Annotated in this window: 55 protein-coding genes, 1 tRNA gene and 3 pseudogenes; 23 read left to right on the forward strand and 36 right to left on the reverse strand. The window is 71.5% G+C overall.

Going from position 1 to position 55,916, the window contains the following annotated elements:
- The first annotated feature begins 157 nt into the window (after positions 1-157).
- On the forward strand, positions 158-598 hold the full coding sequence (locus CR470_RS02270; protein ID WP_257138356.1) for a hypothetical protein: 441 nt from the start codon (positions 158-160) through the stop codon (positions 596-598).
- Between the two features lie 12 nt (positions 599-610).
- Here the strand turns inward: CR470_RS02270 and CR470_RS02275 are convergent, their stop codons facing one another.
- The gene (locus tag CR470_RS02275; protein WP_097865898.1) at positions 611-1,042 is read right to left on the reverse strand and encodes a MarR family winged helix-turn-helix transcriptional regulator; all 432 of its coding nucleotides are present in this window, start codon (positions 1,040-1,042) and stop codon (positions 611-613) included.
- 132 nt (positions 1,043-1,174) lie between these two features.
- On the opposite strand from CR470_RS02275, the gene CR470_RS02280 reads away from it, so the two are divergent.
- From CR470_RS02280 to CR470_RS02295, 4 genes and pseudogenes are all read left to right on the forward strand, one after another.
- The gene (locus CR470_RS02280; protein ID WP_097865899.1) at positions 1,175-2,194 is read left to right on the forward strand and encodes an NADP-dependent oxidoreductase; all 1,020 of its coding nucleotides are present in this window, start codon (positions 1,175-1,177) and stop codon (positions 2,192-2,194) included.
- Between the two features lie 100 nt (positions 2,195-2,294).
- A pseudogene (locus CR470_RS02285) lies at positions 2,295-2,722 on the forward strand (organic hydroperoxide resistance protein).
- Positions 2,723-2,816: 94 nt separating this feature from the next.
- The gene (locus CR470_RS02290) at positions 2,817-3,632 is read left to right on the forward strand and encodes an EI24 domain-containing protein (RefSeq protein ID WP_097865900.1); all 816 of its coding nucleotides are present in this window, start codon (positions 2,817-2,819) and stop codon (positions 3,630-3,632) included.
- On the forward strand, positions 3,629-4,237 hold the full coding sequence (locus CR470_RS02295; RefSeq protein ID WP_097865980.1) for a LysE family transporter: 609 nt from the start codon (positions 3,629-3,631) through the stop codon (positions 4,235-4,237). Before CR470_RS02290 ends, CR470_RS02295 begins: the two co-directional genes overlap by 4 nt.
- A gap of 58 nt (positions 4,238-4,295) precedes the next feature.
- On the opposite strand, the gene CR470_RS02300 is transcribed toward CR470_RS02295, so the two are convergent.
- Positions 4,296-5,198, reverse strand: coding sequence for an SGNH/GDSL hydrolase family protein (locus tag CR470_RS02300; protein ID WP_179892106.1), 903 nt, complete (start codon positions 5,196-5,198; stop codon positions 4,296-4,298).
- A gap of 401 nt (positions 5,199-5,599) precedes the next feature.
- Between CR470_RS02300 and CR470_RS02305 the strand changes: the two genes are divergently transcribed.
- Positions 5,600-6,094: a DUF3145 domain-containing protein gene (locus CR470_RS02305; RefSeq protein ID WP_097865902.1), complete on the forward strand. Its 495-nt coding sequence runs from the start codon at positions 5,600-5,602 to the stop codon at positions 6,092-6,094.
- Positions 6,095-6,270: 176 nt separating this feature from the next.
- Here the strand turns inward: CR470_RS02305 and fabF are convergent, their stop codons facing one another.
- The 5 genes from fabF to CR470_RS02330 form a co-directional block, all read right to left on the reverse strand.
- Entirely contained in the window at positions 6,271-7,533 is a 1,263-nt protein-coding gene (gene fabF / locus CR470_RS02310) for a beta-ketoacyl-ACP synthase II (RefSeq protein WP_097865903.1), read from the reverse strand.
- Positions 7,534-7,609: 76 nt separating this feature from the next.
- Complete coding sequence (locus CR470_RS02315) at positions 7,610-7,858, reverse strand: acyl carrier protein (RefSeq protein ID WP_014045780.1); 249 nt, start codon at positions 7,856-7,858, stop codon at positions 7,610-7,612.
- 63 nt (positions 7,859-7,921) lie between these two features.
- Positions 7,922-8,953 (reverse strand): ketoacyl-ACP synthase III, encoded by a 1,032-nt coding sequence (locus CR470_RS02320; RefSeq protein ID WP_097865904.1) that lies wholly within the window; start codon positions 8,951-8,953, stop codon positions 7,922-7,924.
- A 9-nt stretch (positions 8,954-8,962) separates the two neighbouring features.
- Positions 8,963-9,880 carry an ACP S-malonyltransferase gene (locus tag CR470_RS02325; RefSeq protein ID WP_097865905.1) on the reverse strand — a complete coding sequence of 306 codons (918 nt, stop codon included), beginning with the start codon at positions 9,878-9,880 and terminating at the stop codon, positions 8,963-8,965.
- 89 nt (positions 9,881-9,969) lie between these two features.
- Positions 9,970-11,169, reverse strand: coding sequence for a PucR family transcriptional regulator (locus tag CR470_RS02330; protein ID WP_097865906.1), 1,200 nt, complete (start codon positions 11,167-11,169; stop codon positions 9,970-9,972).
- Positions 11,170-11,411: 242 nt separating this feature from the next.
- Here CR470_RS02330 and CR470_RS02335 point away from each other — a divergent pair, with 242 nt between their 5' ends.
- Positions 11,412-12,071 (forward strand): pirin family protein, encoded by a 660-nt coding sequence (locus CR470_RS02335; RefSeq protein WP_097865907.1) that lies wholly within the window; start codon positions 11,412-11,414, stop codon positions 12,069-12,071.
- Positions 12,072-12,075: 4 nt separating this feature from the next.
- Here CR470_RS02335 and CR470_RS02340 read toward each other — a convergent pair whose 3' ends face one another.
- The 9 genes from CR470_RS02340 to CR470_RS02380 all read right to left on the reverse strand — a co-directional run bounded on the left by CR470_RS02340 (position 12,076) and on the right by CR470_RS02380 (position 18,701).
- Entirely contained in the window at positions 12,076-12,789 is a 714-nt protein-coding gene (locus tag CR470_RS02340; RefSeq protein ID WP_097865908.1) for a DinB family protein, read from the reverse strand.
- Between the two features lie 125 nt (positions 12,790-12,914).
- On the reverse strand, positions 12,915-13,322 hold the full coding sequence (locus CR470_RS02345) for a hypothetical protein (protein WP_097865909.1): 408 nt from the start codon (positions 13,320-13,322) through the stop codon (positions 12,915-12,917).
- A gap of 41 nt (positions 13,323-13,363) precedes the next feature.
- Positions 13,364-13,867 carry a GNAT family N-acetyltransferase gene (locus tag CR470_RS02350; protein WP_097865910.1) on the reverse strand — a complete coding sequence of 168 codons (504 nt, stop codon included), beginning with the start codon at positions 13,865-13,867 and terminating at the stop codon, positions 13,364-13,366.
- Between the two features lie 29 nt (positions 13,868-13,896).
- A complete protein-coding gene (locus CR470_RS02355) occupies positions 13,897-15,321 on the reverse strand; it encodes an MFS transporter (protein ID WP_097865911.1) in 1,425 nt (474 codons plus the stop codon).
- Positions 15,322-15,546: 225 nt separating this feature from the next.
- Positions 15,547-15,915 (reverse strand): hypothetical protein, encoded by a 369-nt coding sequence (locus tag CR470_RS39030; RefSeq protein ID WP_143663754.1) that lies wholly within the window; start codon positions 15,913-15,915, stop codon positions 15,547-15,549.
- Between the two features lie 212 nt (positions 15,916-16,127).
- Positions 16,128-16,772, reverse strand: a complete 645-nt coding sequence (locus tag CR470_RS02365) for a hypothetical protein (RefSeq protein ID WP_097865913.1) — start codon at positions 16,770-16,772, stop codon at positions 16,128-16,130.
- A complete protein-coding gene (locus CR470_RS02370) occupies positions 16,769-17,383 on the reverse strand; it encodes a hypothetical protein (protein WP_097865914.1) in 615 nt (204 codons plus the stop codon). The genes CR470_RS02365 and CR470_RS02370 overlap by 4 nt, the downstream gene beginning before the upstream one ends.
- 240 nt (positions 17,384-17,623) lie before the next feature.
- Positions 17,624-17,893, reverse strand: coding sequence for a DUF397 domain-containing protein (locus CR470_RS02375; protein ID WP_097865915.1), 270 nt, complete (start codon positions 17,891-17,893; stop codon positions 17,624-17,626).
- Positions 17,877-18,701 (reverse strand): helix-turn-helix domain-containing protein, encoded by an 825-nt coding sequence (locus tag CR470_RS02380; RefSeq protein WP_097865916.1) that lies wholly within the window; start codon positions 18,699-18,701, stop codon positions 17,877-17,879. Before CR470_RS02380 ends, CR470_RS02375 begins: the two co-directional genes overlap by 17 nt.
- An 82-nt stretch (positions 18,702-18,783) precedes the next feature.
- Between CR470_RS02380 and CR470_RS02385 the strand changes: the two genes are divergently transcribed.
- Positions 18,784-19,257, forward strand: coding sequence for an ATP-binding protein (locus CR470_RS02385; RefSeq protein ID WP_097865917.1), 474 nt, complete (start codon positions 18,784-18,786; stop codon positions 19,255-19,257).
- On the opposite strand, the gene CR470_RS02390 is transcribed toward CR470_RS02385, so the two are convergent.
- The 6 genes from CR470_RS02390 to CR470_RS02415 form a co-directional block, all read right to left on the reverse strand.
- A complete protein-coding gene (locus CR470_RS02390) occupies positions 19,226-20,038 on the reverse strand; it encodes a serine hydrolase domain-containing protein (RefSeq protein WP_097865918.1) in 813 nt (270 codons plus the stop codon). The genes CR470_RS02385 and CR470_RS02390 overlap by 32 nt on opposite strands.
- A 71-nt stretch (positions 20,039-20,109) precedes the next feature.
- On the reverse strand, positions 20,110-21,294 hold the full coding sequence (locus CR470_RS02395) for a glycerate kinase family protein (RefSeq protein WP_097865919.1): 1,185 nt from the start codon (positions 21,292-21,294) through the stop codon (positions 20,110-20,112).
- Complete coding sequence (locus CR470_RS02400) at positions 21,291-22,724, reverse strand: SLC13 family permease (protein ID WP_097865920.1); 1,434 nt, start codon at positions 22,722-22,724, stop codon at positions 21,291-21,293. Before CR470_RS02400 ends, CR470_RS02395 begins: the two co-directional genes overlap by 4 nt.
- Positions 22,725-22,887: 163 nt before the next feature.
- Complete coding sequence (locus tag CR470_RS02405; RefSeq protein WP_073741745.1) at positions 22,888-23,547, reverse strand: response regulator transcription factor; 660 nt, start codon at positions 23,545-23,547, stop codon at positions 22,888-22,890.
- Positions 23,544-24,968, reverse strand: coding sequence for a sensor histidine kinase (locus CR470_RS02410; protein ID WP_097865921.1), 1,425 nt, complete (start codon positions 24,966-24,968; stop codon positions 23,544-23,546). The genes CR470_RS02405 and CR470_RS02410 overlap by 4 nt, the downstream gene beginning before the upstream one ends.
- Positions 24,958-25,251: a small hydrophilic protein gene (locus CR470_RS02415; protein ID WP_097865922.1), complete on the reverse strand. Its 294-nt coding sequence runs from the start codon at positions 25,249-25,251 to the stop codon at positions 24,958-24,960. The genes CR470_RS02410 and CR470_RS02415 overlap by 11 nt, the downstream gene beginning before the upstream one ends.
- A 202-nt stretch (positions 25,252-25,453) precedes the next feature.
- On the opposite strand from CR470_RS02415, the gene CR470_RS02420 reads away from it, so the two are divergent.
- Positions 25,454-25,954: a MerR family transcriptional regulator gene (locus tag CR470_RS02420; protein WP_097865981.1), complete on the forward strand. Its 501-nt coding sequence runs from the start codon at positions 25,454-25,456 to the stop codon at positions 25,952-25,954.
- Positions 25,954-26,967, forward strand: a complete 1,014-nt coding sequence (locus tag CR470_RS02425; RefSeq protein ID WP_097865923.1) for an aldo/keto reductase — start codon at positions 25,954-25,956, stop codon at positions 26,965-26,967. Before CR470_RS02420 ends, CR470_RS02425 begins: the two co-directional genes overlap by 1 nt.
- 70 nt (positions 26,968-27,037) lie before the next feature.
- On the opposite strand, the gene CR470_RS02430 is transcribed toward CR470_RS02425, so the two are convergent.
- The 7 genes from CR470_RS02430 to CR470_RS02460 form a co-directional block, all read right to left on the reverse strand.
- Positions 27,038-28,270, reverse strand: a complete 1,233-nt coding sequence (locus CR470_RS02430; protein ID WP_097865924.1) for an acyltransferase family protein — start codon at positions 28,268-28,270, stop codon at positions 27,038-27,040.
- Complete coding sequence (locus tag CR470_RS02435; protein WP_097865925.1) at positions 28,267-29,379, reverse strand: alpha/beta hydrolase; 1,113 nt, start codon at positions 29,377-29,379, stop codon at positions 28,267-28,269. Before CR470_RS02435 ends, CR470_RS02430 begins: the two co-directional genes overlap by 4 nt.
- 140 nt (positions 29,380-29,519) lie before the next feature.
- Positions 29,520-30,209: a response regulator gene (locus tag CR470_RS02440; protein WP_050361318.1), complete on the reverse strand. Its 690-nt coding sequence runs from the start codon at positions 30,207-30,209 to the stop codon at positions 29,520-29,522.
- On the reverse strand, positions 30,206-31,543 hold the full coding sequence (locus CR470_RS02445; protein WP_097865926.1) for a sensor histidine kinase: 1,338 nt from the start codon (positions 31,541-31,543) through the stop codon (positions 30,206-30,208). Before CR470_RS02445 ends, CR470_RS02440 begins: the two co-directional genes overlap by 4 nt.
- A gap of 176 nt (positions 31,544-31,719) precedes the next feature.
- On the reverse strand, positions 31,720-32,685 hold the full coding sequence (locus tag CR470_RS02450; protein ID WP_097865927.1) for a DUF4429 domain-containing protein: 966 nt from the start codon (positions 32,683-32,685) through the stop codon (positions 31,720-31,722).
- Between the two features lie 86 nt (positions 32,686-32,771).
- Positions 32,772-33,980, reverse strand: a complete 1,209-nt coding sequence (locus CR470_RS02455; protein ID WP_097865928.1) for an alpha/beta hydrolase — start codon at positions 33,978-33,980, stop codon at positions 32,772-32,774.
- Between the two features lie 118 nt (positions 33,981-34,098).
- Complete coding sequence (locus tag CR470_RS02460) at positions 34,099-34,752, reverse strand: TetR family transcriptional regulator (RefSeq protein ID WP_097865929.1); 654 nt, start codon at positions 34,750-34,752, stop codon at positions 34,099-34,101.
- 127 nt (positions 34,753-34,879) lie between these two features.
- Between CR470_RS02460 and CR470_RS02465 the strand changes: the two are divergent.
- Positions 34,880-36,512, forward strand: a pseudogene (locus tag CR470_RS02465) (MFS transporter); the annotation flags it as partial.
- Between the two features lie 173 nt (positions 36,513-36,685).
- Positions 36,686-37,090 (forward strand): peptidase inhibitor family I36 protein, encoded by a 405-nt coding sequence (locus CR470_RS02470; RefSeq protein WP_097865931.1) that lies wholly within the window; start codon positions 36,686-36,688, stop codon positions 37,088-37,090.
- A 73-nt stretch (positions 37,091-37,163) separates the two neighbouring features.
- On the opposite strand, the gene aceE is transcribed toward CR470_RS02470, so the two are convergent.
- Positions 37,164-39,896 carry a pyruvate dehydrogenase (acetyl-transferring), homodimeric type gene (gene aceE, locus CR470_RS02475; RefSeq protein ID WP_097865932.1) on the reverse strand — a complete coding sequence of 911 codons (2,733 nt, stop codon included), beginning with the start codon at positions 39,894-39,896 and terminating at the stop codon, positions 37,164-37,166.
- Between the two features lie 504 nt (positions 39,897-40,400).
- Here aceE and CR470_RS02480 point away from each other — a divergent pair.
- The 6 genes from CR470_RS02480 to CR470_RS02505 all read left to right on the forward strand — a co-directional run bounded on the left by CR470_RS02480 (position 40,401) and on the right by CR470_RS02505 (position 45,056).
- A complete protein-coding gene (locus CR470_RS02480; RefSeq protein WP_030585952.1) occupies positions 40,401-40,838 on the forward strand; it encodes a DUF3052 domain-containing protein in 438 nt (145 codons plus the stop codon).
- Between the two features lie 190 nt (positions 40,839-41,028).
- A complete protein-coding gene (locus tag CR470_RS02485) occupies positions 41,029-41,487 on the forward strand; it encodes a peroxiredoxin (RefSeq protein WP_003969401.1) in 459 nt (152 codons plus the stop codon).
- Positions 41,488-41,625: 138 nt separating this feature from the next.
- Positions 41,626-42,201, forward strand: a complete 576-nt coding sequence (locus tag CR470_RS02490; RefSeq protein ID WP_097865933.1) for a TerD family protein — start codon at positions 41,626-41,628, stop codon at positions 42,199-42,201.
- 127 nt (positions 42,202-42,328) lie between these two features.
- The gene (locus tag CR470_RS02495) at positions 42,329-42,904 is read left to right on the forward strand and encodes a TerD family protein (RefSeq protein WP_097865934.1); all 576 of its coding nucleotides are present in this window, start codon (positions 42,329-42,331) and stop codon (positions 42,902-42,904) included.
- A gap of 136 nt (positions 42,905-43,040) precedes the next feature.
- Positions 43,041-44,192: a DUF475 domain-containing protein gene (locus tag CR470_RS02500; protein ID WP_097865935.1), complete on the forward strand. Its 1,152-nt coding sequence runs from the start codon at positions 43,041-43,043 to the stop codon at positions 44,190-44,192.
- Between the two features lie 129 nt (positions 44,193-44,321).
- Positions 44,322-45,056, forward strand: a complete 735-nt coding sequence (locus tag CR470_RS02505) for a TerD family protein (RefSeq protein WP_097865936.1) — start codon at positions 44,322-44,324, stop codon at positions 45,054-45,056.
- An 87-nt stretch (positions 45,057-45,143) separates the two neighbouring features.
- Here the strand turns inward: CR470_RS02505 and CR470_RS02510 are convergent.
- Positions 45,144-46,151, reverse strand: a pseudogene (locus tag CR470_RS02510) (TerD family protein).
- Between the two features lie 221 nt (positions 46,152-46,372).
- Here CR470_RS02510 and CR470_RS02515 point away from each other — a divergent pair.
- Genes CR470_RS02515 through CR470_RS02525 form a run of 3 tightly spaced genes read left to right on the forward strand, consistent with a single transcriptional unit; the run spans position 46,373 to position 50,995 of the window.
- The gene (locus CR470_RS02515; protein ID WP_097865937.1) at positions 46,373-47,590 is read left to right on the forward strand and encodes an HpcH/HpaI aldolase/citrate lyase family protein; all 1,218 of its coding nucleotides are present in this window, start codon (positions 46,373-46,375) and stop codon (positions 47,588-47,590) included.
- A gap of 10 nt (positions 47,591-47,600) precedes the next feature.
- Positions 47,601-50,177, forward strand: coding sequence for a phosphoribosyltransferase (locus CR470_RS02520; protein WP_179892108.1), 2,577 nt, complete (start codon positions 47,601-47,603; stop codon positions 50,175-50,177).
- On the forward strand, positions 50,174-50,995 hold the full coding sequence (locus CR470_RS02525; RefSeq protein ID WP_097865938.1) for an HAD family hydrolase: 822 nt from the start codon (positions 50,174-50,176) through the stop codon (positions 50,993-50,995). The genes CR470_RS02520 and CR470_RS02525 overlap by 4 nt, the downstream gene beginning before the upstream one ends.
- Before the next feature lie 135 nt (positions 50,996-51,130).
- Here the strand turns inward: CR470_RS02525 and CR470_RS02530 are convergent, their stop codons facing one another.
- The 3 genes from CR470_RS02530 to CR470_RS02540 form a co-directional block, all read right to left on the reverse strand.
- Complete coding sequence (locus tag CR470_RS02530) at positions 51,131-51,349, reverse strand: FmdB family zinc ribbon protein (RefSeq protein WP_097865939.1); 219 nt, start codon at positions 51,347-51,349, stop codon at positions 51,131-51,133.
- 159 nt (positions 51,350-51,508) lie between these two features.
- The gene (locus CR470_RS02535; protein WP_097865940.1) at positions 51,509-52,954 is read right to left on the reverse strand and encodes a hypothetical protein; all 1,446 of its coding nucleotides are present in this window, start codon (positions 52,952-52,954) and stop codon (positions 51,509-51,511) included.
- 71 nt (positions 52,955-53,025) lie between these two features.
- The gene (locus CR470_RS02540; RefSeq protein ID WP_097865941.1) at positions 53,026-53,826 is read right to left on the reverse strand and encodes a DUF4097 family beta strand repeat-containing protein; all 801 of its coding nucleotides are present in this window, start codon (positions 53,824-53,826) and stop codon (positions 53,026-53,028) included.
- Between the two features lie 245 nt (positions 53,827-54,071).
- On the opposite strand from CR470_RS02540, the gene CR470_RS02545 reads away from it, so the two are divergent.
- Together CR470_RS02545 and CR470_RS02550 are read left to right on the forward strand one after the other, a co-directional pair.
- A tRNA-Val gene (locus CR470_RS02545) sits at positions 54,072-54,143 on the forward strand.
- Positions 54,144-54,639: 496 nt separating this feature from the next.
- Positions 54,640-54,897: a helix-turn-helix domain-containing protein gene (locus CR470_RS02550; protein WP_097865942.1), complete on the forward strand. Its 258-nt coding sequence runs from the start codon at positions 54,640-54,642 to the stop codon at positions 54,895-54,897.
- 124 nt (positions 54,898-55,021) lie between these two features.
- Here CR470_RS02550 and CR470_RS02555 read toward each other — a convergent pair whose 3' ends face one another.
- Together CR470_RS02555 and CR470_RS02560 are read right to left on the reverse strand one after the other, a co-directional pair.
- Positions 55,022-55,318: a hypothetical protein gene (locus CR470_RS02555; RefSeq protein ID WP_097865943.1), complete on the reverse strand. Its 297-nt coding sequence runs from the start codon at positions 55,316-55,318 to the stop codon at positions 55,022-55,024.
- Between the two features lie 302 nt (positions 55,319-55,620).
- Positions 55,621-55,830, reverse strand: coding sequence for a hypothetical protein (locus CR470_RS02560; protein ID WP_097865944.1), 210 nt, complete (start codon positions 55,828-55,830; stop codon positions 55,621-55,623).
- Positions 55,831-55,916: the final 86 nt, after the last annotated feature.

Raw genomic sequence — 55,916 nt, forward strand, 5'->3', positions numbered from 1 at the left:
ATGTGTATAAGAGACAGGTCCGACGCCCCCCGCGACGCCCGCCCCTGGTTCGCGGCGCCGGGGCCGCGGCGGCCATCGGCGGCGCGGCCGGACCGTCCTGCTCGGAGCCCTCGGGCTGCTCCTCGCCGCGGGCGCGCTGAGCCTGGCGGAACTGGCCATGGAGCCCGGGCGGGACGACACCGCCGCCGACTTCGTACGCGAGTCGCCGTCCGGCCCGTCCGGCGCCGCACCCGAGGAGCCGTCCGCCGACGAGCCCCGTGACCCCGGCCCGGTCGACTCCCCGGCCGGGGCGACCACGCACCCCTCGACGGACGCCTCGGCGGCCGGCAACGGCGGCCACTCGCGGGCGCCGAGCCCCGAAGCCTCCGCCACGGGTGACACGGATGAGCCCACCGCCTCCCCGGACCCCGACGACACGGACCGGTCCGACGCCCCCGACAGCCCGCCCGCCGATCCGCCGGAGCCGGACGATCCGCACGAGCCGGACGATCCGCACGAGCCGACGACCGCGCCCGCACCCCCGCCGCCCCCGGCGGACCCGACGCCCACCCCGACGCCGTCCCCGACCTGCACCCGCTTCCTGTGGTGGTGCACGTAGTCCGGACACACCCTAGGCGGGCACCTCGCCCAGCATCCGGCGCAGCAGGTCCCGCAGGACCGTGCGCTCGGCGTCGGAGAGGCCGGCCAGCGGCTCCCGGGCGAAGTCCAGCGCGTCCCGCAGCCGGCGGGCCGTGCGCCTGCCCTCCTCCGTCGCGGCGGCCAGCTTGATCCGCCGGTCGGCCGGATCGGGCCTGCGCTCGACCAGCTCCCGGGTCTCCAGCCGGTCGATGATCCCGGTGACGTTGGACGGCTCGCACTTCAGCCTGAGGGCGATCTTCCGCATCGGCAGCGGCTCCAGCGAGAGCAGCCCGAGCACGCGTGCCTGCGCCCCGGTGAGGGAGTGCTCGGCGGCGGCCCGGTCGTACTCCTCGTGGTAGCGCGCCACGACGGCGCCGATGAGCTCGACGACCTCGACGGTCAGGGGGTCTGTGCGAGTGGCCATGGAGCACAGCGTACCGATTTACTTGACATCATGAAATATTCAGGAGCATGGTTGTTTCATGTCATGAAGCTTTTCGCGCCACCGGGCGCGGAAGCGCACCCCCTCGTATGACATTGAGGAGAACCCGAGCCCATGTCTGCAGCACTTCCCACGTCCAGCCGTGAATGGCACCTCGTCGCCCGCCCGCACGGCTGGCCCAAGGCCGAGGACTTCGCGCTGCGTGAGGCCGAGGTCGCCGCTCCGGCCGAAGGCCGCGTCCTCGTCCGCAACAAGCACTTCTCGGTCGACCCGTACATGCGCGGCCGGATGAACGACGTGAAGTCCTACACCCCGCCCTTCCAGCTCGACCGCCCCATGGACGGCGGCGCGGTCGGCGAGGTCATCGCCTCGAACGCCGAGGGCTTCGCCGTCGGCGACCACGTCCTGCACGGCCAGGGCTGGCGCGAGATCGCCGACGTGCACGCGAAGAACGCGGTCAAGGTCGACCCCGGCCTCGCCCCGCTCTCCGCCTACCTCGGCGTGCTCGGCATGACCGGACTCACCGCCTACGCGGGCCTGTTCGACGTCGCCTCCTTCAAGGAGGGCGACGCGGTCTTCGTCTCCGGCGCGGCCGGCGCCGTCGGCAGCCAGGTCGGCCAGATGGCGAAGCTCAAGGGCGCCTCCCGGGTCATCGGCTCCGCGGGCTCCGACGAGAAGGTCAAGCTCCTCACCGAGGAGTACGGTTTCGACGCCGCGTTCAACTACAAGAACGGGCCCGTCCGCGACCAGCTCAAGGAAGCCGCCCCCGACGGCATCGACGTCTACTTCGACAACGTCGGCGGCGAGCACCTCGAAGCCGCGATCTCCTCGCTCAACGTGCACGGCCGCGCCACCATCTGCGGAATGATCGCCCAGTACAACGCGACCGAGCCGACCCCCGGCCCGAGCAACATGGCGCTGATCATCGGCAAGCGGCTGCGCCTGACGGGCATGCTCGTCGGCGACCACGCCGACCTCCAGCCCCGGTTCGTCCAGGAGGTCGCCGGCTGGCTGGCCTCGGGCGAGCTGAAGTACCAGGAGACGAAGGTCGAGGGCATCGAGAAGGGCTACGACGCGTTCGTCGGGCTGCTGCGCGGTGAGAACACCGGGAAGATGATCGTCTCCCTGGTCTGACCCGCCCCCTGCCGGTCACGGTCACCCGTTAGGCTCATCCGAAGGCCGTCGCGATCGTGGGCGCGAGTCGCGGCGCACCAACAGGAGGAATCCTCACACCATGACCATCCAGAAGATCGACGTCGCCTACACCGCCGTCGCCACCGCCGAGAACGGCCGGGACGGACGGGTCTCCTCCGACGACGGTCAGCTCGACGTCGTCGTCAACCCGCCGAAGGCCATGGGCGGCAGTGGCGCGGGCACCAACCCCGAGCAGCCCTCTGGGCGGGCTACAGCGCCTGCTTCCAGGGCGCGCTGGGCGTCGTCGCCCGCCAGGAGAAGGCCGACATCTCCGGCTCGACCGTGACCGCCTCGGTCTCGATCGGCAAGACGGAGGCCGGCGGCTTCGGCCTGGAGGTCGCGATCAGCGCCTCCATCCCGAACGTCGACGCCGCCACCGCGCAGGCGCTCATCGAGAAGGCCCACCAGGTCTGCCCGTACTCGAACGCCACGCGCGGCAACATCGACGTCACGCTCTCGGTCGTCTGACCGCGGCACCGCCGGCCCCAGTGCCGCGTGAGGACCGCACCCCATCCCGGGGCGCGGTCCTCACCGCTTTCCACCCGCCAGTACGCTGACGCCCATGAGTGATCTCGGGGCGGGTTTCGGCTACTTGATGAAGGGGCAGCGCTGGGTTGCCCAACACGGGCGATGGTTCGGATTCGGGCTGCTGCCCGGACTCGTCACCCTCGTCGTCTACGCCGGAGCTCTGATCGGACTCGGCTACGGGGCCGACGACCTCGTCGGCTGGGCGACCCCGTTCGCCGACGACTGGTCCTCGCCCTGGCAGGGCCTGTTGCGCACCGGGCTGACCGCGTTCGTCTTCGTCTTCGGCCTGTTCCTCGCGGTCATCACCTTCACCGCCGTCACCCTCCTGGTCGGCCAGCCCTTCTACGAGTCGCTCTCCGAGGAGGTCGACCGCAGCGAGGGCGGCGACGTCCCCGAGTCCGGGCTGCCGCTCTGGCGGGAACTGTGGATCTCCGCCCGCGACTCCCTGCGCATCCTGCTGCGCGTCGCCCTGTACGGGATCGTCCTCTTCGCCTGCGGTTTCATCCCCGTCATCGGGCAGACCGTGGTCCCCGCGATCGGCTTCTGCGTCTCCGGCTACTTCCTCGCCGAGGAGCTGACCGCCGTCGCCCTCCAGCGCCGGGGCATGGCCCTCAAGGACCGCCTCGTCCTGCTGCGCGGGCGCCGGATGCTGGTGCTCGGCTTCGGCGTCCCGCTGACCCTGGCCTTCCTCGTCCCCGTCGTCGCGGTGTTCCTGATGCCGGGAGCCGTCGCCGGGGCCACCCTCCTCGCCCGCGACCTGGTGGACCCCGACGCGGCGGCGGACCCGGGCCCGGGCCCCGGCACCGCCGACAGCGGTGACGCACCGGTGCCCCGGGCGTGGTCCGCGTGACCGAACTGCTGGCGGTCGCCGCCATCACCGTCCTCGCGGTCGTCTCCCCGGGCGCCGACTTCGCGATGGTCGTGCGCAACAGCTATCTGTACGGGCGCGCCACCGGCGTCCTCGCGGCCACCGGCGTCGCGGCGGGCGTCCTGGTCCACGTCACGTACACGATGCTCGGCGTCGGGCTGCTCATCGCCTCCTCGACCGCCCTGTTCACCGCGGTCAAGCTGGCGGGCGCCGCCTATCTGATCTACATCGGGGTGCGCACCTTCCTGGCCCGCGCCGACCTCGACGTCGACCTGACGGACCGGCCGGGGCTCTCCCCGTTCGGGGCGCTGCGCAGCGGCTTCCTGACCAACGCCCTCAACCCGAAGACGACCCTGTTCGTCGTCGCGACCTTCACCCAGGTCGTCGGACCCGGCACCGCCCTGTGGCAGCAGGCGGGTTACGGCCTGTTCATGTCGGCCGCCCACCTCGGCTGGTTCGCCCTCGTCGCGCTGTTCTTCTCGCACTCACGGCTGCGCGGCGCGATGCTGCGCCGCCAGAAGGCCCTCAACCGCTCGATCGGCTCGGTCCTGGTCGGCCTCGGCGTCACCCTGGGCCTGGCCCGCTGACACGACGCGCCCCCGACCCGGTTCGCGTACCCCGTGCCGGGGGCCCGGGTCACCGGCCCTACGCGGGCGGCTCCGGGGCCGTGATGGTGCGGTAGGCGATCTCCGCCAGCCGGGCCTGGCCGTCGCGGCTCGGGTGGAACCAGTCCCACTGGCTGAGCTGCGCCCCGGTGAAGCGGAAGTCGAACACCGCCCCGCCGTCGTACCGGCAGTACCGGTCCTTCGCGCACACCTCCCGCAGCACCCCGTTGTACGCGACCACCCGCTCCCGCACCGCGTCCCGCCGGGCCACGGCCGCCGGGCCCAGATCGTCCGCGTCGGCCAGCATCGACTGACAGATCCCGAGCTGCCAGATCTTCTTGCCCAGCTCGTTCACCCGCCCCGTCGACCAGAGCCGCTTCAGGTCCGGCACGCTGGAGACGTACACCTGCGCCTTCGGGGCCCCGGCCCGCAGCTGCCGCATCGACGCCTCGAACGACGCCCGGAAGTCCGCCACCGGCGTCATCAGCCGCACCGAGTCCCGGCACGCGTCGTTCGCGCCCGTCATCACCGTCACCAGCTCCGGCCGCTCCTTCGCCGCCAGCGCCATCTGCTCGGGCAACTGCGCCATCCGGGACCCCGACACCGCGTGGTTCCAGCTGCGGTCCGCGGCTCCGGACGGGCCGAGCAGCCGGACCGCGAGACTGCGCACGGCGTCGTCCGAACCGGTCGCCCACGACACCTCGGGACAGTCGGCCAGCACCGAGCACGCGTCGAAGCCCCGGGTGATCGAGTCCCCGACCGCCGCGACCGACCCGGGCCGCGGGTTCCAGTCCGGGGTGGGAGAGGGGGACGGCGAGGCGCCGCGCGAGGCCGCGGGCGCGTTCCGCGACACGCCGCCGTCCGCCCCGTCTGCGCTGCATCCGGCGAGGGCGGCGACGCCGACGCACGAGAGCGCCGTCAACGCGGCGACGGCGGTACGCATACGTGGGCGTGTCACTCGCTCCGGCATCGGTCGGATCCCCTCCGGTCAACCAGTGGCCTATGCCTCTGGACATGCCCCCCGGCAACCACACGATCCCCAGGTCGGGGCTGTGCGCGCCCTGCCGGGTGAAAGCCGGCGAATCAGGGGCCCGAGACCGACGGTACGTCACACGGACGGCCCCGGCGCACGGTAGCTTTTCCCCGTCGAACCAGCGGCGTCCCGCCCGCCCGCGTTCACACGGGCGGCTCCGGTACATTACGTCACGTCACATACTGTCCCTTTTCAGGAGATTAACTCCCGATGCTGTTTACTGATGACAACCTCGGGGACCGGCCGGAAAGAGGCGGTATGGGCGCGAGGCCGCTGGGGAAGGCGTACCTCGTCCCACACGGGAGGTTCCGGTGACGACACGTGGAGTCCTGTACGTTCACTCCGCACCGCGCGCGCTGTGCCCACATGTCGAGTGGGCAGTGGCGGGCGTCCTCGGTGTGCGGGTCCAGCTGGACTGGATCAGACAGCCGGCCGCACCCGGCACCTGGCGGTCCGAGTTCTCCTGGAAGGGCCGCGCCGGCACCGCCTCGCAGCTCGCCTCCGCCCTGCGCGGCTGGGACCTGCTGCGCTTCGAGGTGACCGCCGAGCCGTGCCCCACCGCCGAGGGCGAGCGCTACAGCTCCACCCCCGGCCTCGGCATCTTCCACGCCGTCACCGGCATGCACGGCGACATCCTGATCCCCGAGGACCGGTTGCGGGCGGCGCTGGCCCGATCGGCGCGCGGCGAGAGCGACCTGGAGGCCGAGATCGCCTCGCTCCTCGGCAAGCCCTGGGACGACGAGCTGGAGTCCTTCCGCCACGCAGGCGAGGGCGCGCCCGTCCGCTGGCTCCACCAGGTGGTGTAGGAGCCTCCGCCGCCCTTCGAGAACAAGCCCCTCCGGCGCCTTTCACCCAGCGGTGATCGGCGAGCAGCCCAAGCCCCTCCGGCGACTGAGGAGCGGGGTCCGGGCAGAGCCCGGAAGAACGACGAAGCCCGCCTCCCAGGACCCGGGAAGCGGGCTTCACACGTACACGGGTGGCGTCACACGGACCGGAACGCCAGCACCACGTTGTGCCCACCGAATCCGAACGAGTTGTTGATCGCCGCGATCGGCCCCTCGGGCAGCACCCGCGGCTCACCGCGCACGACGTCCGCGTCGATCGCCTCGTCCAGCTCGTCGATGTTGATGGTCGGCGGGGCGATGCGGTGGCGCAGCGCCAGCACCGTCGCCACGGTCTCGATGCCGCCCGCGCCACCCAGCAGGTGACCCGTCATCGACTTCGTCGCCGAGATCGCGACATGGTCGAGGTCGTCGCCCAGCACCAAGCGCAGCGCCTTGATCTCCGCGAGGTCGCCCTGCGGCGTCGACGTGGCGTGCGCGTTGAGGTGGACCACCTCGGACGGCTTGAGGTCGCTGGAGTCCAGCAGGTTCCGCATCGCGGCGGCGATGCCCCGCCCGGTGGGCTCGGGCTGCGCGATGTGGTGCGCGTCGGCCGAGAGGCCCTGTCCGAGCACCTCGCAGTAGACCTTCGCGCCGCGCTTGGCGGCGTGCTCGGCGGACTCCAGGACGACGACGCCCGCACCCTCGCCGAGGACGAAGCCGTCCCGGCCGGTGTCGTACGGACGAGAGGCCTTCTCGGGCTCGTCGTTGCTCTTGGACATCGCCATCATGTTGGCGAACGCGGCGATCGGCAGCGGGTGGATCGCCGCCTCGGTGCCGCCGGCGACGACCACGTCGGCACGGCCGGTACGGATCATCTCGACGGCGTACCCGATCGCCTCGGCGCCCGAGGCACAGGCGGAGACGGGCGTGTGGACACCGGCCTGGGCGTTGACCTCCAGGCCGACGTTGGCCGCCGGGCCGTTGGGCATGAGCATGGGAACGGTGTGCGGGGAGACGCGGCGTACGCCCTTCTCCTTCAGCACGTCGTACTGGTCGAGCAGGGTGATCACGCCGCCGATGCCGGAGGCGATGACCGAGCCCAGACGTTCGGGGGCGATGCTCTCGTCCTCGCCGGCCTTGGCGGTGAAGCCCGCGTCCGCCCAGGCCTCGCGGGCCGCGATCAGCGCGAACTGCGCCGAGCGGTCCAGCTTGCGGGCCAGCGGGCGGGGAAGGACGTCGCCCGGGTCGACGGCCGCGGGGGCGGCGATCCGGACGGGCAGTTCGGCGAAGCGCTCGCCTTCGAGAGGCTTGACGCCGGACCGGCCGGCCATCAGACCTTCCCAGGTCGATGCGGAGTCGCCACCCAGCGGAGTGGTTGCGCCGATACCGGTGACGACCACGGTGCGATTGGTCGAGTTCACTGGAAAATCTTCTCCACGTGTAGAGGGTCGTGAATCAGCGGCGCCACCGCCGGGTGGCGACACAGCCGGGCTGGGATCAGCCCTGGTGCTTCAGGATGTAGTCGGCGGCGTCGCCGACCGTCTTGAGGTTCTTGACGTCCTCGTCGGGGATCTTGACGTCGAAGCGCTCCTCGGCGGCGACGACGACCTCGACCATGGACAGCGAGTCGACGTCCAGGTCGTCGGTGAAGGACTTGTCCAGCTGGACGTCCTCGACCGGGATACCGGCGATCTCGTTGACGATCTCGGCGAGACCGGTGACGATCTCTTCCTGCGTGGCGGCCATGTTGGGGCTCCTTCGGTGGGTTTCTTCGGGGTTCGTGCGTACGGACCAAAAGGTCCGGTGTGCCTAGGGGAGGGTAACGACCGTCGCGGCGTAGACGAGACCCGCCCCGAAGCCGATGACGAGCGCGGTGTCGCCGCTCTTCGCCTGACCGGTCGCCAGGAGCCGCTCCATCGCGAGCGGAATCGAGGCGGCGGACGTGTTGCCGGTGGACTCGATGTCACGGGCGACCGTGACGTGATCCGGCAGTTTCAGGGTCTTCACCATCGAGTCGATGATCCGCATGTTGGCCTGGTGCGGAATGAAGACGTCCAGGTCTTCCGGGGCGATCCCGGCCGCGTCCAGCGCCTGCTGGGCGACCTTCGCCATCTCGAAGACGGCCCAGCGGAAGACCGCCTGGCCCTCCTGCGTGATGGCCGGGAACTTGATCTCGCCCTTCGAGTCGAGCGGCAGCTTGGAGACGTCGCCGACGTGCAGGTCGTTCCAGGCCACCGTCTGCTTGATGGTCTCGGACTTGTCGCCCTCGGAGCCCCACACGGTCGGGCCGATGGCCGGCTCCTGGGAGGGGCCGACGACGACCGCGCCCGCGCCGTCACCGAACAGGAAGGCCGTCGCGCGGTCCTCCAGGTCGGTCAGGTCGCTGAGCCGCTCCACGCCGATCACGAGGACGTACTCCGCGGAGCCCTCGACGATCATGCCCTTGGCGAGGGTGAGGCCGTAGCCGAAGCCCGCGCACCCGGCCGAGATGTCGAAGGCGGCGGGCTTGCCCGAGCCGATCTTGTGGGCGATCTCGGTGGCGACGGCCGGGGTCTGCTTGAAGTGCGAGACGGTCGAGACGACGACCGCGCCGATCTGCTCGGGATCGATGCCCGCGTCGGCGATGGCCTTGCCGGACGCCTCGATCGACATCGCGGCCACGGTCTCCTCCTCGGAGGCCCAGTGGCGGGTGACGATGCCGGAGCGGGAGCGGATCCACTCGTCGGAGGAGTCGATCGTTTCGAGGATCACCTCGTTCGGCACGACCCGGGTCGGGCGGTAGCCGCCGACCCCGAGGATCCGTGCGTACGGGGCGCCCTTGCTGGGCTTGATCTTCGACATGCTCGCTCCTTAGGCGCCTGCGTGCTCGGAAGCGAGCGCGCGGGCCGCGTCGAGGTCGTCGGGGGTCTTGAGCGCGAGCGTCTTCACGCCGGGCAGCCCGCGCTTGGCGAGCCCGGTCAGCGTGCCGCCGGGGCTCAGCTCGACGAGTGCGGTGACGCCCAGCGACTGGAAGGTCTCCATGCACAGGTCCCAGCGGACCGGATTGGCGACCTGCCCGACGAGCCGTGCGACGACCTCGGTGCCGGTGGCCACGGTGTGGCCGTCGGCGTTCGAAACGTAACGCACGGTCGGGTCGGAGACCGTGAGGTCGCCGACCGCCGCGCGCAGCTTCTCCACGGCCGGGGCCATGTGATGCGTGTGGAACGCGCCGGCCACCTTGAGCACGACGACCCGGCGCACGCCCTCGGGCATGTCGGCCTCCAGGGCGGCGATCTGGGCGGCGGTGCCCGCGGCGACGATCTGGCCGCCGCCGTTGACGTTGGCCGGGGTCAGACCGAGCTTCTCCAGGTGCGGGACCGACACCTCGGGGTCGCCGCCGAGGAGGGCCGCCATGCCGGTCTCGGTGACCGCGGCGGCCTCGGCCATGCCGAGCCCCCGGGTGCGGACGAAGCGCAGCGCGGCCTCGTCGTCGATGACACCGGCGAGCGCCGCGGCGGTGATCTCACCGACACTGTGACCCGCGACGACGTCGGGGGAGGGCGCGTCCAGGGCGGCGGCCGAGAGCAGGCCCGCGGCGACCAGGAGCGGCTGCGCGACGGCCGTGTCGCGGATCTCGTCCGCGTCGGCCTTCGTGCCGTAGTGGGCAAGGTCGAGCCCGATGGCGTCGGACCAGGCCGCGATGCGGTCGGCGGCACCGGGGAGGTCGAGCCAGGGAGTCAGGAAGCCGGGCGTCTGAGCGCCTTGGCCGGGAGCGACGAGTACGAGCACCCTCACACTCTCTCTTGTGGACGGCTCCGCACGCCCGTGGGGACAGGGACGAAGAACCGTCGGGGGAATTGTTGAAGTCCAACAAAAGTCTAGGACTGAGGATCCGCCGCGGCCAAGCGCCCCAGGATCAGGGCGATCCTCAGCGTGAACGCGGAGCGCACATCGGAAGGTGACCATCCGGTGACGTCGGTCACACGTCGCAGCCGGTAGCGCACGGTGTTGGGGTGCACGAAAAGCATCCGGGCGGCGCCTTCCAGGCTGCTCGCCTGCTCAAGATAGACACTCAGCGTTTCCAGAAGAGCCGAACCGGCCTCTTCCAGCGGTCTGTAGATCTCCTCCACCAGCTGGTCCCGCGCGGCCGGGTCTCCGGCCATCGCCCGCTCCGGGAGGAGATCGTCCGCGAGGACGGGCCGGGGCGCGTCCTGCCACGCCAGGCACGCCTTCAGCCCGGCCGCCGCCGCCTGCGCGGACCGGGTCGCCGCCAGCAGGTCCGGCACCACAGGACCCGCGACGACCGGTCCGGCGGCGTACGGCCCGATCAGGCCCTTCGCGACCTGGAGCGGGTTGTCGCTGCCGCCCGCGATGACGACGAGGCGGTTGCCCAGGACGCCGGTGAGGACCTGGAGCTTGGCGTGCCGGGCGGCGCGCCGGATCGCCTCCACGGTCAGCTCGCTGTCTCCGTCGGGCGCGGTGCCGAGGATCACGCACACATGCTCGGGCGAGTTCCAGCCGAGCGCGGCGGCCCGCGACACGGCCCCCTCGTCGGCCTCGCCGGAGAGCACCGCGTTCACCACGAGGGATTCCAGCCGGGCGTCCCAGGCGCCCCGGGCCTCGGCGGCCTGGGCGTAGACCTGGGCGGTGGCGAAGGCGATCTCACGCGCGTAGACGAGGAGCGCCTCCCGCAGGAGCGACTCGTCGCCCGGGGCGGCCACCTCCTCGATCGCCGTCTCCATGACCTCGATCGTGGTGCGGACCATCTCCACGGTCTGCCGCAGGGTGATGGCCCGGGTCAGTTCGCGCGGAGCGGTGCCGAACACATCGGTCGAGATGGCCTGCGGGGTCTCGGGATGACGGAACCACTCGGTGAACGCGGCGATGCCGGCCTGGGCGACCAGGCCGATCCACGAGCGGTTCTCCGGAGGCATCGCCCGGTACCACGGCAGCGATTCGTCCATGCGGGCAATCGCGTTCGCGGCCAGCCGGCCGGAGGACTGCTCCAGCCGTTTCAGGGTCGCGGCGTGCAGGTGGGCGTCGTGGGCGGGGGGCTGCTCAGGATCGGGTCGGGGCACGAGGACAAGACTGCCTTATCGGGCCGGTGGATCGGTGGGCCGGGGCAACGGTGCCACGTACCGGCAGGTAGGCGCACACCTGACGCGACGGTTCCGTTCCGGTGGCCGTGCGACGGGCGCGACGGTTCCGCTCCCGCGGCCGTGCGACGCGCGACGGTTCCGCTCCCGCGGCCGTGCCACGGGCGAGACCGTTCCCCCCTCCCGCGGCCGTGCGACGGGCGCCCCCGGGCTACCGTGGCCGGGTGATTTCCGTGCACCGGTCCGATGACCGCTACCGGGGCGGGGACGAGGCCGCCGGGATCATCACCCGGCACGCCCTCTCCTTCGGTCCCCACTACGACCCGGACAACCTCCGCTTCGGCCCGATCCTGGCCTGCAACGAGGAGCGCCTCGCCCCGGGCGCGGGCTTCGAGGAGCACCCGCACAGCCATACGGAGATCGTCACCTGGGTCGTCGAGGGCGAGCTGACCCACCGCGATTCGGCCGGCCACTCCACCGTCGTCCGCGCCGGGGACGTGGCCCACCTGAGCGCCGCCTCCGGGGTCCGCCACGTCGAACGCAACGACGGCACGGACCCGTTGACCTTCCTCCAGATGTGGCTGGCCCCCCTGGAGCCGGGCGGCGCACCCTCGTACACGGTCGCCCCCGGCATCGCCGACTCCACCCCGTACGCCCTGCCCGGCGCGGGCGCGATGCTCCACGCCCGCCGCCTGGCCGGGGGCGAGCGCACGGCGGTCCCGGACGCGGTGCGCGCCTACGTCCACGTGGTGAGGGGGCGGGTCGCCCTGGGCGACGAGGAGCTGGGCCCCGGCGACGCCGCCCGGATCACCGGCGCGGAGGGCCTGGAGGCGGTCGCGGTGGCGGGGCCGGCGGAGCTGCTGGTGTGGGAGCTGGCGGGTTGAGGCGTCAAGCGGAGCGGCGGGCCCGCCAGAGGTCGCGGAGCAGTGCGATCTCGGCCATGTGGTGGATGAGTTCCAGATTGGCGTTGGCCAGCACACCGACGTACGGGTCGTCGGGGTCGGAGCCGTACGGATACTGCGAGAGGCCCACGATGTCGAGCTGTTCGTCGGTGAGCGTGGCGATGCTCGCACGGTGCCGGTCGACCGTCTCCCAGAACCGGTCGAGCGCGAGCGGGGCGGACGGCGTGAAGTCGACCAGCAGATGCGGGTCCCGCCGCCGTTCGCCGAAGGTCCACTCCCAGCGGCCCGCGAAGTCGGAGTGCAGGTGACCCAGCCGCCACGCGATGGTGGTGACCGGCACGACATCGGGCTCCGGCTCACCGGTGAACGCGAGAACCTCCTCGACCCGTTCGGCGCTCACGCTCCAGTCCTCGGCGATCTTCGCCACGGACATGCCGCCCGCCGCCTGCCGTGCGACCTCCGCGTACTCGCTCGCCGGGATCTCCGGCGCACCCTTGTCGAGCACCCACGCGCCGGGCCCGTACGCCCGGGGCGTCACCGCCTCGTCCCGAGGCCGGATCGACCAGCTTCCGGGGGCCGGCTCCCACAGGTACTCCTCGTCCCCGAGGCCTTTCAGCCTGACCTGAGCCGTCTCCCGCGCCTGGTCGAACTGCTCGATCAGGATGCTCAGCCGGTCGGTCCGTCGATCGTGGTCGTTCATGCGCGGCTCCCTCGTCCTCGCGCCACGCGATCCACGGCGCACGGAGGGAAGTTAATGGCTCACCTCGCGGCGCGCGACCGAATTCCGGGGAGGCCGGGGGCCGGGGGGCCGCCGGGAACAGGAGGTCAGGCCTCGGCGCGCTTCTCCCGCTCGTCCGCGATCCGGTCCAGCTCGCGCATCGCCTGGGAGTGCCCGCTCATCCGCCGGCTCACGTGGCCGGTCGTGAACAGCGCGGTCCCCACGAGCGATACGGGAAGGGACAGCCCCAGGACGAGCAGCGCCTCGGGCCAGTCGCGTTCGTCCTCGCAGTAATCGCCCTTCCACAGACCCTCGTTGGCCGTGCCGCCCTCCGTGAACAGGCGCGCCGCGCACTCGTCGGTGTGGCCGTTGCGCGTTTCGACCTCGTAGTCCGTCAGGAGCAGAATCGCGCACCAGCCCCACAGCAGGGCCGACAGGAGCAACAGGCCGGTTCCGCAGTCGCGTATGCGGGTGGACCGCTCACGGAATTCGAGGTCGTACTCTCGTGATCGCATGGCGGACGAATCTAGCAGCGCGCGACGGGGCCGGTCCGCCCTCACGGCAACGTGCGGGTGAGCCAGACCACTTCGCCGTTCTCCTCCGTGGAGACGTGGTCCCGCTCGAACGCGAGCTTCTCCAGGACGCGGAGCGACGCGGTGTTCCACGTGGCCACGGTCGACCAGATCCTCTTCCGCCCGGTCGCGGCGGCGGATTCGAGTACCGCACCGGCCGCCTCGGTGGCGTAACCGTGCCCGTGGGCGCGTTGGAACAGCTCGTACGCGATCTCGGGCTCCTCCAGGGTGGAGCGGCCGATGATCAGTCCGCAGTAGCCGATGAAATCGCCCTCCTCGCGGCGCTGGATGGGCAGCAGGGCGATCCCCGTGGTCTCCGTCGCGGCGAGCAGCTCCGCTATGGACGTCCGGATGCGTTCGACCGGGGGTTTCCCCTTGCCGCGTTCGGCGAGCAGGTCGCTGAACGCGGCGGCGTCCGCCCCGTCCCACGGTCGCAGGATCAGGCGCTCGGTCTCCAGGTGGAAGGGCATGGTCGCGTAGGCAGACATGGGCTCACTCTGCCATTCCGTCCCCCCGCTCACCCGGGGCCGGGTCCGTCCTTGCGTGCGCGGACGGCCAGGGCGGCGACCAGCAGGGTTGGGACGAGCAGGAGCGAGAACGTGATCGCGTAGCCGCCGAGCCGGCTCGTCCCGGCGGCCAGTCCGGCGTTGAGGACGGCGGTGGCGAACGCCAGGACGACGACCTGCCCGAGGTTCATGTTGGTCTGCATGGCGCTGGTGGTGTGGCCCAGCCGGTCCGGTGTGCTGTGCGAGAGCGACAGCACGGTGACGCACGGATCGAGCATTCCCATCCCGATCGCCGCCAGCGGCATGGCCACCATGGCGAGCACCGGGGACACCCCGGAGAAGCTGCCCACGACGGCGAAGGCGACGGACGCCGCCATGATCAGGGCGCCGACCGTGACGAGCCGGTGCCGGGCGACGCCCTGGAGGAGCTTCCCCTGCACCCATGAGGCGACCGCCCACAGAACGGCCGAGGCGGTGAACGCCACGCCGACCGTCACCGCCGCCACCCGCCGCTCGGTGATCAGCATCAACGGCACCAGCGCCTCGATGGTGAAGTACGTACCAGAGGTCAGCCCGCGCAGCAGAACGGCGGTGGGGAGGCCCCGGGCGCTGCGCCAGGTGCCCTGCGGCAGCAGGCGGGGCGCGAAGGCGACCAGGAGCACGACCCCGGCGGCGACGAACAGCAGATGGCGCGCGTCCCACCCCGAGACGCCGTACTGGCCGAGCGCCGCGCCCAGGCTGAGCATCCCGGCGACCACCAGCGGTGGCCGGGAGGCGCGTTCCCCGGCGGGCGGGGCCTGGTCCTCATCGCCCGCGGGGGCCCTGCGGAGCACGGCGAGGAGGGCGACCGCGGGCAGTGCCGTCAGCACGGCCAGGCCGTAGAAGACCGTCCGCCAGGACCACACCTCGGCGACCACCCCGGCGACCGGCGGCCCGACCAGGGACGGGATGATCCAGCTCGCGCTCATCATCGCGAGCATCCTGGGCCGCAGATTCTCCGGATACGACTGGCCGATGGCGGTCGTCACCGACACCGCCACCATCCCGGCCGCCAGACCGTCGACGAAGCGGCCGATCACCAACTGCCAGATCGAGACGCTGGACGCCGACACCAGCAGCGTCACCACGGAGAGGACCATGCCCAGGGCCAGCGGCCGCCGGGCGCCGGAGCGGTCCGCCCAGTGCCCGCCCAGCACCCCACCGAGCAGACTGGCGGCCACAAAGCTGCCCGCCACCAGGGGGAACAGGGACACCCCGTCCAGATCCTCGGCCGCCGTCGGCAGCGTCGGCACCACGGCCAGCGCGGCGAAGCCGGTCAGGAACATCACTGCGGCGAAGGTCAGGGTGGCCGCCGCGTACTGCCGGGAGAAGATCCCCGGCAGGGTGTCGCTCGGTGCGTCGCTCCGTGGTGGACGGAGGGCTTGTTCCGCGGTCATCGGCGTCCCGTCGCAGTAGCTCGCCACCCCGAGACTTGGTGCAGACCAATCGGAGCCAGGCGCGAAGCTATGCCAGGGGCCGATTCCCGGGCAACCGTATTTCGGCGCACGCGGGAGGACGCGAAGCAGGGCGGTACGGCGGCCAGTTGCCCGCCGGTCGTCGGGGACGGATCGGCGGAGGGGCTGTGCGCCCAGGCGCTTTCCGGCCGGCTCTTGGGCGGAGCCTTATGGCCGAGCCTTTTCGCCCCGTCCTCGGTCGTCCTCGTTCACGAACCCGAGGAACAGGACATCCTCCAGGTCCTCGGGATCGAGCGTGTTGTGACGGAACCGGACAGGTTGCCCCACCTGGGGCGCTTCGGCCCGGCGAGTCACGCGCCGGATACTTCCGGCCCCGGCCCCGACCCCGGCCACTGCGGCGGTGATCGTGATGTCGTAGTAGGGCCCGGTATCCGGGTCGCGATCGTCATCCTCGACGACCTCGGTGACGGTGCCCACGGACTCCTGGCCGTCGGCGTACATCGCGCGGACGCGTTCCCTGTCCGCCGCGATCCAGAAGCGCACGGCCAGGGCGAGGAAGGCGATGGCGAGCAGCATTCCGACCGTCGTGGACAAGAACCACCCCGACCGGTGGTGGAACTCGGTCTGGAACGCGGCGACGTAGATGCTGACAGCGACCATGAGTGCGCACAGGCCCATCCCGACCGCGACGAGCGCCCCGAAGACGCGCTCCCGCAGAGCCCCGTGATGGATGCGCGCCCTCGTCCCAGGCGTTCTCGCCAGACGCGTCCATTGCTCGCTCCGCCCCTTCACGCCTCGAACCTCCACTTCCCGTCCTCGCGCAGAAACGGCGACCCCGGCGCAGGCTTGAGCGGTCCGCCTTCGCCGCCGATGCGGACACCGTCGAGCACGTAGCCGGCCCGCCACACGTCGTCGTGTGCCTCGGTGAGGAACACGACGCTGTCGGCCAGGCCCGGGTCGCGGAAGGCATAGACCTGCCAGGCGGTGCCCGGTGCGATCGCGTCGACCCAGGAGCCGTGCGGGTAGTCGGCGAGCTGCGCGGTGTGCCGTGCGCCGTCGACGCCCCTGTAGCGCAGCAGGATCGTGTGTCCGTCGCTGTCGTCGGCGCTGAGGACCACGGTCGCCTTGCGCGGCGTGCGGTCGAGCGCGGGCAGGGGGCCGCGTGTGGCTCTCCACAGAGTCACGAACATCCAGATCATCAGTACCGCGGCGAGAGCACCGAGCACGATCAGTGTCCACATCAGCACGTGCCCCCACCCGGCCCAGCTCAGCCACAGCGTCGCGGCGGTGAAGACGCCACAGCCGCCGAACACCGCGACCGGGATCGCCCAGCCGTGGCGGATCAGGAATGGTGCCTCCGGCCCGGTGCCCACGAACAGCCGCGTCACGATCCGGTCGAGCAGTGGCTCGCGAGCGGAGTCCTGGCGGTTCATGCCTCGGCTCCCCCTGCTCCCTCGGCCTGGTGGTCCGGGAATCCGTCGAACAGCGCGTCACGCACGTTCTGAGGGTCGAAAGTGTTGTGGCGGAAGCGGATCGACCGTTCGACCCAGGAGGAGGGATCGTCGCCGTCGTGCCAGTTCAGGCGTCGGCGCAGCGGCGCCTCTCCCGGCGAGTCCGCGCTGATCACGAACTCGTACCACTCCAGGTCCTCTCCCTCGGCCGGGTGGGTGATCACCTCATCGATCCGTCCCACGGAGACGTGCCCGTCGGCGAAGACCGCAGTGAGCCGTCGCCTCTCCGCCACCGCCCCCAGCGCCATCCCGCCGATGAAGCCCACGACGACGGGCCCCCACAACCAGAAATAGACGTCGATGCGGTCGATGTCCGCCACCTCGAACCACACGGCGACGGCCATGGTCACGAGGGACCCCGCGGTGATCGCGTGGACGCCACCGACCGTGAGGACCGCGCCGACGGTCTCCAGGCGGGACCAGCGGCGGATGCGGGCGCGGGTCCCGGGCGTGCGCGCCTGGGCCATCCACTCCGCCGTCTGCACGTCGGGCTGCGTCAGCTTGCGCAGCATCGTGTACTTCGACCGGCTCATCTCGCGTCCCTTCGAGCGGCCTTCCGGTCTGCGCCCCAGGCCAGGTACGAGCCCCTGTTCACCGCCGGGGTCACATCTGCCGTCGAGGGATGGGCGACGTTCCTCCGACCGCAGCATTCTTCCATGGCCGGTGCTTCCGATCACAGGGGCGGAACAGCTTGGGGTGGCCGACGCGCGACGCGAAGCAGGGCGGTACGAGGGCCAGTTGCCCGTGCCGCCCTGCTCCCGGTAACGGTCGTGTCAGCGCAGCCCGTCCACGAACGCCTGCCAGGCGTGGGCCCCGAGGACGATGGCGGGGCCGGTCGGGTTCTTGCTGTCGCGGACGGGGACGGACCCGCAGGGGGAGCCGACGGCGGTCTCGACGCATTCGCCGCCGGTGCTGCCGCTGTACGAGGAGGTCCGCCAGGCGGCGCCGCTGGTCACGGTGCACTCGACGCAGTCGCCGCCCGTGCTTCCGCTGTAGCTGGACTTACGCCAGTCCGCGTTCGTCAGGTCAGGGCCGGTCTCCATAACGCTCCTCCATCACGCGGCTGATCCGCGCCACCGATTCCTCGACGGAGAGTGCGGTGGCCTGGAGGTGAGCGTATCGGAGCGAGGCCTCCCTGACCGTCTCCGGGTTGGCCGTCATATGGCCGGAGATGAGGTCCTCGGTGTAGATGACATCAGGGTCGTCCTCGAAGCGCATGCCGGTGAACGAGCCATCCAAGCTCGCGTGTTCACCCGCCTCGAACGGCAGCACCTGGATCCGCATCCAGCGGTGCGCCGCGTAGTCCAACAACTTCTGGAGTTGGGCCCGCATCACCTCGTGCCCGCCGATCGGCCGGTACAGCACCGCCTCGTCCAGGATCGCCCAGGCCAGCGGCGGCTTCTCCCGCTCCAGGATCCGCTGGCGCTCCATCCGGGCGGCGAGCAGACCCTCCAGGTCGTCGGGCATACCGGTGGTCAGGACCGCTCGCGCGTACTCCTCCGTCTGCAACAGCCCGTAGACCACCTGCGCCTGGTACGTCGAGATGTACGCGGCCTTCGCCTCCATGTCCGCGTACGGCTGGAACCACGTCGGCAACTGGCTCCGCAGCACCAGCACCACCAGCCGCGAGAACGTCCCGTCCGTCCCCAGCGCCGCGTCCACGCGCTCCGAGAAGTCGCGGGTGGGGATCTTCTTCGTCGTCTCGATCTGGCCGACCAGCGAGCCCGTGCAGAAGATGATGGTGCCCAACTGCGGCTGCGTCAGGCCCTGGGCCTCGCGTTGGCGGCGCAACTCCCCGCCGTAGTAAGCGAGCGGGGAAGCGTCGGGATCGAGCGTCTGGATGTTGGCCACGGATGGACCTCCGGGTGCAACGCCTCGCGGCGTTCGTTTCGGTACGTAGCCGAGCGTAGCCATGGCGTCGCAGCCTGGTGACATGAATCACGTACTTGTCCCCCGGAGGGATCCGGGGGAGCCCGTCTACCGCGCCGACTTCGCCCTCGGTGAGCACTCCGCCCGGCATCTCCGCCGCGTCCTGCGGCTCTACCTCAAGGGCTGGGAGCTGATGTTTCTCGCCGACGCCGCCGAACTGGCGCTCACCGAGCTGATCTCCAACGTCGTGCGGCACGTGCCCGACCGGCGCGGCAAGACCTTCATCTTCCGGCTGCCGCGCGGTGAGGGCGTCCGCGTCGAGGTGTCCGACAGCAGCCCGACCGTGCCCCTCGCCATCACCGGCGATCCGCTGGACGGCGGGGGCCGGGGGCTCGTCCTGGTCGATGCCGTCACCGACGAATGGGGAATCATCAAGCGGTGGGACGGCAGCGGGAAGACCGTCTGGTTCGAGTGCCTGACGCCGCCGGAGAAGGGCGGCAGCCGGTTCAGGACAGCTCGGCCAGAACCGCGTCCGTGAACGGCGTCCACGCCTCCGCCGCCCACGGCCCGAAGGCCCGGTCCGTCAGCGCGACGCAGGCCGCGCCCGCCACCGGGTCGATCCACAGGAACGTGCCCGACTGGCCGAAGTGCCCGAAGGTGGCCGGGGAGGACGAATTCCCCGTCCAGTGCGGGGACTTGGCGTCGCGGATCTCGAAGCCGAGGCCCCAGTCGTTCGGGCTCTGGTGGCCGTAGCCCGGCAGCACGCCCTTGAGGCCCGGGTGCACGACGCTCTGGGCCTCCAGGACCGTACGCGGGTCGAGGAGGCGCGGGGCCTGTACCTCGGCGGCGAAGCGGACCAGGTCGGCCACCGTGGAGACGCCGTCGCGGGCGGGGGAGCCGTCGAGGGTCGTGGACGTCATGGACAGCGGCTCCAGGACGGCCTGGCGCAGGTACTCCGCGAACGGGATGCCGGACGCCTTGGCGATGTGGTCACCCAGCACCTCGAAGCCCGCGTTGGAGTACAGGCGGCGGTTGCCGGGCGGGGCCGTCACCCGGTGCTCGTCGAAGGCGAGGCCGCTGGTGTGGGCGAGGAGGTGACGCACCGTGGAGCCCTCGGGTCCGGCCGGCTCGTCCAGCTCGACCGCCCCCTCCTCGTACGCCACCAGCGCCGCGTAGGCCGCGAGCGGCTTGGTGACCGAGGCGAGGGGGAAGCGGTGGTCGGCCGGACCGTGCGTGCCGAGGACCGTGCCGTCCGCCCGGACGACGGCGGCGGCCGCCGTCGTGACCGGCCAGGTGTCGATGATGCGCAGGCTCTCCATGGCTCCGAGCCTAACCGCCGCGCCTGCCACCGAGTCCCGGGCCCCGGGGGGTCCGGGACGGAGGCTGCGCGTCAGGCGGCGGCCAGCGGCGCGAGCCGGGTGCCGAGCGCCATGATCCGCATCGCGCGCTCCGTGGCGTCGGCCAGGAACTCGCCGCTCCTGCCGATCGCCTCCACCAGCGTCATCGGCGCGGGCAGGATCGCGCTGTACGCGTCCACGCCCACCGCCCGCACGTCCTGCGCGCCCGGCCCGATCGTCCCGGCCAGCACCAGGACCGGCACCCCGGCGGCATGGGCCCGCCGGGCGACCTCCGCCGGGATCTTCCCGCGTACGGTCTGGTGGTCGAGCGCCCCCTCCGCCGTGATCACGAAGTCCGCGCGGGCGAGGCGCGCGTCGAGGTCGAGACCGTCGAGCAGCACGTCGTAGCGGGGGAGCAGGCGCGCGCCCACGGCCGCGAGGCCGGCCCCGAGGCCACCGGACGCGCCCGTGCCGGGAGCCGTACGCAGATCGATCGCAACACCGGACCTCGGAGCCAGGTCCCGGGTGAGGACGGCGGCCAGCCGCTCCAGGCCGGCCGAGAGCAGCTCCACCTCCGCCGGGGTCGCCCCCTTCTGCGGCCCGAACACCCGGGCCACCCCGCGCTTCCCGCACAGCACGTTGTACGGGTTGCAGGCCACGAGCAGTTCCGTGCGGGCCAGCCTCGGGTCGAGGCCGGACGGGTCGATGTGCTCCAGCTCGTGCAACGCCCCGCCGCCCCGGCGCAGTTCACGGTCGTGCCGGTCGGTCAGCCGGGCCCCGAGCGCCTGCAGGGCGCCCGCGCCCCCGTCCGACGTACCCGAGTCGCCGCAGCCGACGAGGATGCGCCGGGCCCCCGCGTCCAGGGCCGCCCGGATCAGCTCGCCGACACCGTACGTGGTGGTCGCGCCCGGGTGGCGGAGGCCCGGCGGCACCAGGGCGAGGCCCGCGACGGCGGCCATCTCCACGACGGCGGTCAGCGGTCCCGGCCCGCCCAGGAGCGCGAAGTGCGAGGCGACCGGGTCGCCCACCGGGCCCGTCGCCGTGCACGGGACCAGCCGGCCGCCGCCCGCCAGGGCCAGCGCCTCCGCCGTACCCTCGCCGCCGTCGACCAGCGGGATGAGGTCGAGGTCGGCGTCGGGGATCACCCGTCGTACGCCGACGGCGATGGCCTCGGCCACCCGGGCGGCCGAGAGGGACTCCTTGAAACCGCTGGGGGCGATCGCGATGCGGTGGGTCATGGCTGGGTCTCCAGAAGGACGGGCACGCCGAGCAGTGGCCAGACGGCGAGGGCGAAGGTGAGGACGAGGGCCGCGGTGAGCGGGGCGAGGAACGCGGACAGCCGCAGCAGGTCGCGCGGGGTGTAGGTCGGGGTGCCGGGCACATCCGCGAAGAGCGCGACCGGCTTGGCCGAGGAGGGCAGCGTGTGGCAGAAACCGGCGGCGGCCGTGGAGGCCAGCGCCGCCGTGACCGGATTGACCCCGGCCCCGACCGCCGCCGCGATCACCAGCGGGACCAGCACGGAGGACCGGGCGGAGCGTGACTGGAGCGCCAGATGGGCGGCTGTGCTGACGACGACCACGCCGGTCAGGAACATCCAGGGGGGCGTGGACGCCCCCAGGGGTATCCAGCCCACCAGCCAGTCGGCCGCGCCCGAGTCGGAGAGGGCGACGCCCATCGCCATGGTGGCGGCCATGAACAGCAGCAGGGGCCAGGGAACCGTCCGCAGACCGTCCTTGAAGCGCACGGTCCCCAGCGCCGGAGAGGTCGCCACCAGCGCGCCGATGAGCGCGACCACGGCGGGCGACACCCCGTGCAGGGGCTCGCTGCACCAGAGCAGGACGACCGTCGCCAGCAGGAGCAGGCACCGGGACTCCGCCGGGCTGAACGGTCCCTCGACGGCCGTCTCGGAGTGCTCCTGGATCTGCGCCGCCGTGATGGTGACCGGACCCTTGCGGTCGGAGCGCCGGGTCGTGGTCAACAGCACCAGTTCGGCCGCGAGATGGGAGGAGACGACGGCCAGTGGCAGCCCGAGGACGAGCCACTGCACGAAGCTCAGCTGCTCCCCGGTCTGCTCCCAGAGCACCCCGACGGTGATCAGGTGCGCCCCCGCGCCGATCAGGGTCGCGACGGCCGACAGCAGGATGACCGTGGGGAAGAGCAGCGCCAGCATCACCACGAGACGGCCGCGCTCGCGCAGGGCGGCGGCCAGCGCGAGGAACACCGGGAGCGCGAGGGCGGCGCGCCCCGACGTGGCCGGCACGGCGAACGCGGTGACGACCAGTCCGGCCGTGGTCAGGTGCACCAGCTGGCGTACGGTCCTGGCCCCGCCGACCAGGAAGACGGCGGCCCGGCCGGCCAGACCGGTCCGGGTCACGGCGGCCGCCAGGACGAAGGCGCAGATCAGCAGCCACACCGTCTCGTCGCCCAGGGTGGCGAACAGGGTCTCACTGCTGATCACCCCTGTGACCGTCAGCGCCAGGCCCGCGCCGAGCGCGATGTAGGCGTCGTCCACCGGCGTGGCGATCCAGGCGGCGGTGGCCAGGGCGAAGACGGCGAGGGAGAGCCGCCCGTCGACGCCGAGGCCGGGGGTGGCGCCGGGGACGGCGAGGAGAGCGCAGAGTCCGAGGACGGCACAGAGGCCGGCGGTCTGCCGGAGTGGTAGAGGCACGCTGTACAGCCTCGGAAGGCGGGGTGAGCGCCTGATGAGCGTCCGGTGAAGGCCTTTTCATCAAGAGTGTCGAGCGGCTCACCCCCCGCCCCGGGACGACGAACGGCCCCGCCCCGGGCACGCGGGACGGGGCCTCCGGCCGGTGCCGGGATCAGGCCGGGGCTCAGGGCAGGCGGTAGCCCATGCCCCGGATCGTCTCCAGCCGCTCCGCGCCGAGCTTCCGGCGCAGCGCGCGCACGTAGACGTCCACGATGTTGGAGCCGGGGTCGAAGTCGTACCCCCACACATGGGACAGGATCTGCTCGCGCGACAGCACCTGACCGGGGTGGCGCAGGAACATCTCCAGGAGCACGAACTCGCGCGCCGTCAGATCCACCGTCCGGTCGCCCGCGCGGGCCCGGCGCGTCCGCAGGTCCAGGGCGAGGCTGCCGCTGCGCAACATGGTGACCTCGGGCGCGCGGGCGGCGGTGCGCTGCCGAAGCCGTACCCGGGCGAGCAGCTCCTCGAAGCGGAACGGCTTCGTCATCCAGTCGTCGGCCCCGCCTTCGAGCCCCGCCACCGTGTCCCGCACGGAGTCGCGGGCGGTGAGCACGATGACCGGCAGCGTGACGCGGGCCTCGCGCAGCTCCCGCAGCACGGTGAAGCCGTCCCGGCCCGGCAGGCCGATGTCGAGCACCATCAGGTCGAACCCGCCGGTCAGGGCATGGCCCAGCGCCAGGTCCCCGTCCTCGGCGACGACCGTGGTGAAGCCGTTGGCGCGCAGCCCCTTCTGGACGAACGAGGCGATGCGCTCCTCGTCCTCGGCGATCAGGATGCGATTCATGTGGCGGTCTCCAGCGTGAGTACGAAGGTGGCTCCGCCGCCCTCGGTCCGGCGTAGTTCGACGCGGCCGTGGTGACCCTCCGCGATGGCCTTGACGATGGCGAGGCCGAGCCCCGCGCCGCTCGTGCGGGTCCCGCGCCGGGACGTCCCCCGGCGGAACCTCTCGAAGATCACCTCGGCGTCCTCCGGCGGAATCCCGGGCCCGTGGTCGGCGACGTACAGCTCGACGCGGTCCGCCTCCGCCCGCGAGCCGATCCGGATGCGCCGGCCGGGCACGGTGTGCTGGACGGCGTTCTGCGCGAGCTGCACCATCGCCTGTGTCATCCGCTGCGGATCCAGGCGCACTTCGAGGTCCGCGACGCCGTCGAGCTGCCACTCCCGGTCGCCGAGGGTCCGCACCTTCACGAACACGTCGGCGGTCAGCTCCGCGAGCTGGACGGGTTCGGGGGTGACGAAGTCGGGGCGCTCGGCCCCCGCGAGCAGGAGCAGGTCCTCGACGATGCGGCTCATCCGGTCCAGCTCGTCCGTGACCAGCCGCACCGTCTCCTCCCGGTCCGCCGGGTCGTCGCCCATCAGCTCCAGGTGACCCCGGACGATGGTGATGGGGGTGCGCAGCTCGTGCCCGGCGTCGTCGACGAAGACGCGCTGCGCGGCGAACGCCCGCTCCAGCCGGTCGAGCATCGCGTTGAACGTCTCGGCGAGGGCCGCGATGTCGTCCCGGCCCTCCACGGGGATCCGCCGGGTGAGGTCCTGCTCGGTCAGTTCCGCCGCCGTCATCCGGACGATCCGGACGGGCGCGAGGATGCGTCCGGCGACGGCCCAGCCGATCCCGGTCGTCATCAGCAGCGCCACCCCGGACAGGGCGAGCAGCGTCCAGAACGTCTTGTCGGCGACGGCCCGTTCGCGCTCCGGGTGGAAGGCGACGACGAACGCCCCGGGCTGCTCGCCCGCGGCAGGTCCGATGGCGACCTTGGCCCAGCGCACCTCGCCCTGCGGGCGGTCCAGGGTTCCGGAGGAGTCCTTGGAGGCGTGGATCCGGGTGAGTGAGGCGTCGTCCTTCCACAGGGCGATGTCCGGGGGCAGCTCGCGGCGCTGCCGGATCGCGCTGGGGCGGTCGCCGGGCCGGCCGGTCAGGCCCAGCAGCTCCTCGTCGGGGTCCGCGTACTGCCGTTGCAGATAGACGCGGAGCAGCCTGTCCGCGGTGTCGAACCGGCCGCCGGTGTCGGGGTCCACCCCCTGCGGCACGAAGTTCGCGAACTCGCCGGTCTCCTGCGTGAGCAGCTGGCTGATGCGGTGGTCCACGTCCCGCTGGAGGATCGAACGCACGGTGACGGCGACCGCGCCCAGCGCGACCGCCATCACGACCAGCAACCACAGCAGGATCCGTACCCGGGCGGAAACCCTCGGCAGGCTAACCGTCATCACCGAAGTCGTCGTCATCGTCGTCGTCGGCCGCCGAGGGGCCCGGGACGACGGAGCTGTCCGGTGTGCGGGACGGAGCGGGGGAGCCGCTCGGCGTCGCGGTGTCGGCCGGCGACGTGACCCCGCTCGGCGGCGGTGTGCCGCGCGGGCTCTCCTCCAGCTGGACGGTGGGAGGCACCTTCGGTGCTTCCGAGGTGTCGGTCATGGCATAGCTGGTGGCCGCTATGCCGAGGGGCACGGCGACGACGGCTGCCAGGGCCGCCAGACGAGGTGAGAAAGCCATGCGTTCACCCTGACTGTCCCGGACGGTACGAACATGAAGCGAAGATGAACAATCCTTCATCTTCGGTGCGCTCCCCGTCCATCCGTGGGAGTGCCCGGCCCCATCCGTGGGAGTGTCCGGCCCGGGAAGACCCGCCGTTCCCGCTCGCTCCGAGCCGTTTCCCCTTGCTTCGAGTGCACTCCAAGGATCTAGCGTGGAGGACATGACGGTGATCGACAAAAGCTCCCGGAGCACTCCCGCGACCAGCGCACATCCTCCGCCCTCACCGGCGGCGGACGCCTGCGCGGCCGCCCCGAAGCCGCACCCACGCCCCGCGGGCCGGGACAGCTACACGATCAGCGAGGTCGTCGCCCTCACCGGGCTCACCGCGCACACCCTGCGCTGGTACGAGCGCATCGGGCTCATGCCCCACGTCGACCGCTCGCACACCGGCCAGCGCCGCTTCAGCAACCGCGACCTCGACTGGCTGGCCTTCGTCGGCAAGCTGCGGCTGACCGGGATGCCCGTCGCCGACATGGTCCGGTACGCGGAACTGCTGCGCGAGGGCGAGTCCACCTTCGAGGCACGGCAGGAACTGCTGGAGGCGACCCGCCGCGATGTGATCACGCGGATCGCGGAGCTCCACGACACCCTCGCCGTCCTCGACCACAAGATCGAGTTCTATGCGGGCGCCCGCAGGGCGCCGGAGAGGAACAGTGCCTGATGACCGTTGACAGGATCGCCACCGTGGAGCTGGGCGCCGGAGGGCCGCCGGTCGGCATGCAGGGCCTCGGCTGCATGGGCATGAGCGAGTTCTACGGCGACACCGACGAGCTCTCCGCCCGGGACACCCTGGACGCGGCCCTGGAGGCGGGCGTCACGCTCCTCGACACCGCCGACGCCTACGGGCGCGGGGCCAACGAGGAGTTCCTCGCGCCGTTCGTCGGGGCCCACCGGGACGAGATCACGCTCGCCACCAAATTCGCGCTGGTCCGCACCGAGGACCCGCACTACCGGGCCATCCGCAATGACCCCGCGTACATCCGCACCGCCGTCGAGGCGAGCCTGCGCCGGCTGAACACCGACGTCATCGACCTCTACTACATGCACCGCCGCGATCCGGCCGTCCCCCTCGCCGAATCGGTCGGCGCGATGGCGGAACTGATCCAACAGGGCAAGGTCAGGCAGCTCGGGCTGAGCGAGGTGACCGGCCCCGAGCTGCGCGAGGCGCACGCCGTGCACCCGATCGCCGCCCTCCAGTCCGAGTGGTCCCTCTTCAGCCGGGACGTCGAGAAGAGCGCCGTCGGCGCGGCGGCCGAGCTGGGCGTCACGCTCGTCCCGTACTCCCCGCTGGGCCGGGGCTTCCTCACCGGGGCCTTCACCGACGCGGGCAAGGACCTCGCGGCGAACGACTTCCGGGCCCACCAGCCCCGGTTCACCGGCGACAACGCCAAGACGAACGCCGCCCTGCTGGAGCCCGTGCACACCATCGCCGCCGCGCACGGGGTCACCGCCGCGCAGGTGGCCCTCGCCTGGGTCCAGCAGCGCGCCCAGGTGCACGGGCTGAACGTGGTTCCGATCCCCGGCACCCGTAAGCGCAGCCGCCTCCTGGAGAACGTCGCGGCGACCCGGCTGACCCTCACGGCGGACGAGCTGGCCGTGCTGGAGCCGATCGCGGGCCGGGTGGCGGGGGACCGCTACCCGGACATGAGCAGTACGTCGGCGGCGCGGGAGTAGCCGGGAGGCGTACGCGGTCATCGCTTGGTTCATGAAGTTCATCGCGACCGAGCCGTGCCCGAGTGAGGCCTCACGCCAGCCCCAGCGCGAACACCGCGAACCCCGCCGCGAGCAGCCCCGCCAGCGCGCGGCGGGCGTTCGCGGCGCGGGTGCCCGCCTGCCACGGAGCCTCGAAGCGGCGCGCGTACCGGGCGATCAGCACCAGCAGCCCGGCGAACACCGGCAGCCAGGCGATCCGGGCGAGGATCCAGCCCACCGTGTCCGGCGCGGTCGTCAGCCCCGCCACCGCCGTGCCCGCCGCCCCCGCGAGCGAGGCCGGTACGGCGGCGGCCAGCATCGCGGTCTGGTGCCAGCACAGGATCGTCATCGCGGACAGGTTGATCACCACGACCGGCGCCCAGAGCAGCGGCTTGCGCAACAGCCGCCCGAGCCGGTCGCGCAGCAGGATCGCCGCCCCGCTCTGCGCCGCCGCCAACGCCACCACCAGCAACGACGGCGGATGCGAGTTCGTCCGCGCCTCGCCCGGCACCCCGACCATCGACGCCGGGTAGTGGAAGGCGAGCAGCAGCGCGGCGAACAGCACCCCGCCGCCGATCAGCAGCAGCCGGGCCCCGCGCCTCCCGATCCGCCCCTCGCCCCAGGACACGCCCAGCTGATACGCGAAGAGCCAGCCGGGCAGGATGTTGAGCACGCTCAGCCAGGACGGCATCGCCTCCGCGAAGGGCCCGTAGCGCAGGAAGTCCACCACCGCGACCGACGCCAGCAGCGGCAGCGCCGCCCACCCGCCGAGCTTCCGCGCCAGCGTGACGCAGACCGGGGTGAGGGCCGTGACGACGGTGTAGACCCCGACGAACCAGAGCGGCTGGATCACCAGCGTCGACCCCGTACGCAGGGTGTCGCCCGGCACGCCCAGTGCGGACAGAACCGAGAGCAGCACCGCCCACACGGCGGTCACCCCGAGCACCGGCCGGCCGAGGCGGGCCAGCCGGCCGCCCAGCCAGGCGGCCTTCGTCGAGGTCCGGCGGCGGAAGGAGAGCACGGAGGCATACCCGCCGACGAGGAAGAAGATCCCCAGCATCTGGAGCACCCAGCTCGCGGGCGCGAGGCCGGCGAACGTCGAGAGCGGGCTCGCGTTGTGCAGGCCATCGGCGTCCAGCCGGAACCCGCCGAGCATCCAGTGACCGAGCGGCACGGCGAGCAGTGCCAGCGCCCGCAGGCCGTCGATCGCCCGGTCGCGGTGGGCGGGGGTGGACGCGTCGATACGGGCCGCGAGCCGCCGGCCGTTCTTCAGCAGGGCGCTCATCGGGCCGCGCCTTCCAGGGCCGGGGCGGCATCCAGGGCCGGGGTTCCCTCCGCGTCCGGGGCGGGCTCCACCACGTCACCGCGCGCGATGGCGGCGAAGGCCCGCAGCGAATCCGTCCCGGGCTCGAAGTAGCCGGCGTGGCCCCGCGCCTCGTCCGCCGGTACACGGCGTGCGCCGAACGCCGGATCGGCCGGGTCCGCCCCGTGGCCGAGGCCGGCGAAGCGCACGTTCGGCACGTCGTCGATCCAGTCGGTCGGGTCCTTCGCCGCCCACACCCGGGCGCTCGTCCGCAGCGCGTCCACGTCGTCGGCGCGCATGCCGGGGGAGCCGAGGACCACCAGGTCGGTGGCGGGGAGGCGGTGCGCGGCCAGGCCGCAGACCACCGAGCCGTAGCTGTGGCAGAACATCGCGGGCTCGGGCAGCCCGTCCGCCGTCAGGCCCTCCGCGAACCGGGTCAGCCGCCCGGCGCCCGCCTCCGCGAGCCGCCCGGTCGCCGCGTCGACGCCGACGCCGACGGGGGTGGTGTACCCGGCCCAGGCGATGACGGCGGTCTCCGGACCCGCCTCCGCGTGGAGCGTCCTGGCCATCCCGGGCGGGGCCCCGTGGGGAGCCGCCTTCCGGTCGAAGGTCCCGGCGTCGTTGTCGGACCCCGGCACCACCACCGAGACCCGGTGCGCCGTGCGCAGGTCCCCGAAGACCTCGGCGACCTGACCGCGTCCGCGCGGGTCGAACGCGAGGATCTGGCGGCCGGGGGCGGCGAGCGAGCGGTAACGGGGGTCGTCCTCGGCGGCCAGCGCGAGGGAGTTGGCGCGGTAGCGCAGTTCGAGGGGCGCCCCGTCGAGATTCCCGACGACGGACGGATGACGCACGAGCAGGAGTTGCCGCACGTCGGCGCTCAACCCGGCGAAGAACGAAGCGACTTCGGCGGGCGTGGCCCGCTCCGGGTCCGGCAGCCCCGCCCCCGGCGCCCGGTCCGCCCGCCACTGCGCACTGCCCGGCGGCGGCCCGGTCAGCGCCTGCTGCGCATCCGTCGAAACCCAGCCCGCGGTACCTGTCACCACGCTGGTTGCCAGTGCGAACGCGACCAGGGTCCTCGCGTATCGGCGCATCGTGCCCTCCCTCTCCGGATCCGCACCGACCGGTGCGACCGGGAGGAAGGTAGGAAGAGGACGGGTGAGGGGGCGTCACACCGGGGAGCCAACCGCGGGATGCTACCGGGGTAGGGGGTGGGGCAGGATCCGGGGCGCGGCTACGCCCCCGCGTCCCCCGGCGTCACCAGCCCCGACTCGTACGCGAAGATCACCGCCTGCGCCCGGTCCCGCAGGTCCAGCTTGGCCAGCACCCGCCCGATGTGCGTCTTGACGGTCTGCTCGGCCAGTACCAGCCGCCCCGCGATCTCCTGGTTCGACAGCCCCCGGGCGATCAGCTCCAGCACCTCGCTCTCGCGCGGGGTGAGCCCGTTCAACCGGAGCGCCTGGCCGCCGCGCGTCGCCCCGGAGGGCCGTTGCGCCGCGAAGTCCGCGATCAGCCGCCGGGTCACCGAGGGCGCGAGCAGCGCGTCCCCGGCCGCCACCACCCGTACCGCCGCGATCAGATCGGCGGGCGGGGCGTCCTTCAGCAGGAACCCGGACGCGCCGGCGCGCAGCGCCTCGTACACGTAGTCGTCCACGTCGAACGTGGTGAGCATCAGGACCTTCGGCCGGTGCACCACCCCCACCGGCGGGTTCAACAGCTCGCGCGCGGCGGCCAGTCCGTCCATCTCCGGCATCCGGACGTCCATCAGGACGACGTCGGGGTGCTGGTTGCGGCTGACGTCGACGCCCTGGCGGCCGTCCGCCGCCTCGCCCACCACGTCGATGTCGCTCTGCGCCGCCAGCAGCGCCGCGAAGCCGGCCCGCACCATGGCCTGGTCGTCGACGATGATCACGCGGATGGTCACAGGTCCTCCGAGGGGGGTGGGGCGGACGGAGACACGGCCGGAGGCAGCGGCATCCGGGCGGCCACCCGGAACCCGCCGTCGGGCAGCGGCCCGGTGTCCAGCGTGCCGCCGGTCAACCGTACGCGCTCCCGCATCCCCACCAGCCCGTGCCCGGTTCCGGCGCTCTCCAGCGGTGCGGCGGGCCTCGGCGCGGGGCCGTTGACGACCAGCACGTTCAGATGACCCGCGGAGGCCCGGACCGAGACCTGGGTGCGTGCCCCGGGCGCGTGCCGCACCACATTGGCCAGCGCCTCCTGCACGATCCGGTACGCCGACAGATCCACCGCCGACGGCACCTCGCCCAGGTCAGCGGCGAGCGACAGCTCCGCCGGCAGCCCGGCCCGTACCGTCGCCTCCACCAGCTGCTGAAGCCGGTCCAGGCCCGGCTGCGGCGCCCGGTCGCCCTCGGTGCCGTCGCTGCGCAGCACCGACAGCAGCCGCCGCATCTCGCCGAGGGACTCCCGCGCCGCCGCCGCGATCGAGGCGAACTCCTCCTGCGCGGGCTCCGAGAGCCCGGAGATCCGGTACGGCGCGGAGTCGGCCTGCACGGTGATCACCGACATGTGGTGCGCGACCACGTCGTGCAGCTCACGGGCGATCCGCGTCCGCTCCTCCAGCAGCGTGCGCTGCGCCCGCTCCGCCTCGCTGATCGTCTCCTGCTCGGCCAGCCGCCGCGTCGCCTCGCCCCGCTCCCGTACCGCCGCGCCGATGACCAGGACGACCGCGCCGAGGATCGGCAGCAGCAGGGCGCTGCCGGTGCTGCGGTCCGAGGGCGCGATCAGATGCAGGGCCGCTCCCGTCGCGGCCGTCACCGCCCAGACGGCGACGACGGTACGCCGCGTCTCGCGCAGGCCGAGGGCCAGCAGCAGGAAGAGATACGCGACCAGGACCGGCGGGGGCCACGGCCAGGTGTCGTGCCGCTCGGGCTGGTGCGCCAGCAGCACCAGCGCGCCCACGATGTCGGCCGGGAAGATGATCCACCACGCCTGCAGGGGCCGGTGGGCCAGCATCAGCAGGGGGGCGGCCTGGGCCACCCCGAGCGCCCCGGCCAGTGCGCCCGGCACGTCGTACTGCGAGGTCAGGACGTTGATGGTGACCGGGATGAAGGTCGCGGTCAGGGCGAGCACGACGGCGTACGGCAGTAGCCGCTGCCACCGCTTCGGGGCTTCCGCGAGCAGCGGGGTGGACGGATGGGACGCGTGGGACAGCCCGTGGGCGAGCTCGCGCAGATTGCGGCGGGCGGCGCTCAGCAGGCCGTCGGCGGGCGGCGGGGGCCCGGCGGGGGAAGTGGACATGGCCCGGTCAGCCTAGGCAGGCCGGGGGCCCGGGGGCGTCATACCGGGGTCGCGACCCTCGACGGGTTCGCCTCATACCCCGGTACGGGGTCACATCCCGGCGAGGACACGGGACACGGACAGCAGGTCACAGGGCACGTGGCACACGGGATACCGGGGGCACACGGGGCGCGGGATCACAGCTCCGCGAGCAGCTGGGCCTTCTTCGCGCTGTACTCGGCGTCCGTCACCAGTCCGGCCTGATGCAGCTCGCCGAGGTGATGTATCCGCTCGGCGATGTCCGCCGGATCGCGCCGCCCGGCGTTCACCAGGACCGGGGCGGAGGCGGCGGGCGCGGGCTGGGTCCGGCGTACGGATTCCAGGACGGCGGCGGCGAAGGGCAGCGACTCGTGCACAGGACCGTAGCCCAGGCCGAACAGCACGGCCGCCGGATCCTGGTCCGCGCGGGCGGCCCGAGGCTCGGCGGGCACGCCCGCGGGCACCCCGCCGTCCGCGTCCCCGGAGCCGCCGGGACCGTGCAGATCGCCCAGGCTGCCGCCGGTGCGGTGGTCGACCGGGGCCGCCGCGCGGGGCACCAGACGCAGATAGCCGTCCAGCGCCTCGGGCGAGCGCCACACGATTCCGGCCAGTTCACTCACCCGGAAGGTCTGGTCGCCGGCCTTCCACTTGGCGCTGGAGGCCCCGGTCCAGGACCACCGGAAGGAGATCCGCTCGCCGTCGAAGCTGGCCCGGCCGTCGTACGCCTTGAAGTTCATCGGGGCCTCGGGGGCCGCCACCATGAAGCGGTCGGCGCTCTCGCCGGACGCCGGGTCGAGCAGGGCCCGCAGCTCGTCCGCGTAATACTCGGCGAGCACCTCCCGCTCCGCCGGAAGGACCAGGCGATAGGGGTCGCACCCCTCCTTGAGCTGCCCGGAGGCAGCCTCCATCAGGGGATCGGCACCCGCTCTCGGCACGGCACGCAGAACCACCGTGCCCCGCTTGCCGGGGGTCAGCGTCACCGACGACAACGCCGCATACGGGATGCGGCGTTCCCGCAGGCTCTGGAAGAGCTTCGGTGTGCGGATGCCCCGTTCGAAGCGGATGAGCACGGAGTCGGTGTCGAACCCCCAGGTGGCATGAATTCCGGCCAGCGCATCACCCATGTGCCTCATCGTATGTGGCACAGTCCCGCACGTCCCCCCTCGGAGCAAGTCCCAATTAATCCGTCCGACACCGACCTCTACGCGCGTCAGCCGTCCCGCTCGCCGGAAATACCGTGGTGGCACGTGCTGTCGGCGCTCGCGCAGCTGACCGATCCATAGGCTCCGACGCCGATCGCGGCGAAGTTGTCCAGGCTCTCGGTGCCCGGTTCGAAGTAGCCGCTGTGCCCGGCGGCCCCGGCCGCCGAGACGACCCGCGCGCCGAACGCCGGGTCGACCGGGTCGGCTCCGTGACCGATCCCGCCGAACTCCAGATGGGGTACGTCCCCGATCCAGTCGTCCCCGTCCCGCGTCGCCCAGATCCGGGCGCCGGTCTCCAGCTGCCCGGCGTTGGCGACCCGCATGCCGGGGCTGCCCGCGACCGCGATGTCGGCCACCCGGTCGTGGGCCCGGTGCGCGGCCACCCCGCACACCACGGAGCCGTAGCTGTGGCAGAACAGCGAGACCTTCGAGGCGCCGGGCAGCGCGCCGACCATCGCGTTCAGCCGGACCGCACCGTTCGCCGCGAGCCCGCCCAGCGCCGCGTCCATGCCGAGACCGGCCGGGGCGGTGTAGTCGGCCCACGCGATGACGGCCGTACGGGTGCCCGGGGAGGCCGAGCGCTCCGCCTTGTACAGGGACTTGGCCATGCCGACGGGGGCCCTGTACGCGCGGGTGCTGCGCTCCAGGGTCAGCAGATGGGTGTCGACGCCCGGAACGACGACGGAGACCCGGGCGGCCCGGTCGAGATCCCCGAACACCTCGGCCGCACGGCCCATCCCGGAGGGATCGAAGGCCAGGATCTGGCGCTTGCCCGCGAGCATCGACCGGAACCGGCCGAGACGGGCCTCCGCCTCACCGCGCCCGTCCGGCGAGAGCTTCTCGTCGTGCGCCCGCGTCTTCTCCGCGGCCACGGCCTGTCTGAGGGCCACCCGGTTCGCGTAGTAGCGCAGGGTGACCGGAGCGCCGTTCAGGTTCCCCACCACCGACGGGTACTTGCCCGCGAGGGCGATCCGCTGCCCCGAGGTGAGGGCGGCGAAGAAGTGGGCCAGCCGATAGGCGGGAGAATCGGCGTCCGGCAGCGAGCGGCCGCCTATCCGGTCCCGCGCCCAGGAGGCGAGCGCGAGTTCGCGCGGCCCGTCGGAGTGCTGATCGCGGACGGCGCTCCAGCCCGTCGTCGCCAGCATCACGAACACCACCGCCACGGCGAGCAGAGCGCGCCAGGCGGTCAACGTGGGTGAGGTGTCGAAGGAAGTCACTGCGCCACACCCTAGGAGACGCGGGCCGACCCCCGTGATTCGGGTGAGGTACATCACCTGTCCGCTAAGGATTCATCACGGATTTCTCACGCGGGGTCACCGCTGACCCGGGGTCGCGCTACCCCCGACGCCAGTCCCGGGCGAGGGCCGGGACGAGCTGGTCGAGATACTCCTCGGTCAGGTCGCGCAGCGCCTCCACACTCGGATCGAGCCCCCGGCCCCACAGCTGGCCGGTCACCCGCATCACCGCGGAGAACGCGGCGACGGCCACCCGCGGCCGGGGGTCCCGCTCCACGTCGAGCCCCTCGCGCTCCGCGATCAGCAGAGCGATCTGGTTCTCCAGGGCGACCCCGCGCCGCATATGGGCGGCGAGCAGGGTGGGGGTCGACTCGATCATCTGGTAGGTCCGCATATGGAGATCGACGGTGACGACCTCCTCGATCGCCTCGCCGATGCTGTTCCACGCGCACAGCACCGCCCGGCGCATGGCCTCGAAGGGGGCTTCGTCCGCGGGGCGGCGGCGCAGCTCCTCGATGAAGCGGGACTCGACCATCTCCTGCACGGCGAAGGTGGCGTCCTCCTTGCTCGCGAAGTAGCGGAAGAAGGTGCGCTGGGAGACCTCCACGGCGTCGACGATCTCGTCGACCGTGGTGCGTTCGTACCCCTGGGTGGTGAACAGTTCGAGGGAGGCGCGTACCAGGGCGTCCCGGGTGCGCTGCTTCTTGCGTTCACGCAGTCCGGCTCGGGGCTCGACTGTCTGCCCGTCGGTCACGTACCGGTTCCTCTTTTCCCGTGTTTGTCCAGCTCAGCATACCTGTGCGCTACGTGTGAGCTACGTGACAGTTACTGTCTTGTGAATTGGTTTGTCAACTGTCAGCGGCTGTCACTAGTCTCGCCGTATGACTAGTCAGACCACCGTCGAGAAGGCGCCGCGGGAGCCGGAAGACAACGCAGTACCCGCCCCGGTCAAGGGGCTTCGCGGCCACCCCTGGCTGACCCTCTTCGCCGTCGCCATCGGCGTGATGATGGTCGCCCTCGACGGCACCATCGTCGCCATCGCGAACCCCGCGATCCAGAAGGACCTCGACGCCTCGCTCGCCGACGTCCAGTGGATCACCAACGGCTATCTGCTCGCCCTCGCCGTCGCCCTGATCACCGCGGGCAAGCTCGGCGACCGCTTCGGCCACCGTCAGACCTTCCTCATCGGCATCGCGGGCTTCGCCGTCGCCTCCGGTGCGATCGGTCTCTCCAGCGAGATCTCGCTGGTCATCCTCTTCCGTGTGCTTCAGGGCCTCTTCGGCGCCCTGTTGATGCCGGCCGCACTCGGCCTGCTGCGCGCCACCTTCCCCGCCGAGAAGCTGAACATGGCGATCGGCATCTGGGGCATGGTCATCGGCGCGTCCACCGCGGGCGGTCCGATCGTCGGCGGTCTGCTCGTCGAGCACGTCAGCTGGCAGTCGGTCTTCTTCATCAACGTGCCGGTCGGCGTCGTCGCGCTCGTCTTCGGTCTGGTGATCCTCAAGGACCACCGCGCCGCCAACGCACCGCGCTCCTTCGACGTCCTGGGCATCGTGCTGCTCTCCGGCGCGATGTTCTCCCTCATCTGGGGCATCATCAAGGCCGGTGAGTCCTGGGGCTGGGGCGACGGCCGCACCTGGGCGTGGCTCGGCCTCGCGATCCTGCTCTTCGTCGCCTTCGGCCTCTGGGAGACCAAGGTCAAGGAACCGCTCGTTCCGCTGGGGATGTTCCGTTCCGTCCCGTTGACGGCCGGTGTCGTCCTCATGATGCTGATGGCCTTCGCCTTCATGGGCGGCCTCTTCTTCGTGACGTTCTTCCTCCAGGGCGTCCACGGCCTCAGCCCGGTCGACAGCGGTCTGCACCTGCTGCCGCTGACCGCCATGATGATCGTCTCCTCGCCGGTCGCCGGCCTGCTGATCACCAAGTTCGGCCCCCGCGTCCCGCTGGTCGGCGGCATGGTCTGCACGGCCACCGCGATGTTCGGCATGACCACGCTCAGCGACTCCACCGGCACCTTCGCGATGTCCCTCTGGTTCGCCCTGCTCGGCTGCGGACTCGCCCCGGTCATGGTCGGCGCCACCGAGGTCATCGTCGGCAACGCGCCCATGGAGCTGTCCGGCGTGGCCGGCGGCCTCCAGCAGGCCGCCATGCAGGTCGGCGGCGCGCTCGGCACCGCCGTCCTCGGAGCGGTCATGTCCTCCAAGGTCAGCTCCGAGTTCGCGGACAACTGGGCGGGCGCGGGCCTGCCCGGCGCACCCGACCCGAAGCTGGAGGAGGCCGCCGAGTTCGGCATGGTCCCGGCCGAGGCGCTCGCCAAGGCTCCCAACATGACGCCGGACGTCATCGACACCATCGGCGGGGTCATCCACGACACGTTCATGTCCGGCATGGGCCTGGCCTTCACGGTCGCGGGCATCGTCGCCGTGGTCGCCGCCTTCGTCGCCACCCTCACCAAGCGCGGCGAGAACGCCGAGGCGGGCGCCGGAGTCGGCCACATCTGACGCCGGAAGCGGCGCAGGTCGTCAACACAGCGCAGGTCAGAGCCCCGCCGAATCCTTTCGGCGGGGCTCTCGCCTATCAGGGTGGCACCCCCCGGCCACCCTTCCGCACACCAGGTCCGGTGACACAGAGTGAGCGGCGGAAGCGAACACCGACCAACACCGACCAACCACGGGGGTTGATCCATCATGCGTACGACTGTTACCCGTACGACCGTTCTCGCGGCCGCCCTGGCCGTCACCGCACTCGTTCCCCAGGCACTGGCCCACGACCGGGCGGCAGCGGCTCCCGAGCGGTCCCCGGCCGTCGGCCTCGGGTCCTGCGAAGCGGGCAGGCTCTGCCTCTGGAAGAAGCCCGACTTCACCGGGGCCCGCCACACCTACGAGCTCTCCGGCGTGGACATCGAGAGCTGCACCCCGTTGCCGAAGGGCGGCGACGCCCAGTCCCTCGCCAACCGCACCGGACGGCCCGTCACCACCTACCAGTCCGCCGAGTGCGCGGAGACGGGGGAGTTCGAGACGTACCCCGGCGGCGGCACCTGGACGCCCAGGTCCCCGTACCAGGTACGGGCCTTCAAGATCTGGGAGAACTGAACCCCGGCACGCCTCAGGGGCGGCGACGCTCCCGCGCCACCGCCCCTGAGGACCTTCACTGCCGCGCCGCTGCCTACGCGTCGCCGCCCGCCGCGCCCGGATCGGCCGCGGCCACGTCCAGGAGCTGGTAGCGGTCCACAGCCGTCTTCAGGGCCGACCGGTCGATCTTGCCCTCCTTGGCCAGCTCGGTGAGCACCGCCAGCACGATCGACTGCGCGTCGATGTGGAAGAACCGGCGGGCCGCACCCCGGGTGTCCGCGAAGCCGAAGCCGTCCGCGCCCAGCGACTGGTAGGCGCCCGGCACCCAGCGCGCGATCTGGTCCGGAACCGAGCGCATCCAGTCCGAGACCGCCACGAACGGGCCCTGGGCCGCTTCGAGCTTCCTGGTCACATACGGGACGCGCTGCTCCTCCTCCGGGTGCAGGAGGTTGTAGCGCTCCACGTCCACCGCCTCGCGGCGCAGCTCGTTCCAGGAGGTCGCCGACCAGACGTCGGCCTTGACGTCCCACTCGTCCGCGAGGATCTTCTGCGCCTCCAGGGCCCAGGGGACCGCCACACCGGACGCCATGATCTGGGCCGGGATCTCGCCCTTCTCGCCCGTGCTGAAGCGGTGGATGCCCTTGAGGATGCCCTCGACGTCCACGTCCCTCGGCTCGGCCGGGTGCTGGATCGGCTCGTTGTAGACGGTGAGGTAGTAGAAGACGTCCTCGTTCGCCTCGCCGTACATCCGGCGCAGCCCGTCCTTCATGATGTGCGCGATCTCGAACCCGTAGGCGGGGTCGTACGCGACACAGCCCGGGTTCGTCGAGGCGAGCAGCTGAGAGTGGCCGTCCGCGTGCTGGAGGCCCTCACCGGTCAGCGTCGTACGGCCGGCGGTCGCGCCGAGCACGAAGCCGCGCGCGAGCTGGTCGGCCATCTGCCAGAACTGGTCGCCGGTGCGCTGGAACCCGAACATCGAGTAGAAGACGTACACCGGGATCAGCGGCTCGCCGTGCGTGGCGTACGCCGAGCCGGCCGCGATCAGCGAGGCCGTGCAGCCCGCCTCGGAGATGCCGTCGTGCAGCATCTGACCCGTCGGGGACTCCTTGTACGCGAGCAGCAGATCGCGGTCGACCGCCTCGTACTGCTGGCCGAGCGGATTGTAGATCTTCGCACTCGGGAAGAACGCGTCCATGCCGAAGGTGCGGTACTCGTCGGGGGCGATCAGCACGAAGCGCTTACCGATCTCCTTGTCCCGCATGAGGTCCTTCAGGACGCGGACGAACGCCATGGTGGTGGCGATCGACTGGGCACCCGACCCCTTCTTCGCAGCCGCGTACGTCTTTTCATCCGGCTGCGGAAGCGGCTTCGCACGCACCACCCGGGTCGGGACGTAACCGCCCAGACCCTGGCGGCGGTCGTGCATGTACTGGATCTCCTCCGAGTCGCGGCCCGGGTGGTAGTAGGGCGGGTAGCCCTCGTCCAGTTGCTTGTCCGTGATCGGGATGTGCAGCCGGTCCCGGAAGCGCTTGAGGTCCTCGACCGTGAGCTTCTTCATCTGGTGCGTCGCGTTGCGGCCCTCGAAGTTCGGCCCCAGTGTCCAGCCCTTGACCGTCTGCGCCAGGATGACCGTCGGCTGGCCCTTGTGCGCCTTGGCCGCCGCGTAGGCCGCGTAGACCTTGCGGTGGTCGTGACCACCGCGGCCCAGGTGCAGGATCTGCTGGTCGGTCATGTCCTTGACCATGTCCCGCAGCCGCGGGTCGTCGCCGAAGAAGTGCTCGCGGATGTACTCGCCGGTCTCGGTGGCGTACGTCTGGAACTGACCGTCCGGCGTGGTGTTCAGCCTGTTGACCAGGATGCCGGTGCGGTCCTGCGCCAGCAGCGGGTCCCAGGAACGGTCCCAGACCAGCTTGATGACGTTCCAGCCGGCGCCCCGGAACTGCGACTCCAGCTCCTGGATGATCTTGCCATTGCCGCGCACCGGGCCGTCGAGCCGCTGGAGGTTGCAGTTGACCACGAAGGTCAGGTTGTCCAGGCCCTCACGGGCGGCGATGGACAGCTGGCCCAGGGACTCCGGCTCGTCCATCTCGCCGTCGCCCAGATAGGCCCAGACGTGCGACTGGGAGGTGTCGGCGATGCCGCGCGCCTCCATGTAGCGGTTCATCCGCGCCTGATAGATCGCGCCGAGAGGACCGAGGCCCATCGAGACGGTCGGGAACTCCCAGAAGTCCGGCATCAGCCGCGGGTGCGGATAGCTGGACAGCCCGTTCGGAGCCTTCGACTTCTCCTGGCGGAAGCCGTCGAGCTGCGCCTCGCTCAGCCGGTCCAGCAGGAAGGCGCGGGCGTAGATCCCCGGGGACGCGTGTCCCTGGAAGAAGATCTGGTCGCCGCCGTCGCCCTGGTCCTTGCCCCGGAAGAAGTGGTTGAAGCCCACGTCGTACAGCGAGGCGGAGGACGCGAACGTGGCGATGTGGCCGCCGACGCCGATCCCGGGGCGCTGGGCCCGCGAGACCATCACCGCGGCGTTCCAGCGGGTCGCGTTGAGGACCTTGCGTTCGATCTCCTCGTCGCCGGGGAAGAACGGCTCGTCCTTCGTGGCGATCGTGTTCACGTAGTCCGTGCTGCGCATCTCCGGCACGGCGACGCGCTTTTCTCGCGCGCGCTCGATGAGCCGAAGCATCAGGTAGCGGGCCCGCTCACGGCCGCGCTCGTCGACGGCGGCGTCGAGGGAGTCGAGCCATTCCCGGGTCTCTTCAGGATCGAAATCCGGGACCTGGCTCGGAAGGCCGCCAATGATGATCGGGTTGCGATCGGATCCGGAAGCCACACTGTTCCTTCGCTGTTCGGTGGTGATCTACGGGGCCTGTCGCGGGGGACGTACCCCCGGCCAACGCTGTCAACTCTGTGTGTGCCGCCTCCATCGTGCTACCGCGAGGGTCCGAACGTCATCTCTACCGTGGGGTAACCCCGAGGTTCCGAAAACGCGTCCGCGGGGCACGAGTGTGGGCAGCACGCGGCTGGGTACGGGCAAACCGCAACCTTACGCCCAAGGCGTCCAAGTGTTCCCAAAGGCTGTTCGACTCCGATTGGTGGATCGAAACCGCATAAGCTGAGGAAGGACGTAAACGGACGGAGTGACTCGGGGAGCCCCCGGGAAGCCGCCGGAGAGACATGCCTGAACTTGCGGTGAGGTGGCAGGGAACGTCACCGTATAGGCGGTCTCGCACGCTGGGTACTTGCGCGATTCGCCGAGCCCGTGTGGACTACGGCCAACGCCCCGCGCACGCGCGTGGCTGCAGCATTTTCCGAAGACATGATCAGGAGGCAACCCGTGAGCGCGACCGCGGACCACGCGGAGGAGCGAACCAACCCGGCAGCACGCCTGGGGTTCGAGCCCGGACAAGTGGTCCAGGAGATCGGCTACGACGAAGACGTCGAGCTGGAGCTCCGTGAGGGCATTGAGGCCACTACCGGCCAGGAACTCGTCGACGAGGAGTACGACGACGTCGCAGACGTCGTCCTGCTCTGGTTCCGCGACGAGGACGGCGACCTTACGGACGCGCTGGTGGATGCCATTGGTCTGATCGAGGACGGCGGTACGGTCTGGCTGATGACGCCGAAGACCGGCCGTGACGGATACGTCGAACCGAGCGACATCAATGAGGCTGCCCAGACAGCCGGTCTCGCCCAGACCAAGAGCATCAGCGCGGGCAAGGACTGGACGGGCAGCCGTCTGGTCACCCCCAAGGGGGCCAAGGCCAAGCGCTGAACCACGTTTCGCACCACTTCGGGTCTCTGTCATCAGGCCCAGGGCCCCCGTGGGCGCACACCGCGCCCGTGGGGGCCTTCGTACGTCCACGGCCCCTCCGGCACCGGCCCGGGGCCCCTGCGTAGGGTGGGTGTCACCCGGACGGACCCGGCCCGGGATGCGGAGAAGCGGCGATAAGGATGCGTGTTCCATGACGATCGAGGTCGGCAGCCAGGCCCCGGACTTCCAGCTCAAGGACAACCACGGCCGGACCGTGCGGCTGTCGGAGTTCCGCGGCGAGAAGAACGTGGTGCTGGTCTTCTACCCGTTCGCCTTCACCGGCGTCTGCACCGGCGAGCTGTGCGCGCTCCGCGACGAGCTGCCCCGCTTCGAGAACGAGGGCACCCAGCTCCTCGCCGTCTCGAACGACTCCATCCACACCCTGCGCGTCTTCGCCGAGCAGGAGGGCCTGGAGTACCCGCTGCTGTCCGACTTCTGGCCGCACGGGGAGACCTCGCGGGCGTACGGCGTCTTCGACGAGGACAAGGGCTGCGCGGTGCGCGGCACCTTCGTCATCGACAAGGCGGGCGTCGTCCGCTGGAGCGTCGTGAACGGGCTCCCGGACGCCCGCGACCTGAACGACTACGTCAAGGCGCTCGAAGCGCTCTGAGACGATCTCCTGGCGACGCCCGGTCAAAAGCCTGTTTTGGCCGGGAACCGGTCACTAGGATCCACTCGTTGATCCGATGCCAATGAACGACGGGGACGCCGGCGTCTGCCGGCCCCTGAGAAAACTACTGGAGGACTCGTGGGAGTCAGCCTCAGCAAGGGCGGCAACGTCTCGCTGACCAAGGCCGCGCCCAACCTGACCGCGGTCATCGTCGGTCTGGGCTGGGATGCCCGCACCACCACCGGTGGTGACTTCGACCTCGACGCCAGCGCGCTGCTGGCGAACGCCGAGGGCAAGGTCGCCGCCGACGGCAATTTCGTCTTCTTCAACAACCTGAAGAGCCCCGACGGCTCCGTCGAGCACACCGGTGACAACACCACCGGTGAGGGCGAGGGCGACGACGAGGTCATCAAGGTGAACCTGGCCGGTGTTCCGGCCGACGTCGACAAGATCGTCTTCCCGGTCTCGATCTACGAGGCCGAGAGCCGCCAGCAGAGCTTCGGCCAGGTCCGCAACGCGTACATCCGCGTGGTCAACCAGGCCGACAACACCGAGCTCGCCCGCTACGACCTGAGCGAGGACGCCTCGACGGAGACCGCGATGGTCTTCGGCGAGCTCTACCGCAACGGCGCGGAGTGGAAGTTCCGCGCCATCGGCCAGGGGTACGCCTCCGGCCTGCGCGGCATCGCCCAGGACTTCGGCGTCAACGTCTGACGTCTCCTGGGCCCCAGGGGGCGTCCGGCCCGATGCGCCGGACACCCCCTGACCGGGCGCTTTCGACGCCCGACCCCGGGCGCCGAAAGCGCCCGGCAGCGTTTTACACGACTCGGGGAGGACACACATGGGCGTCACGCTCGCCAAGGGAGGCAATGTCTCCCTCTCCAAGGTCGCACCCAACCTCACCCAGGTGCTGGTCGGGCTCGGCTGGGACGCACGCTCCACCACGGGAGCCGATTTCGACCTCGACGCCAGCGCCCTGCTGTGCCAGTCGGGCCGCGTGCTCGGCGACGAGTGGTTCGTCTTCTACAACAACCTCACGAGCCCCGACGGCTCCGTCGAGCACACCGGTGACAACACCACGGGGGAGGGCGATGGCGACGACGAGTCCGTCATCGTCCGTCTCGACCAGGTTCCCGCCCACTGTGACAAGATCGTCTTCCCGGTCTCGATCCATGACGCGGACAACCGGGGCCAGGCGTTCGGCCAGGTCACCAACGCCTTCATCCGTGTGGTCAACCAGGCCGACGGCCAGGAACTGGCCCGCTACGACCTGAGTGAGGACGCCTCGACGGAGACGGCGATGATCTTCGGCGAGCTCTACCGGTACCAGGGCGAGTGGAAATTCCGTGCAGTCGGTCAGGGGTACGCGTCTGGCCTGCGCGGCATCGCTCTAGACTTCGGCGTCAACGTTTCATAGATAGCGCCGCGCTCGGGTCTTTCGTTCGGACCGGCTCGGCCTCCGTGAGCCCGACCTGATCCAGACGAAAGACCCCAGGCGCGGGGGAGCCCCGACGCACCGGGGGAGACCCTTTACCAACACGATGAGGTAGCCAGTGGTACTGAAAACCTTCGGCTGGTCGTTCGCGGTCACCGCGCTCGGCCTGGTCGCAGCGATTCTCTACGGGGGGTGGCAGGCATTCGGCATCGTCGCGATCCTGTCCGTCCTGGAGATTTCGCTGTCCTTCGACAACGCGGTGATCAACGCCGGAATCCTGAAGAAGATGAATGCCTTCTGGCAGAAGATCTTCCTCACCATCGGCATCCTCATCGCCGTCTTCGGTATGCGACTGGTGTTCCCCGTCGTGATCGTGGCCGTGAGCGCCAAGCTCGGACCGATCGAGGCCGTCGACCTGTCCTTCAACGACCCGGACAGGTACAAGGAACTGGTGACGGACGCCCATCCGTCGATCGCCGCCTTCGGTGGCATGTTCCTGCTGATGATCTTCCTCGACTTCATCTTCGACGAGGACCGGGACATCCACTGGCTGCGCTGGATCGAGCGTCCGCTCGCCAAGCTCGGCAAGGTCGACATGCTGTCGGTCTGCGTCGCGCTGATCATCCTGATGATCACCGCCATGACCTTCGCGACCCAGGCCCACCAGCACGGTGGCGGGCACGTGGACAAGTCGGCGACGGTCATGCTCTCCGGCATCGCCGGTCTGATCACCTACCTGATCGTCGGCGGGCTCTCCGGATTCTTCGAGGGCAAGCTCGAAGAGGAGGAAGAGCGTGAGCACGAGGCCGAGGAAGAGGCCAAGAAGAAGGGCAAGCCCGTCACCGGGGTCGCCCTCGCCGGGAAGGCCGCGTTCTTCCTCTTCCTCTACCTGGAAGTCCTGGACGCCTCGTTCTCCTTCGACGGCGTCATCGGCGCCTTCGCCATCACCAACGAGATCGTGCTGATGGCCCTCGGCCTCGGCATCGGCGCCATGTACGTCCGTTCGCTCACCGTCTACCTGGTGCGCGAGGGCACGCTCGACGACTACGTCTACCTGGAGCACGGGGCGCACTACGCGATCGGCGCGCTCTCCATCATCCTGCTGATCACCATCCAGCACGAGATCAACGAGCTCATCACCGGCTCGGTCGGCGTGATCCTGATCGCCCTCTCCTTCTGGTCCTCGGTCAAGCGCAACCGCGCGCTCGCCGCGGAAGCCGGCGAGGGCGGTGGCTCGGGAAGCAAGGCCGAGGTGTCCTCCGGGGTGTGACCCGGTAGGGATTGAGGAACGCTCTCTGCGGGGCGGCCCACACGGCGACGGCTCTCCGGGAACTCCCGGACCCGGCCCGGTGGCCGCCCCGCGGTGATGTCCGGGGCGCGCGAACAGGTGGGGGTTGGTATGGGGTTCTTCGACGGCCTGTGGCAGGGGCGCGCGGCGCAGTTCGACTCGGGCAACTCGACGTCGAGCGCGATCGTGCTGTCCAAACGGAACGCCACGATCTCGCTCACCAAGCAGGGCGCCCTGTCGGGCAACCTCCGGGTCAACCTGTCCTGGCGGATGCGGACCTCGGACATCGAGGGCCGGTCGCGCCAGAGCGGCATGCTGCGGCGCCCCCTCAAGCTCTTCCAGCCCGAGGTGGTCCAGGCGCACACCCAGGGCGTCGTCAACGTCGACCTGGACCTCGGCTGCATGTACGAGCTGATGGACGGCACCAAGGGCGTCGTGCAGCCGCTGGGCGGCCTGATAGGCGACCTCAACGGCCCGCCCTACGTCCGGCTCAGCGGCGACGACCGGTTCGGCGCGCCCTCGGGGGAGACGGTCTACGTCAACCTCGACCAGCGCGACCAGATCAAGCGGCTGCTGTTCTTCGTCTACATCTACGACCGGACCCCCGCGTTCGACCGTACGCACGCCAAGGTCACGCTCTACCCGGGCAACGGCCCGCGCATCGAGATCGAGCTGGACGAGCGCGCACCCCAGGCCCGCTCCTGCGCGGTGTTCACCGTGGAGAACATCAAGGACGAGCTGATCGTGCGCCGCGAGGTGAAGTTCGTGTACGGCTTCCAGTCGGAGCTGGACCGGCTGTACGGCTACGGCATGCAGTGGGGGCGCGGCTACAAGTCCCGGACCTGAGTCCGGGCAGCCGTGAGGACCCGAGGGCGAACACGGGAATCAGGACGAACGCGGGAGTCAGGGCGGGGCGGCTCAGGGCCGGGCGGCTCAGGACCGGACGAACTGCGGACCTTGTGGAGGCAGCACGAAATGTGGGTCGGGCGCGTACGCGGCGGCGGCAGCGGGCTGCGGATAGCCGTACGCGGGCGGCTCTGCGGCGGGCTGCGGATAGCCGTACGCCGGCTGATGGGCCGCGGCGGCCGCAGCGGGGTGCGCGACCGGCGGCGGATAGCCGTAGGAGGGCTGCTGGTGCTGGACCGTGGCCTGGGAGTCCGGCCCCGGCCCGGGCGGCACGGCCGGCGGCGGGGGCACGGCTGTCTCTTATACACATCNGATGTGTATAAGAGACAGGCCGTAGGAGGGCTGCTGGTGCTGGACCGTGGCCTGGGAGTCCGGCCCCGGCCCGGGCGGCACGGCCGGCGGCGGGGGCACGGCGGCCGGGAGTGGCCCCCCGCCCACCGGAGCGGCCGGCTCCTGCGGCCCGTTCACCGCCTGCGCCCCGTTCGCCGCCTCCGACTCGTCCACCGAGATGCCGAAGGCGGTGGCCAGGCCGATCAGGCCGGTGGGATATCCCTGGCCGACCGCGCGGAACTTCCACCCCTCGCCGCGGCGGTAGAGCTCGCCGCAGATGATCGCCGTCTCTTCCCCGGTCTCCGGCCGGACATCGAACACCGCCAGCGGCTCGCCCTCGGCGAACGCGGCGTCGAACAGGAGTATCCGCAGGTCCAGGACCTGCTCGAAGGCGGCCCCGTCGGAGGAGGCCGCGATGACCACCTGGTCCACCGACGCGTCGAGTGCCCCGAGGTCCGCCTCGACCGTGTCCGTCAGCCCTTCCGGGACACTGCGCTTCGGCAGCCGCCGGACCAGGCCGGAGGGGTGCCGGGGCTGGTTGTAGAAGACGAAGTCCTCGTCGGACCGCACACGGCCGGACGCACCGAGGAGCAGGGCGGAGGCGTCCACGTCGGGAACCCCGGCACCCGGGGTCCAGCGCAGCACGGCCCGGACGGCCGCGGCATCGACGGGGACGTTCGAGCCCTTCAGCATCGTGTGCGTCATGACCGTCATCCTGCCTGCTGGGGGCCCGGACGGACAACGCGGGGGGCGGCACGATCGTGCCGCGCGGCGGCGCGGGCAGGGCGTGAGGCTACCGCGAGAGGGGGTCGGACAAGGGGTGGGCAACCGGAAATTCATATACATGGGGAACTGTTGACACCCGTCCGTACGTACTATTACCGGCCATACGTTGTTCGGCCGGTCAGGCAGTTCGGGGGAAAATCATGCGTCACTTCGGGCACATATCGCCCACTGCCCGCGAGGGGCTGTTCTTCAGGGAGCCCTGTACCTTCACCGCGGACTCCCCGGCACGGATGCTCTCCGTCGCCCTGGGAGCCACGCTCTACTCCCCGGCAACCCGCCCGTCGCTCGCCGACGACGTGCTCAAGCAGGCCGCGCGCGGCGTCGTCTCCATGGTGCTGTGCCTGGAGGACTCCATCGACGACGCCGAGGTCACCGAGGCCGAAGCCAATCTGATCAGGCAGTTCGCCGAGCTGGCCGACCGGGGCGCGGCATCCGGGACCGCCGGGCGGAACCCGGACGACGCCACGGCCGCGGCGGGCGTCGATGTACCGCTGCTCTTCATCCGCGTGCGTGAACCGGCTCAGATCACCGACCTGGTCCGGCGCCTCGGCGGCTCGGTACGGATGTTGTCCGGTTTCGTACTTCCCAAATTCACCGAAGAGCGTGGTCGGCAGTTCCTGGAGGCGCTCGCCGAGGCCGAGACGGAGTGCGGACGGCGCCTCTTCGCCATGCCGGTCCTCGAATCCCCCGAGCTGCTCCATCTGGAGACGCGCGGCGAAATCCTCCAGGGCATCGCCCGCAGCATCGACAAATACCGGGACCGGGTGCTCGCCCTGCGGCTCGGCGTCACCGACTTCTGCTCGGCCTACGGACTGCGCCGCGCGCCCGACATGACGGCGTACGACGTCCATATCGTCGCCTCCGTGATCGCCGACGTGGTCAACGTGCTCGGCCGGGCCGACGGCACCGGCTTCACGATCACCGGCCCGGTCTGGGAGTATTTCCGCCGCCAGGAGCGCATGTTCAAGCCCCTGCTGCGCCGCAGCCCCTTCCTGGAGGGCCGGGCCGAGGAACTGCGTACGGCCCTCATCCAGCACGACCTCGACGGACTGCTCCGGGAGATCGAGCTCGACCGCGCCAACGGGCTGCTGGGCAAGACCTGCATCCACCCGTCGCACGTGGCGCCCGTCCACGCACTGTCCGTGGTCAGCCACGAGGAGTTCACCGACGCCCAGGACATCCTGAGTCCGGAGCGTGGGGGCGGCGGGGTGCTGCGCTCGGCGTACACGAACAAGATGAACGAAGTGAAGCCCCACCGGGCCTGGGCCGAGCGCACGCTCCAGCGGGCCGAGGTCTTCGGGGTGGCGAAGGAAGACGTGGGCTTCGTGGACCTGCTGGCCGCCGGCCTGACGAACTGAGCGCGCGTCGATGAGCGAGCGCGCGACGAGAGAAGAGACCGTGGACGTGGTGTGGTCGGGCAGCTGGGTGGCGAAGCGACTGGGAGTCGCTCTCGAAGGCGACGGAGAACTCCAGGAACTGCTGGGCCTGGCCCTGCGCCGCAACCCCAAGCGGGCGCATCTGCTGGTGTCCAACGTGCTGGGCAAGCATGTGCCCCAGCGGCCCTCCGTCGTCCACGGGGCCGGGTTCGAGCTGGGTGAAAGGGTACGGGCGCTCCTCGGCGCCGAGGAGGCCCGCCGCGCGGTGGTCCTCGGGTACGCGGAGACGGCCACCGGCCTCGGCCACGCCGTCGCGGACGGACTGCGGGACGCCCCGTACCTGCACTCCACCCGCCGACCGGTGGCGGGCGTCGAGCAGGCGGGCGGATTCGAGGAGGCCCACTCGCACGCCACCTCGCACCTGCTGCTGCCCGAGGACCGCGACCTGCTGGCGAGCGGCGGTACCGGGGCCGACGCCTCCGTGCTGGTGCTGGTCGACGACGAGTTCTCCACCGGCAACACGGTCCTGAACACCATCCGCGCGCTGCACGCCCTGCACCCGCGCGAGCGGTACGTCATCGTCGCCCTGGTCGACATGCGCTCGGCCGGCGACCGCGACCGGCTGACCGCCTTCGCCGCCGAGATCGGCGCCCGCGTCGACCTGGTGACACGCAGCACCGGAACGGTCGCCCTGCCGGACGGCGTACTGGAACGCGGCCAGGCCCTGGTCGCGGCGCAGGAGGCGGAGCAGGCGGACCGGGTGGAGTACCTGGCGAAGGCCGGCCGAGGCGCTGCCCCCGCCCCCGTCACCCGCGTCGACCTCGACTGGCCGGCAGGCGTACCCGACGGAGGCCGGCACGGCTTCACCCCGGCCCACCGGGTGTCCCTCGAAGCGGCGCTCCCGGCGATGGCCGACCGGATCGCGGCCGAGCTGGGCGCCGACGCGGCGGTACAGGACCAGGACCGGCGCCGGAGGATCCTCGTCCTCGGCTTCGAGGAGCTGATGTACGCCCCGCTGCGCCTCGGCACCGCCCTCGAAGCCGTGCTGGCAGCCGACGCCGAGATCCGCTACTCCACCACCACCCGCTCGCCCGTCCTGGCCGTCGACGACCCCGGCTACGCCATACGCACCCGCCTCGTCTTCCCGGCCCACGACGACCCGGCGGACGGCCCCGGCGACCGGTACGCGTACAACGTGGCGGGCGCCGGCTTCGACGCGGTGGTCGCCGTCGTCGACTCCACCGCCGACACCCCCGAACTGCACGCCCCCGACGGGCTGCTGGCCCGGCTCGCCGAGCACACCGGCCACGTCCTCCTCGCCGTCCTCCCCTCGTACGTCCCGGCCGCGGCCGCTCCCACCGGCGTACCCGGCACCCCCACACCCGCCCCCGAACGGCAGGAGCCCGCCGTGCTGCCCGAGCCCCTCCGAGGCCCCGACTTCTCCAGTTACGCGCCACAGGACGTCGGCTGGCTGCTCCAGGACCTCTCGGACACCGAGCTGGAAGCGCCCACCGAAGAGCGCGAGGAGGCGATCCAGAGCGGCGGCGCGCACTACGCGGAGTCGCTGCCCGTCGAGTACCAGCCGAGCGCCGAGTACCAGGCCCTGTTCACCGCGGCCCTGGAAACCTCCGCCGCGCGCATCGCCCGCGCGGTCGGCACCGTCACCGAGACCGTCCTCGCCGAACGCGGCCCCCGCCCCGTGCTCGTCTCGCTCGCCCGCGCCGGAACCCCGGTCGGCGTGCTGATGCGCCGCTGGGCCCAGCACCGGCACGGCCTGGACCTGCCGCACTACGCCATCTCCATCGTCCGGGGCCGCGGCATCGACGCCACCGCCCTGCGCTGGCTGGTCGCCCATCACGACCCGGCCGACGTGGTGTTCGTCGACGGCTGGACGGGGAAGGGTGCGATCACCCGCGAACTGGCCTCGGCCATAGCCGAGTTCGAGGCCTCGGGAGGACCCGCCGGCTTCGACCCGGAGATCTCGGTGCTGGCCGACCCGGGCGGCTGCGTGCGGACGTACGGCACCCGCGAGGACTTCCTCATCCCCTCGGCCTGCCTCAACTCCACGGTATCCGGCCTCATTTCCCGTACGGTGCTCCGCGCCGACCTGGTCGGCCCCGACGACTTCCACGGCGGAAAGTTCTACCGGGAGCTGGCCGACTCCGACGTCTCGGGACTCTTCCTCGACACGATCGCCGCCCGCTTCGACGAGGTCGCGGGCCAGGTCGAGGCAGAAGCCAAGGAACTCCTCGCCGCCGACCGCGCCCCGACCTGGGAGGGCTGGGCAGCCGTCGAGCGGATCAGTGAGGAGTACGGCATCCACGACGTCAACCTGGTCAAGCCGGGCGTCGGCGAGACCACCCGGGTCCTGCTCCGCCGGGTCCCCTGGAAGATCCTCGCCCGGCGCGGCGCGGGCGCGGACCTGGGACACATCCGGCTGCTGGCCGAACAGCGCGGCGTCCCGGTCGAGGAGGTCGACGACCTCCCGTACAGCTGTGTCGGTCTGATCCACCCCCGGTTCACGCGCGGCGCGACGGGCGCGGACGGCAAGGCGGTGCAGGGCGCATGAGCGTGACTTCACCGGCCACCCTGGTGGCGAGCGACCTCGACCGCACACTGATCTACTCGGCGGCCTCGCTCGACCTGTCGATGCCGGACGCGGAGGCCCCCCGGCTCCTGTGCGTGGAGGTGTACGGCCACAAGCCCCTCTCGTACATGACCGAGACGGCCGCCGCCCTCCTCACAGAGGTGGCGACCACCACCGTCTTCGTCCCGACGACCACGCGCACCCGCGAGCAGTACGGGCGCGTCCACCTCCCCGGACCCGCCGCCCGGTACGCGATCTGCGCCAACGGCGGGCACATCCTCGTCGACGGTGTCTCCGACCACGACTGGCAGAAGCGGGTGGAGGGCCGGATAGCGGAGGAGTGCGCCCCGCTCACCGAGATCCGCGCCCACCTCGCCACCACCACCGACCCGGCCTGGCTGCTCAAGGAACGGGTCGCCGAGAACCTCTTCGCCTACCTCGTCGTCGAGCGTTCCCTGCTGCCCGGGGAATGGGTGAAGGAACTGGCCGCCTGGGCCGGGCCGCGCGGCTGGACGGTCTCCCTCCAGGGCCGCAAGATCTACGTGGTCCCGGCGCCGCTCACCAAGAGCGCCGCGATGCACGAGGTCGCCCGCCGCACCGGCGCCACGCGCACGCTCGCCGCCGGGGACTCCCTCCTCGACGCGGACCTGCTGCTCGCCGCCGATCTCGGCTGGCGCCCCGGCCACGGCGAACTGGCCGACGAGGGCTGGCGAGCCCCGCACGTGGTGGCCCTGGAGGAGCGGGGAGGAGCGGCGGGGGAGGAGATCCTGCGCCGGTTCCTGGCGGCCTCGTCCGCGTGAGGGCGCGGCTTGCGCGAGGCCGGGAGCGGTCCTGCTGACGGTCGGGGACGGCCTGACGCTGTCCCACAGGGCCTGGCGAGCCCTTCGCGGGGGCCCTGCCACCGGGCTCAGCCTCCCGGTGGCACCGAGGCCGGCTCAGCCGCAGCAGCCGCCCCCGCAGCAGCCCCCGCCCCCACCGCCGCCGGACGGCGCGGGAGCGGACCCGGAGGCCCCGCCCACGGCCACGGCGGACAGCAGCTTGACGGTGTCGTCGTGGCCTGCGGGGCAGGAGGCGGGGTCCGAGGACCGGGCCATGGGACGGCTGACTTCGAACGTGTCTCCGCAGGTGCGGCAGCGGAATTCATAGCGAGGCATGGGCTCAGGCTAGAGCCATCGCGGCCGGGGGGCTACGGCCCCCCGAGGTCGCGAGGAGCCCGGGGGGCCGCCGGTGTCGGCCCGGAGGCGCAGGCTCCGGACCGGTCGGGCCCGGACCGGGTCCGGGCCCGACCGGTCGTCACGGGGCGGCCGGTGGCCTCAGGAGCCGGTGCCGCGTTCCTCGCGGATGTCGGAGACGACCCGGGCGGCGGTCTGCCGCACGGCGTCGGTCTCGGTCAGGAAGTGCCAGTAGTCGGGGTGGCGCCCCTCCAGACCGGCGATGGCCCGATCCAGCCGGGCCACGGAGTCGTCCAGGGGCCGGGCGTGCCGGGGATCGGGCGTGTGCCGCCCGGCCATGGCGAGGCGCTGGGCGTCCCGCACCGCGAACCGGGTCCGCTCGATCTCCTGCTGCGGGTCCTTCGCCACGGCGTTCAACTGCTGCAACCGGTCCCCGGCGGCGGAGACCGCCTCGTCCGTGGCGTTGAGGAGGGCACGGACCGTGGACAGCCGGGACGTGGCGTCCGCCCAGTGCTGCTCGTCGCGCGCCTTCGCGGCCTCCGCGAGCTTGTCCTCGGCCTGTCGGATGTTGACGGCGGCCTGCTCGGGAACGGGCTGGAGGTCCTGCCAGCAGGCGGCCGAGAAACGCCGCCGCAACTCGCTGAGCACCGGCTCCACCGAGCCCGCCCGTGTCGTCAGGGCCTGGGCGCGGGTCCGCAGCGAGACGAGCCTGCGGTCGATCTCGGCGGCCCGCTCGGGCAGCCGCTCCGCCTCGGTGCGCACGGCCTCGGCATCGCGCAACACCGCGTCGGCCCGCTGAAGGGTCTCCGCGACACCGTGCTTTCCCGCGCCCTGGTTCAGCTTGGTCAGCTCCGGGGCGAGCGCGGCGAGCCGGGCGGCGAGCTCATCGGCCCGCAGCCCCGAGGCCCGGGCGCCGTCGAGGGCGTTGCTCGCTCCCAGGAGCGCCTGCCGGGCCCGCTCGACGGCGGGGGCGAGCCGGGCGAGCTGCGTCTCCGCACTGCCCAGCAGAGGGCCGAGCCCCTGGGTGAAGCGATCCAGCTCGCCCTTGACCCGTACGAGGTCGTCCTTGGCCCGGCTCAGCTCGGTGCGGGCCCGGGAGGCGGCGGCGGGCTCCAGGTCGTCCCGGTCGAGGTCGTGGCTGTCGACGGCGGTGATGTAGGTGTGACTGACCTCGTCGATGCGCCGGCCGAGCGCGGCGAAGTCCTCGGAGGCCTTGCGCCCGCGCGAGGAGCTGTCCACCGCGTTGATGGTCTCGATGGAGATCCTGAGATCACGCTGGGCACTGTCCAGCTCGTAGAACGCTTCGGCGGCGGCGTCCTTCGCGGCCTGCGCCTCGGCCCGCTCGTTCTCCCCGCGCCCGCCGAACCACCGGCGCGTTCCGCCACCGGCGAAGGCGGCGGGCAGCGCGGCGAGCACGAGGGGCACGGGCAGGAGCATCAGCGCCAGGACATCCCAGCCGCCGGAACCGCCCCGCCCGCCCGGCCTGCGCGACCTCCCGGGGGCGTGCTGCCCCGGCAGGCCCTGACCACTCTGGACGGCGGAACCTACACCCGCTCCTGCCTCCGGCCGCGCGTGTGTCGCCGTCACATCCCTCTCCCGTGCCGATTCGCCCTGCCCGGTACATTCTCCCACCAGGTAAGGACGAACACACGGGTCGGTTAGTTCGCGCTTCGAACAGTGACTTGGCCGTTGTCGCTGCGCGCCTTCACCACATGCGCGCTGTCGTCGCCCCGCGGCACCCCGATCGAGACGTTCCCGTTGTCGGCGGAAGCGTTCACCGCGTACTTCTGCCCGCCCGGCGGCAGGTCGATGGTGATACCTCCGTTGTCGCTGACGGTGTCCACGAGGTCGGGCACGGAACGGAAGGCCAGCCGTATCTCCCCGTTGTCGGCACGGGCGACCACGGAGGGGGAGGAGATCCGGTCCGCCCGCACCTTTCCGTTGTCGGTCTTCAGCTTCAGCGCGCCGCTCGCGTCCCGGACATCGATCTTCCCGTTGTCCGACGAGAGGTCCAGCGCGCGGTCGAAGCCGGTGGCGCGGATCGCCCCGTTGTCCGACGAGGCCGTCACATCGATCCCGCGGGGCACCTTCACCCGGTGCCGGGCCTCGCAGTTGTTGATCAGAGCGTCACACTCCACCCGCAGCCTGAGGGTGTCGCCCTCCATGCTCCAGACGGGGTCGGGCCCGCTGCCCAGCACCACCCACCCGTCGACCTGCCGCTCCACCTCGACCTGCTTCACATCGGCCGGCACGAGGTCCACGGCCGCGTTCTCGGAGTCGATGGTCAGGGTCTTCCCCTCCAGAGCGAACGACTTGCGCTCGACGGGGGCGCCGTCGACGTCCGTACTCCCGCACCCGGTGAGAGCCAGGGCCAACAACGCGACCCCGCCCCCCAGAGCGAGAGCCCGCCCAGGTGCTCCACGGAGCGTGCGGGTCGCTGCGCTCGTAACGATGTCCACGGTGATCGGTCCCCCAGTGCGTGCTGCCGGACGGTGCCACCGGACGTCGCTGCCGGTGCACTCGAACCGTATGCACTGACGCCCCACGACGGGATCCGGACGGCTACCGTCTCGTGGTGGGGTTATCCCCCGGATCCTCCCCCGGCGAGGGCCCGCGGACGACAGGCCCACGGGATATCCCCACCCCGCCCAGGAACGGTTTATGAGCAGGGACCCCGCTCCATGTACGCTGTTGCCTCATCCACGGGTGCGTAGCTCAGGGGTAGAGCGCTGCTCTTACAAAGCAGATGTCGGCGGTTCGAAACCGTCCGCGCCCACAGCGGTAACTAGCAGGTGAGAGCCTGCATCGGCCCCTCGGTCCACACGGATCGGGGGGCCGTTTCCATGATCGATGCCGCATGGATGCCACATCCCCACCGGGGGCACTGGATTCGTCACCCGTCCGAGGGGTGGACTCCGTGGCCCCGGCACGTAGAGTGCAGGCACGGACGGGGCAGGCGTGACTCCCCACACGCGCCTGACACGCGCCGTCCGGATACCTGTGGCGACTGGGCGGGGAGGCCCGGCCCACAGGAGCGAGGCCCCCGCCGTGTATATCGGCGGGGGCCTTCTGCTGCCCAACGTAGACCGCCCCGCACCCTGATGGGTGCGGGGCGGGACGTCTTGACCGAGTCATGACGTCTAACGGCGCAATGAGGTGGACACGCGAACACCCCTGCGCCGCTCCGGTGCTACGCCCGGCGTACGGACGTAGCCGCTCAGTGTAGGTTCTGCCCTACATACGTTGGATCTTGATTGGCTGAACGTGGTGGAGTGCCACGCTCCGTACCGCCGCCCGCCTGGGTCATCACCCGCCGCCGTGCCATCGGAGACCGCATCCGCGCCGCCCGACTGGCCGCACGCCAGACCCAGGAGCAGATCGCACTGAACACCGGCATGGACCGGGCCACGTACAACCGCATCGAGCAGGGCCACTCAGCAGCGCTCGTCGACAGCCTGATCCTCATCGCCGACGCCATCGGTGTCCCGCTCTCCGACCTCGTCCGCGAAGGCCCGCCGCCTCAGCCGTAGATGACGAAACACCGGTCGCACTGGGACTTGGTGTCCGAGATCGGACGGATGTAGCCCCCGCACAGAGGGCAAAAAATCTGCAGGATCGCAGGCACAACGATGCGCTTCATGCTGTATCCCTTCGTTAAACCGGCGGGGTCCCCGGCGGCGACGGAGTCGGAGGCGGGTGCGGCAGCGGCGGCCCCTGATCCGGGGGCGTCTGCGGCGTACCGCTCCCGTGCCGGCCCGCCTCAATCCGGCGGGTCGTCAGCCCGTAGATACCGAACGGCGGGAACAGGTCGACGCGCCGCGGGTAGCCGCCGGACGCGCACGGGCGGCACAGCAGATCCGCGCCGGCAGCGGTGACGCGCACGCCCTCCACCGGGTTCACCCAGCAGGCCTCGCAGGTGGTGACCGTGGTCGGCGCCAGGGTGGTCGTCATGGGCGCCGCCCCGGGGGTGTGGTCGGGCGGGTGTCGGTGGTACGCATGGTGGTGCCTCCGTCCTGCTGGATGGATGGTGACCCGTCTCGGCCGCTGTCCTGCCAGGGAGTGGGCGGCCGGGGCGGGAACTCAGGTGTGGCAAGGGCAATCGCAACGCAGCCGTTCGACGACGGCGTTGCCCACAGTGGCGTCGAGGTTGCCCGCGCACAGCCGGTGCGCCTCGGGCCAGGCGGCGGCGGCACGGCACTCCGGGGAGGTGTAGGCCGCCGCAGGCCGAGCAGCGGGCCGGTGGTCCACGGCCGTCACCGGGGGGCCCGCTCGGAGCAGGCGCCCGCGTCGAAGCACTCGCGGGGGAACCAGCTGTACGCGGCGCCCGTGGGCGGTACGACGCGCTGCTCGCCGAGGTCGACGCCCAGGCCGACGCCAAGGGGTTCGCTGCACCAGACGCACGTCCAACCGCGCTGCTGCTGTTCGAGCATGTCGCTGACCGGCGGTAACTCGCGTACAGGCACAGCCGCCTCCCGGGTCGTCGGAGTAGTCCTCAGACCGTAGAGAAAGCTGTTTCTCGGAACCCGCCGTGTTTCTCGATGTTTCTCCG

Origin of the sequence: Streptomyces sp. rh34, assembly GCF_002551245.1 — a bacterium.
In the GTDB taxonomy this organism is placed as follows: Bacteria; Actinomycetota; Actinomycetes; order Streptomycetales; family Streptomycetaceae; genus Streptomyces.

Excerpts from the sequence above, each read along its gene's own strand:
- CR470_RS02505 (WP_097865936.1), top strand. The coding sequence starts at position 44,322 with ATGGGGTTCTTCGACGGCCTGTGGCAGGGGCGCGCGGCGCAGTTCGAC.
- CR470_RS02340 (WP_097865908.1), bottom strand. The coding sequence starts at position 12,789 with ATGAACGACCACGATCGACGGACCGACCGGCTGAGCATCCTGATCGAG.
- CR470_RS02445 (WP_097865926.1), bottom strand. The coding sequence starts at position 31,543 with ATGTCCACTTCCCCCGCCGGGCCCCCGCCGCCCGCCGACGGCCTGCTG.
- CR470_RS02525 (WP_097865938.1), top strand. The coding sequence starts at position 50,174 with ATGAGCGTGACTTCACCGGCCACCCTGGTGGCGAGCGACCTCGACCGC.
- CR470_RS02520 (WP_179892108.1), top strand. The coding sequence starts at position 47,601 with ATGAGCGAGCGCGCGACGAGAGAAGAGACCGTGGACGTGGTGTGGTCG.
- CR470_RS02410 (WP_097865921.1), bottom strand. The coding sequence starts at position 24,968 with ATGACGGTTAGCCTGCCGAGGGTTTCCGCCCGGGTACGGATCCTGCTG.
- CR470_RS02530 (WP_097865939.1), bottom strand. The coding sequence starts at position 51,349 with ATGCCTCGCTATGAATTCCGCTGCCGCACCTGCGGAGACACGTTCGAA.
- CR470_RS39030 (WP_143663754.1), bottom strand. The coding sequence starts at position 15,915 with ATGCTGCTCGCCATCGCCTTCCTCGCCCTGGCCGTGCGCTTCTGGATC.
- CR470_RS02415 (WP_097865922.1), bottom strand. The coding sequence starts at position 25,251 with ATGGCTTTCTCACCTCGTCTGGCGGCCCTGGCAGCCGTCGTCGCCGTG.
- CR470_RS02395 (WP_097865919.1), bottom strand. The coding sequence starts at position 21,294 with ATGACCCACCGCATCGCGATCGCCCCCAGCGGTTTCAAGGAGTCCCTC.
- CR470_RS02290 (WP_097865900.1), top strand. The coding sequence starts at position 2,817 with ATGAGTGATCTCGGGGCGGGTTTCGGCTACTTGATGAAGGGGCAGCGC.
- CR470_RS02370 (WP_097865914.1), bottom strand. The coding sequence starts at position 17,383 with ATGAGCCGGTCGAAGTACACGATGCTGCGCAAGCTGACGCAGCCCGAC.
- CR470_RS02555 (WP_097865943.1), bottom strand. The coding sequence starts at position 55,318 with ATGACGACCACCCTGGCGCCGACCACGGTCACCACCTGCGAGGCCTGC.
- CR470_RS02270 (WP_257138356.1), top strand. The coding sequence starts at position 158 with ATGGAGCCCGGGCGGGACGACACCGCCGCCGACTTCGTACGCGAGTCG.
- CR470_RS02355 (WP_097865911.1), bottom strand. The coding sequence starts at position 15,321 with ATGACCGCGGAACAAGCCCTCCGTCCACCACGGAGCGACGCACCGAGC.
- CR470_RS02375 (WP_097865915.1), bottom strand. The coding sequence starts at position 17,893 with ATGGAGACCGGCCCTGACCTGACGAACGCGGACTGGCGTAAGTCCAGC.
- CR470_RS02320 (WP_097865904.1), bottom strand. The coding sequence starts at position 8,953 with ATGTCGAAGATCAAGCCCAGCAAGGGCGCCCCGTACGCACGGATCCTC.
- CR470_RS02420 (WP_097865981.1), top strand. The coding sequence starts at position 25,454 with ATGACGGTGATCGACAAAAGCTCCCGGAGCACTCCCGCGACCAGCGCA.
- CR470_RS02390 (WP_097865918.1), bottom strand. The coding sequence starts at position 20,038 with ATGGAGAGCCTGCGCATCATCGACACCTGGCCGGTCACGACGGCGGCC.
- CR470_RS02425 (WP_097865923.1), top strand. The coding sequence starts at position 25,954 with ATGACCGTTGACAGGATCGCCACCGTGGAGCTGGGCGCCGGAGGGCCG.
- CR470_RS02450 (WP_097865927.1), bottom strand. The coding sequence starts at position 32,685 with ATGGGTGATGCGCTGGCCGGAATTCATGCCACCTGGGGGTTCGACACC.
- CR470_RS02345 (WP_097865909.1), bottom strand. The coding sequence starts at position 13,322 with ATGCGATCACGAGAGTACGACCTCGAATTCCGTGAGCGGTCCACCCGC.
- CR470_RS02430 (WP_097865924.1), bottom strand. The coding sequence starts at position 28,270 with ATGAGCGCCCTGCTGAAGAACGGCCGGCGGCTCGCGGCCCGTATCGAC.
- CR470_RS02405 (WP_073741745.1), bottom strand. The coding sequence starts at position 23,547 with ATGAATCGCATCCTGATCGCCGAGGACGAGGAGCGCATCGCCTCGTTC.
- CR470_RS02515 (WP_097865937.1), top strand. The coding sequence starts at position 46,373 with ATGCGTCACTTCGGGCACATATCGCCCACTGCCCGCGAGGGGCTGTTC.
- CR470_RS02300 (WP_179892106.1), bottom strand. The coding sequence starts at position 5,198 with ATGCGTACCGCCGTCGCCGCGTTGACGGCGCTCTCGTGCGTCGGCGTC.
- CR470_RS02470 (WP_097865931.1), top strand. The coding sequence starts at position 36,686 with ATGCGTACGACTGTTACCCGTACGACCGTTCTCGCGGCCGCCCTGGCC.
- CR470_RS02280 (WP_097865899.1), top strand. The coding sequence starts at position 1,175 with ATGTCTGCAGCACTTCCCACGTCCAGCCGTGAATGGCACCTCGTCGCC.
- CR470_RS02365 (WP_097865913.1), bottom strand. The coding sequence starts at position 16,772 with ATGAACCGCCAGGACTCCGCTCGCGAGCCACTGCTCGACCGGATCGTG.
- CR470_RS02350 (WP_097865910.1), bottom strand. The coding sequence starts at position 13,867 with ATGTCTGCCTACGCGACCATGCCCTTCCACCTGGAGACCGAGCGCCTG.
- CR470_RS02275 (WP_097865898.1), bottom strand. The coding sequence starts at position 1,042 with ATGGCCACTCGCACAGACCCCCTGACCGTCGAGGTCGTCGAGCTCATC.
- CR470_RS02315 (WP_014045780.1), bottom strand. The coding sequence starts at position 7,858 with ATGGCCGCCACGCAGGAAGAGATCGTCACCGGTCTCGCCGAGATCGTC.
- CR470_RS02385 (WP_097865917.1), top strand. The coding sequence starts at position 18,784 with ATGAATCACGTACTTGTCCCCCGGAGGGATCCGGGGGAGCCCGTCTAC.
- CR470_RS02485 (WP_003969401.1), top strand. The coding sequence starts at position 41,029 with ATGACGATCGAGGTCGGCAGCCAGGCCCCGGACTTCCAGCTCAAGGAC.
- CR470_RS02495 (WP_097865934.1), top strand. The coding sequence starts at position 42,329 with ATGGGCGTCACGCTCGCCAAGGGAGGCAATGTCTCCCTCTCCAAGGTC.
- CR470_RS02435 (WP_097865925.1), bottom strand. The coding sequence starts at position 29,379 with ATGCGCCGATACGCGAGGACCCTGGTCGCGTTCGCACTGGCAACCAGC.